Annotated in this window: 47 protein-coding genes, 2 tRNA genes and 3 pseudogenes (1 of these 52 only partly in view); 22 read left to right on the top strand and 30 right to left on the bottom strand. The window is 36.5% G+C overall.

All coding sequences use genetic code 11. From position 1 onward, the window contains the following. From ACP3T3_RS01725 to ACP3T3_RS01715, 3 genes are all read right to left on the bottom strand, one after another. On the bottom strand, nt 1–356 hold the start of the coding sequence (locus ACP3T3_RS01725) for a ketopantoate reductase family protein (protein ID WP_426478213.1). Its footprint begins 592 nt before the window's first position; 356 of the gene's 948 nt are visible here — the first part of the coding sequence; it begins with the start codon at nt 354–356; its stop codon lies off the left edge, out of view. A gap of 64 nt (nt 357–420) precedes the next feature. Next, complete coding sequence (locus tag ACP3T3_RS01720) at nt 421–1,002, bottom strand: Crp/Fnr family transcriptional regulator (RefSeq protein WP_426478212.1); 582 nt, start codon at nt 1,000–1,002, stop codon at nt 421–423. Nucleotides 1,003–1,214: 212 nt separating this feature from the next. Further along, the gene (locus ACP3T3_RS01715; protein ID WP_426478211.1) at nt 1,215–2,876 is read right to left on the bottom strand and encodes a DUF4041 domain-containing protein; all 1,662 of its coding nucleotides are present in this window, start codon (nt 2,874–2,876) and stop codon (nt 1,215–1,217) included. A 187-nt stretch (nt 2,877–3,063) separates the two neighbouring features. Here ACP3T3_RS01715 and ACP3T3_RS01710 point away from each other — a divergent pair, with 187 nt between their 5' ends. Further along, nucleotides 3,064–3,819 (top strand): helix-turn-helix domain-containing protein, encoded by a 756-nt coding sequence (locus ACP3T3_RS01710; RefSeq protein ID WP_426478210.1) that lies wholly within the window; start codon nt 3,064–3,066, stop codon nt 3,817–3,819. 26 nt (nt 3,820–3,845) lie between these two features. Then, nucleotides 3,846–5,009 (top strand): FAD-dependent oxidoreductase, encoded by a 1,164-nt coding sequence (locus ACP3T3_RS01705; protein ID WP_426478209.1) that lies wholly within the window; start codon nt 3,846–3,848, stop codon nt 5,007–5,009. Nucleotides 5,010–5,105: 96 nt separating this feature from the next. Here the strand turns inward: ACP3T3_RS01705 and ACP3T3_RS01700 are convergent, their stop codons facing one another. From ACP3T3_RS01700 to ACP3T3_RS01690, 3 genes are all read right to left on the bottom strand, one after another. Further along, nucleotides 5,106–8,141, bottom strand: coding sequence for a reprolysin-like metallopeptidase (locus ACP3T3_RS01700; RefSeq protein WP_426478208.1), 3,036 nt, complete (start codon nt 8,139–8,141; stop codon nt 5,106–5,108). Nucleotides 8,142–8,774: 633 nt separating this feature from the next. Then, entirely contained in the window at nt 8,775–10,199 is a 1,425-nt protein-coding gene (locus ACP3T3_RS01695; RefSeq protein WP_426478207.1) for a tetratricopeptide repeat protein, read from the bottom strand. A gap of 157 nt (nt 10,200–10,356) precedes the next feature. Continuing rightward, complete coding sequence (locus tag ACP3T3_RS01690) at nt 10,357–11,844, bottom strand: tetratricopeptide repeat protein (protein ID WP_426478206.1); 1,488 nt, start codon at nt 11,842–11,844, stop codon at nt 10,357–10,359. Nucleotides 11,845–12,258: 414 nt separating this feature from the next. Here ACP3T3_RS01690 and ACP3T3_RS01685 point away from each other — a divergent pair, with 414 nt between their 5' ends. After that, nucleotides 12,259–12,744: a GNAT family N-acetyltransferase gene (locus tag ACP3T3_RS01685; protein WP_426478205.1), complete on the top strand. Its 486-nt coding sequence runs from the start codon at nt 12,259–12,261 to the stop codon at nt 12,742–12,744. A 50-nt stretch (nt 12,745–12,794) separates the two neighbouring features. Here the strand turns inward: ACP3T3_RS01685 and ACP3T3_RS01680 are convergent. From ACP3T3_RS01680 to ACP3T3_RS01660, 5 genes are all read right to left on the bottom strand, one after another. Further along, nucleotides 12,795–12,867: transfer RNA gene (locus tag ACP3T3_RS01680), tRNA-Lys, on the bottom strand. A 243-nt stretch (nt 12,868–13,110) separates the two neighbouring features. Beyond that, nucleotides 13,111–13,183, bottom strand: a tRNA-Lys gene (locus tag ACP3T3_RS01675). A 601-nt stretch (nt 13,184–13,784) separates the two neighbouring features. Next, nucleotides 13,785–15,377, bottom strand: coding sequence for a beta-carotene 15,15'-monooxygenase (locus ACP3T3_RS01670; protein ID WP_426478204.1), 1,593 nt, complete (start codon nt 15,375–15,377; stop codon nt 13,785–13,787). Further along, on the bottom strand, nt 15,370–16,434 hold the full coding sequence (locus ACP3T3_RS01665) for an HlyD family secretion protein (RefSeq protein WP_426478203.1): 1,065 nt from the start codon (nt 16,432–16,434) through the stop codon (nt 15,370–15,372). The genes ACP3T3_RS01670 and ACP3T3_RS01665 overlap by 8 nt, the downstream gene beginning before the upstream one ends. A 4-nt stretch (nt 16,435–16,438) precedes the next feature. After that, complete coding sequence (locus ACP3T3_RS01660) at nt 16,439–17,761, bottom strand: TolC family protein (protein ID WP_426478202.1); 1,323 nt, start codon at nt 17,759–17,761, stop codon at nt 16,439–16,441. A gap of 132 nt (nt 17,762–17,893) precedes the next feature. Here ACP3T3_RS01660 and ACP3T3_RS01655 point away from each other — a divergent pair, with 132 nt between their 5' ends. The 3 genes and pseudogenes from ACP3T3_RS01655 to ACP3T3_RS01645 form a co-directional block, all read left to right on the top strand. After that, nucleotides 17,894–18,706: an AraC family transcriptional regulator gene (locus ACP3T3_RS01655; RefSeq protein ID WP_426478201.1), complete on the top strand. Its 813-nt coding sequence runs from the start codon at nt 17,894–17,896 to the stop codon at nt 18,704–18,706. A gap of 100 nt (nt 18,707–18,806) precedes the next feature. Beyond that, entirely contained in the window at nt 18,807–19,238 is a 432-nt protein-coding gene (locus ACP3T3_RS01650) for an RrF2 family transcriptional regulator (protein WP_426478200.1), read from the top strand. A gap of 67 nt (nt 19,239–19,305) precedes the next feature. After that, nucleotides 19,306–19,598 (top strand): annotated as a pseudogene (locus ACP3T3_RS01645) (hemerythrin domain-containing protein); the annotation flags it as partial. Nucleotides 19,599–19,841: 243 nt separating this feature from the next. Here the strand turns inward: ACP3T3_RS01645 and ACP3T3_RS01640 are convergent. From ACP3T3_RS01640 to ACP3T3_RS01615, 6 genes and pseudogenes are all read right to left on the bottom strand, one after another. Then, a pseudogene (locus tag ACP3T3_RS01640) lies at nt 19,842–23,327 on the bottom strand (glycosyltransferase family 117 protein). A gap of 291 nt (nt 23,328–23,618) precedes the next feature. Continuing rightward, nucleotides 23,619–24,407 carry an SDR family oxidoreductase gene (locus tag ACP3T3_RS01635; protein WP_426478199.1) on the bottom strand — a complete coding sequence of 263 codons (789 nt, stop codon included), beginning with the start codon at nt 24,405–24,407 and terminating at the stop codon, nt 23,619–23,621. A gap of 90 nt (nt 24,408–24,497) precedes the next feature. Further along, nucleotides 24,498–24,887 (bottom strand): RidA family protein, encoded by a 390-nt coding sequence (locus ACP3T3_RS01630; RefSeq protein ID WP_426478198.1) that lies wholly within the window; start codon nt 24,885–24,887, stop codon nt 24,498–24,500. A 100-nt stretch (nt 24,888–24,987) separates the two neighbouring features. Beyond that, the gene (locus ACP3T3_RS01625) at nt 24,988–25,551 is read right to left on the bottom strand and encodes a Crp/Fnr family transcriptional regulator (protein ID WP_426478197.1); all 564 of its coding nucleotides are present in this window, start codon (nt 25,549–25,551) and stop codon (nt 24,988–24,990) included. Between the two features lie 33 nt (nt 25,552–25,584). Beyond that, nucleotides 25,585–26,061 carry a hypothetical protein gene (locus tag ACP3T3_RS01620; protein WP_426478196.1) on the bottom strand — a complete coding sequence of 159 codons (477 nt, stop codon included), beginning with the start codon at nt 26,059–26,061 and terminating at the stop codon, nt 25,585–25,587. A 15-nt stretch (nt 26,062–26,076) separates the two neighbouring features. Then, complete coding sequence (locus ACP3T3_RS01615; protein WP_426478195.1) at nt 26,077–26,679, bottom strand: TlpA family protein disulfide reductase; 603 nt, start codon at nt 26,677–26,679, stop codon at nt 26,077–26,079. Between the two features lie 437 nt (nt 26,680–27,116). On the opposite strand from ACP3T3_RS01615, the gene ACP3T3_RS01610 reads away from it, so the two are divergent. The 3 genes from ACP3T3_RS01610 to ACP3T3_RS01600 all read left to right on the top strand — a co-directional run bounded on the left by ACP3T3_RS01610 (nt 27,117) and on the right by ACP3T3_RS01600 (nt 30,789). After that, a complete protein-coding gene (locus ACP3T3_RS01610) occupies nt 27,117–29,447 on the top strand; it encodes a TonB-dependent receptor (RefSeq protein WP_426478194.1) in 2,331 nt (776 codons plus the stop codon). 3 nt (nt 29,448–29,450) lie between these two features. After that, entirely contained in the window at nt 29,451–30,269 is an 819-nt protein-coding gene (locus tag ACP3T3_RS01605) for a DUF4249 domain-containing protein (protein ID WP_426478193.1), read from the top strand. A gap of 124 nt (nt 30,270–30,393) precedes the next feature. After that, entirely contained in the window at nt 30,394–30,789 is a 396-nt protein-coding gene (locus ACP3T3_RS01600) for a VOC family protein (RefSeq protein ID WP_426478192.1), read from the top strand. A gap of 61 nt (nt 30,790–30,850) precedes the next feature. Here ACP3T3_RS01600 and ACP3T3_RS01595 read toward each other — a convergent pair whose 3' ends face one another. The 4 genes from ACP3T3_RS01595 to ACP3T3_RS01580 form a co-directional block, all read right to left on the bottom strand. Next, nucleotides 30,851–31,798, bottom strand: coding sequence for an alpha/beta fold hydrolase (locus ACP3T3_RS01595; protein ID WP_426478191.1), 948 nt, complete (start codon nt 31,796–31,798; stop codon nt 30,851–30,853). 152 nt (nt 31,799–31,950) lie between these two features. Beyond that, nucleotides 31,951–32,346, bottom strand: a complete 396-nt coding sequence (locus ACP3T3_RS01590) for an ACT domain-containing protein (RefSeq protein WP_426478190.1) — start codon at nt 32,344–32,346, stop codon at nt 31,951–31,953. Nucleotides 32,347–32,905: 559 nt separating this feature from the next. Next, nucleotides 32,906–33,559, bottom strand: coding sequence for a LuxR C-terminal-related transcriptional regulator (locus ACP3T3_RS01585; RefSeq protein WP_426478189.1), 654 nt, complete (start codon nt 33,557–33,559; stop codon nt 32,906–32,908). Beyond that, nucleotides 33,537–35,243 carry a sensor histidine kinase gene (locus ACP3T3_RS01580; RefSeq protein ID WP_426478188.1) on the bottom strand — a complete coding sequence of 569 codons (1,707 nt, stop codon included), beginning with the start codon at nt 35,241–35,243 and terminating at the stop codon, nt 33,537–33,539. The genes ACP3T3_RS01585 and ACP3T3_RS01580 overlap by 23 nt, the downstream gene beginning before the upstream one ends. Nucleotides 35,244–35,799: 556 nt before the next feature. Between ACP3T3_RS01580 and ACP3T3_RS01575 the strand changes: the two genes are divergently transcribed. From ACP3T3_RS01575 to ACP3T3_RS01560, 4 genes are all read left to right on the top strand, one after another. Continuing rightward, a complete protein-coding gene (locus ACP3T3_RS01575) occupies nt 35,800–36,939 on the top strand; it encodes a vWA domain-containing protein (protein WP_426478187.1) in 1,140 nt (379 codons plus the stop codon). 64 nt (nt 36,940–37,003) lie between these two features. Beyond that, nucleotides 37,004–38,458 carry a sigma 54-interacting transcriptional regulator gene (locus ACP3T3_RS01570; RefSeq protein WP_426478186.1) on the top strand — a complete coding sequence of 485 codons (1,455 nt, stop codon included), beginning with the start codon at nt 37,004–37,006 and terminating at the stop codon, nt 38,456–38,458. A 107-nt stretch (nt 38,459–38,565) separates the two neighbouring features. After that, the gene (locus ACP3T3_RS01565) at nt 38,566–39,000 is read left to right on the top strand and encodes a transposase (RefSeq protein WP_426476642.1); all 435 of its coding nucleotides are present in this window, start codon (nt 38,566–38,568) and stop codon (nt 38,998–39,000) included. 14 nt (nt 39,001–39,014) lie between these two features. Next, nucleotides 39,015–39,866 (top strand): IS3 family transposase, encoded by an 852-nt coding sequence (locus ACP3T3_RS01560; RefSeq protein ID WP_426477442.1) that lies wholly within the window; start codon nt 39,015–39,017, stop codon nt 39,864–39,866. 75 nt (nt 39,867–39,941) lie between these two features. Here ACP3T3_RS01560 and ACP3T3_RS01555 read toward each other — a convergent pair whose 3' ends face one another. Continuing rightward, entirely contained in the window at nt 39,942–40,349 is a 408-nt protein-coding gene (locus ACP3T3_RS01555) for a YybH family protein (protein ID WP_426478185.1), read from the bottom strand. Nucleotides 40,350–40,673: 324 nt separating this feature from the next. Here ACP3T3_RS01555 and ACP3T3_RS01550 point away from each other — a divergent pair, with 324 nt between their 5' ends. The 3 genes from ACP3T3_RS01550 to ACP3T3_RS01540 all read left to right on the top strand — a co-directional run bounded on the left by ACP3T3_RS01550 (nt 40,674) and on the right by ACP3T3_RS01540 (nt 42,646). Further along, nucleotides 40,674–41,615: a 3',5'-cyclic-nucleotide phosphodiesterase gene (locus ACP3T3_RS01550; protein WP_426478184.1), complete on the top strand. Its 942-nt coding sequence runs from the start codon at nt 40,674–40,676 to the stop codon at nt 41,613–41,615. Between the two features lie 150 nt (nt 41,616–41,765). After that, the gene (locus tag ACP3T3_RS01545) at nt 41,766–42,095 is read left to right on the top strand and encodes an ArsR/SmtB family transcription factor (RefSeq protein ID WP_426480021.1); all 330 of its coding nucleotides are present in this window, start codon (nt 41,766–41,768) and stop codon (nt 42,093–42,095) included. A 77-nt stretch (nt 42,096–42,172) separates the two neighbouring features. Beyond that, the gene (locus tag ACP3T3_RS01540) at nt 42,173–42,646 is read left to right on the top strand and encodes a DUF6428 family protein (RefSeq protein ID WP_426478183.1); all 474 of its coding nucleotides are present in this window, start codon (nt 42,173–42,175) and stop codon (nt 42,644–42,646) included. Between the two features lie 455 nt (nt 42,647–43,101). On the opposite strand, the gene ACP3T3_RS01535 is transcribed toward ACP3T3_RS01540, so the two are convergent. Both ACP3T3_RS01535 and ACP3T3_RS01530 read right to left on the bottom strand, forming a co-directional pair. Beyond that, nucleotides 43,102–43,641, bottom strand: coding sequence for a helix-turn-helix domain-containing protein (locus ACP3T3_RS01535; protein WP_426478182.1), 540 nt, complete (start codon nt 43,639–43,641; stop codon nt 43,102–43,104). 284 nt (nt 43,642–43,925) lie between these two features. Further along, nucleotides 43,926–45,023 carry a calcium:proton antiporter gene (locus tag ACP3T3_RS01530; protein ID WP_426478181.1) on the bottom strand — a complete coding sequence of 366 codons (1,098 nt, stop codon included), beginning with the start codon at nt 45,021–45,023 and terminating at the stop codon, nt 43,926–43,928. Nucleotides 45,024–45,411: 388 nt separating this feature from the next. On the opposite strand from ACP3T3_RS01530, the gene ACP3T3_RS01525 reads away from it, so the two are divergent. Then, nucleotides 45,412–45,630: a hypothetical protein gene (locus ACP3T3_RS01525; RefSeq protein ID WP_426478180.1), complete on the top strand. Its 219-nt coding sequence runs from the start codon at nt 45,412–45,414 to the stop codon at nt 45,628–45,630. 164 nt (nt 45,631–45,794) lie between these two features. After that, on the top strand, nt 45,795–46,058 hold the full coding sequence (locus ACP3T3_RS01520; RefSeq protein WP_426478179.1) for a heme oxygenase: 264 nt from the start codon (nt 45,795–45,797) through the stop codon (nt 46,056–46,058). 639 nt (nt 46,059–46,697) lie between these two features. On the opposite strand, the pseudogene ACP3T3_RS01515 reads toward ACP3T3_RS01520, so the two are convergent. Then, nucleotides 46,698–47,898: pseudogene (locus ACP3T3_RS01515) on the bottom strand (IS256 family transposase). Between the two features lie 694 nt (nt 47,899–48,592). On the opposite strand from ACP3T3_RS01515, the gene ACP3T3_RS01510 reads away from it, so the two are divergent. The 3 genes from ACP3T3_RS01510 (at nt 48,593) to ACP3T3_RS01500 (ending at nt 51,258) form a co-directional block, all read left to right on the top strand. Beyond that, on the top strand, nt 48,593–49,414 hold the full coding sequence (locus ACP3T3_RS01510) for an IS5 family transposase (protein ID WP_426478178.1): 822 nt from the start codon (nt 48,593–48,595) through the stop codon (nt 49,412–49,414). A 164-nt stretch (nt 49,415–49,578) separates the two neighbouring features. Continuing rightward, entirely contained in the window at nt 49,579–50,385 is an 807-nt protein-coding gene (locus ACP3T3_RS01505; RefSeq protein WP_426478177.1) for a hypothetical protein, read from the top strand. Nucleotides 50,386–50,427: 42 nt separating this feature from the next. Next, nucleotides 50,428–51,258, top strand: a complete 831-nt coding sequence (locus ACP3T3_RS01500; RefSeq protein ID WP_426478176.1) for a hypothetical protein — start codon at nt 50,428–50,430, stop codon at nt 51,256–51,258. 1,087 nt (nt 51,259–52,345) lie between these two features. On the opposite strand, the gene ACP3T3_RS01495 is transcribed toward ACP3T3_RS01500, so the two are convergent. Both ACP3T3_RS01495 and ACP3T3_RS01490 read right to left on the bottom strand, forming a co-directional pair. Further along, a complete protein-coding gene (locus ACP3T3_RS01495) occupies nt 52,346–52,753 on the bottom strand; it encodes a lipocalin family protein (protein ID WP_426478175.1) in 408 nt (135 codons plus the stop codon). Nucleotides 52,754–53,456: 703 nt separating this feature from the next. Beyond that, nucleotides 53,457–53,870 (bottom strand): lipocalin family protein, encoded by a 414-nt coding sequence (locus ACP3T3_RS01490; protein WP_426478174.1) that lies wholly within the window; start codon nt 53,868–53,870, stop codon nt 53,457–53,459. A gap of 520 nt (nt 53,871–54,390) precedes the next feature. Here ACP3T3_RS01490 and ACP3T3_RS01485 point away from each other — a divergent pair. Continuing rightward, nucleotides 54,391–54,894: a YdcF family protein gene (locus tag ACP3T3_RS01485; RefSeq protein WP_426478173.1), complete on the top strand. Its 504-nt coding sequence runs from the start codon at nt 54,391–54,393 to the stop codon at nt 54,892–54,894. A 545-nt stretch (nt 54,895–55,439) separates the two neighbouring features. On the opposite strand, the gene ACP3T3_RS01480 is transcribed toward ACP3T3_RS01485, so the two are convergent. From ACP3T3_RS01480 to ACP3T3_RS01470, 3 genes are read right to left on the bottom strand one after another with little or no spacing between them, the layout of a single operon-like run. Then, complete coding sequence (locus ACP3T3_RS01480) at nt 55,440–56,039, bottom strand: DUF4468 domain-containing protein (RefSeq protein ID WP_426478172.1); 600 nt, start codon at nt 56,037–56,039, stop codon at nt 55,440–55,442. A gap of 30 nt (nt 56,040–56,069) precedes the next feature. Then, nucleotides 56,070–57,104 (bottom strand): alpha/beta hydrolase, encoded by a 1,035-nt coding sequence (locus ACP3T3_RS01475; RefSeq protein ID WP_426478171.1) that lies wholly within the window; start codon nt 57,102–57,104, stop codon nt 56,070–56,072. Continuing rightward, nucleotides 57,095–57,511 (bottom strand): hypothetical protein, encoded by a 417-nt coding sequence (locus ACP3T3_RS01470; protein ID WP_426478170.1) that lies wholly within the window; start codon nt 57,509–57,511, stop codon nt 57,095–57,097. The genes ACP3T3_RS01475 and ACP3T3_RS01470 overlap by 10 nt, the downstream gene beginning before the upstream one ends. Nucleotides 57,512–57,671 lie beyond the last annotated feature (160 nt).

Here is a 57,671-nt window from a genome sequence, read left to right as displayed (position 1 = left end):
CTGTCATAAATATCTGCTCCGTTCATCATCGGAAGCAGTATGGTGTCTTTGTTAATAACTGACAGTAACTGCTTACAGACATTTTCAAGATCGTATTCTTTTACACAAATCAATACCAGATCTGGATTTTGGATATCACGGATATTCTGCACAATCGCATCTGGATGAGTCTGAGTATTGGAATGTTCAGGGGATAACAATGTCAATCCGTTTTCTTTTACTTTCCCATAAGTTTCTCCGCGGGCAACAAAAGTAACGGTATATTTTCCGGAAGTTTCATTGGTCTGATTGATTTTAAATCCAAAATAACCGCCTACACCACCCAATCCTACAACAACAATATGTTTTTTGTTCATGAAATTATTTTTAAGCAAAGATGAGTGTTGATTCCTGAAATATCGCTTGACAAATGAAAAGAAATTATATTTTATGAATATCCCTTCTGATCCTGCTTAGTGAACTGTCTTTAATTCCCAGATAAGAAGCAATTATTTTCAAAGGAACATGCTGGAAAATATCAGGATCTTTCTTCATCAGATTAAAATATCTTGTAGAAGCCTTCTGGCTCGCCATTTCGATCAGCCTGTCGTGAATAGTATAGTAATTGAGAACGAAAAGAAGCCTGCTGAACTCTCTGAATTCAGGAATAGTATGGAAGTTATGCTGTACATTTTCCAATCCTGTTTCCCAGAAAACACATTCAGTTACAGTCTGGTATATTTCTTTGGCAGGCTGCTGTCTGAAAAAAGACAGAAAATCGTTAACGAAGCAGGGTGCTCTATAAATATTGGTGGTAATTTCCTCATTATCTTCATTCAATATATACGACCGCACATAGCCCTTTTCCAGAAAGTATGTTTTGGTACTGATCGTATCTATATCCAGCAAAACCGTATTCGCTTTTAATTCAAAATGATTAAAAGTTTCAGTCATCTTTTCAACCACTTCCGTTCTGATGCTGAACAGGGAATGGAAGTAAGTATTAAGTGATGATTTGTCCATTAAAATATCATCATAAATATACTTTGAGTCATCTAAATTAGCAATAATTCGTGGAAGTCTGGAATCAAATGCTTTAAAACCACCCCGTCAAAAATTCTTTGAATTTTGTCACCCTCCAGAGGAGAGAAATTTTCGCATCTTACGGAATGATATTTATATGAAACAAAAACCCTTTAAATTTTGGCTTAAAGGGTTTTATTTTTGTAAAAAAGTTATTCTTCTGAGAGAACTTCATCATAAGTTACAGGATCTGTAACCTCCTGATATTGTTTCCATTCTGCTTCAAGCTGTTTATTGGTTTTCATATCTTCTTCAAGCTTCAAAGTTTCGCGGTATTGTTTTGCTTCTGCTGCCAGCGTCCATTTACAAGCGATTCCCATAGAATCAATATAGCTTCTGACATCATGAATATTTAATCTAAAAAATTCCTTTCTTGGATTAATTTTATTAAGCTGACTTTTCAAAAACTTTTTATGAAGCTGTTTTTCTAGGCCTGGGGCATCTTCAGCATATATCATGGCATGAACATCGAACTCAAAAGGGACACTTGCATCCCCAAGCTCACGAACACGGTCTAAAGGATCCAAACGTCTTGTCATACCAATTTTATAAACATCTTCTCCAAATGAACCGATATTTGAAATAATGTATACATTTCCGGTTCTGGTCTGCTGAGCCATTGAGATTGCTCTTTGATTTTTCTCTTCAGCCTGAGTAAGTTTTTGCTGTAATTCTTCAAGTTGCTGCTGAAAAAAGATTTTTTGTTCTTCATTTGCTCTGGCTACCTGAGATTCAGCTTTCTCAATCAGTCTTTTTAAAGTTTGCTCTTCTTTTTCTGCCTCTTTGATTGCTTTTTCATACTCTTTACGAGCTCTTTCTTCTTCCCGAATCTGCTCCCGAATCTGTCTTTGCTCTTCCTGTTCTTGCCATTTCAGTTCCTGAACGACAACTGCCCATTTTAACTCTTCGATTCTTGCATTATGATAAACATCAGATATTCTTGCATTTCTAAAAGCTTGTCCATTAAAATTTACCAATTGGAATGCATCATCCATTTTTTGTTTCAGTATACCAAAGTTATCTTTCTTTACTGATGCCAAAATAGAATCTACTTTTCCATTATAGGCATCAATAACAAAATCAATAGCTGTATTTCTTCTTGATTCATCCATATAATCACAGATACCAGCCTGTCTGCTTACAATCATTAGTTTATTGTTATGTCTAAGCTTTTTAAGTTTATCGCCAGCTTCTTTATGCCCAAAATCTTCTGCAAGATCATCCAGTAATGTATATGTTGGTATTAAATATTCATTACCATAACCTTTGATCACATTTTTCATTGCTTTTATTCTGTCAGCAATCTGATCAGCTTCTCTTAAACTTCGGTAAGCATCCCCACCTATTGTTTCTGCTCTTACTTTCGCATTTTCTACAATACGGTTAGTTTCGTTTACTGCATTTTCATATAATAAGGCTATTTCCCTGGATTTTTTCTCCGTGTTTTCCTTTACATTTCTACGAATATCCCTAGCCTCACTCTGTGCATCTAAAAGTTCTTGCCCTGCCTTTTCTCTTAGTTTCAAGCTATCTCTTTCGGCTTTTTTAAGAAGATAATCACATTCTACTTTTACATCAATAATATCTTGATATTTTCGCAAGGCATCATTATGTTGTAATAATTCTGCTACTTTTTTACTAAGAGTAATCTTATCAAGTTGTATGTTGGAAATCTCTATTTTCAATTGATTATTATCTCTCTTCAAACTTGTAATCTGAGTATCTTTTTGAAGAATTTCTTTTTTTAACCTGCCCGAGGTACTAACAGTATAAAGTATCAGGACAAATAAAATAATGATTAATAAAATTTCCATGGTTGAGTTGATTATTCGGCAATATTAAATAAAAAAAATGGCTATAACTTACGGAAAACCGTAATTAGAAGAACTTCATTTAGACATTCTAAAGATAATTATTGACTACTAGGACAAATTTATCTCTATATTGGCAGCTTATAACAAATTTTGTAAATTCCTTCTTTAAAAAGCAGATAGCATTACTATGGACCATGATTTTACTTATAACTTCATTGAACCTGATAAGGAAATCGCCGAATTCGTTGAAAGTCTGGGGACTTTTCAGAACCTTTCAGATGAAGCAAAGGAAGTGGTCATTATACCTGACGGGAGAATTGATTTATTTTTCTCACAATCAGCATCAGAACCTTTTCATATTACCCTTATCGGATTGGAAACCTATCCGGAACAAAGATATATTAATCCACATACGATTGCTTTTGTGGTCAGCTTCAAGCCTCTGGCTGTTGAATATATCCTGAATACCTCCATCGCAGATTTATTGAACATCGGAAAAGAACTTTCTCCTGATTTCTGGAATTTTAAAGCTGAGGATATAAAGGATTTTAGCTATTGCTGTATAAAAGCAACTCAAAAAATAAAAGAACTGCTTCCCCAAAAAGTAGATGAAAGAAAACGCAGACTTTTTGAACTGATATATACCTCAAAAGGAGAAATGAGTGTTCAGGAACTTTCAGGAAAAACAGGCTGGAGCAGCAGGCAAATCAACCGTTACTTTACGAAACAGCTTGGGCTGTCATTAAAAGCCTACTCTACTATTTTACGTTTCAGAAAATCATTGGAACATATCGCACAGGGAAGGCTCTTTCCGGAACTTAATTATACCGATCAGAATCATTTTATCAAAGAAGTGAAGAAATTTTCAGGAGTTGCCCCTAAAGAATTATCCAAAAATAAAAACGACCGATTTGTACTATTATCAGTGTTGAAAGGAAAATAAATTTGCATTGTAAAATTTAATTAACAATGCTGATAGAAAATAAATCAATAGCAATCGTTGGTGGCGGTCCTGCAGGGCTTACACTGGCAAGACTTTTACAGCTGAAAGGTGCAGCCGTAAAAGTATATGAAAGAGACTTCGATAAACATGCCCGTGTACAGGGTTCGCCACTTGATATGCATGAAGATTCCGGACTGGCAGCCATCCGTAAAGCAGAACTGCTGGATGAATTTAAGAAAACCTTCCGTCCCGGTGCAGACAGAACCCTGATTGTCAATGAAAAGGCAGAAATATTTTTTAACGATCATGAAACAAAACCTGAAGAGGATTTTGGACATGAGCATTTCCGTCCGGAAATAGACCGCGGCCCGTTAAGAAATATGCTGCTGGATTCTCTACAGCCTGAAACAGTAATCTGGGACAGTCATTTTCTCACTATGGAACGTCAAAATGAAGGCTGGATGCTGCATTTTAAAAATGGAACTTCAGCATACTCTGATCTTGTCATTGCCGCTGATGGAACCAATTCCAAAATACGCCCTTATCTTACCGAGATCAAACCGGTTTATTCCGGAATTATTATGGTGGAAGGCACTGTTTCAAAAGAAAATGCGCCCTCAATTGATGCTATGGTCAAAGGAGGAAAAATAATGGCTTTCGGAAATACTCAAAATATTTTACTTGGTCAGAAGGGGAATGGCGATCTTGGATTTTATGCGAGCTTTAAAGCCGATGAAAACTGGCCTGTCACAAGCGGTCTCAACTTTTCCGATAATACACAGATTCTGAACTGGTTCAACACAGAATATACTGAATGGAGCCCGGTGTGGGAAGAGCTTTTTAAAAATGCCGCCACTCCTTTTATTCCACGTCTGATTTACTATATGCCTTTAGACCAGACATGGAAAGCTCAGCCCAACCTGACCCTGATAGGTGATGCGGCCCACGTAATGCCACCATTTGCAGGAGAAGGTGCCAATATGGCTATGCTGGATGCCCTTGAACTGAGTGAGCATTTAACAGGTACCCATTTCAGCAGTTTGCAGGAAGCAATCTCCGATTATGAACAAATAATGCGGAAAAGAGCTGCCATTGCCACACAGGAATCCCTTGAAAATGGAGAGCGGATGCATTCTGAAAAATCATTAGCAACCATGCTTGATTTTTTTAACGGCCATCTCACTTCATAGTCAAACAAAGGCTGCCTCCACTCAGAGACAGCCTTTTTAAGCTTAATAAATTTTTTCTCGCTCCATTTTAGATCCAGATATGGAGATTCATGTGTGTTATTTTTTGATTAACTTAGTATTATACGTAGTATTGTCATCTTTTATCGTGATCACATACATTCCTTTTACTAAAGAAGCTACATTAATTTTTCCATCAATCTGCCCTTCCTGAACAAGTCTTCCATCCGCACTGTAAATTTTGTAGCTCCCTTTACCTTTAAGGTTTTTCACTTCTACAAATGTATCTGCGGGATTAGGATAAACAGATATTTCTGATGATTTTGAATCTGCAGATTCTCTTACGGCGAGGTTAGCATTTTCCGAAATTTTCACAGAAAAATCTCTGAAAGATCCTACAGAAACGATTCCACCACCATTTACCGGTACAGTAGGACTTCCGCATGGTCCGCTGGCTGCATTAAAGAAAGCACTTGCCACTCTCATTCTCAATAGTTTATCACCAGAATAAGCGGTATCAGGTACGGTAAATGTAACATTTCCGTCACGAAGATAAGCCTGAGCAGCAGCGGCATAGAAAGGAAGTGCTCCGCTGGAAGCCACCTTTTCAGAACTTTCGAATGCTCCGTTTCTGTTGTAATCTATCCAGATTTCAAGCCAGTCATTATAGTTTCCTCCTGCAAGGTTTCTAAAGCTCGCAGTATACTGAGTTCCTTTTGTTAAGTTAACTACCTTGGCAGCATCTTCACTAAAATCAAGATATGTTTTATAAACATCCAATCCTGTATATACATAGGCCAGGTTAGATAATGTTAATTTTACAAGACCACTATTAAAGCTTCCGCCATTTCCTCCTGTAGTCATTAAACAATAATCTGCACCTGTTCTCAGCCCTTTGGTTTTAAACGCATAATTAGCTGAGAATGCACCTGGCACACTATTCACAACAGCAGCAACCTGCACGTCATAATCGGTTTCATCTTCCAGGTTTGACAGTAATACAGAGTTTACTGTGCTTGTTGTATTTGACCAGCCTGCAGCCCCTACTTTTCTGTAATTGACGGAATAAGTAGCGCCTGGTACTTTATTCCATGATATTCTTGCAGATGTTTTTAAAACTTCTGTATCTATTGCAGAGACACCTGTTGGAGCAGCAATAGTAGAAGTAGGAGCAGATCCTACTGTTACAGACGGAGATACAGCATAGAAGATATTACCTATTGCTGATATTCTTAATTTAACAGCACCTGTTACATTGGCCGGCATTTGTACAGCATAGCTTCCTGTATTGGGTGTGGAAGCTACCAGATCCGTCCACGTAGTCCCGTTATTGGCTGTATAATCTATTTTTACAGCCGCTACATTATAGGGAGCGTTATTGGTATTTGCAGTATCCCATGTGATGGTATTAGATGCATCATTATATAAAACGGATGCTGTCGTAAGACCATTGAATTTGAAAGGTCCGTTAGAACCTACTGTTATCACTGTTTCGGCAGTAGAAGTCATTGGTCTTAATGCATTCTGATCTCTTACTGTTACTGCATAATTTAATGTTCTGGGGATGTAAGAAACGGTTTCCCATACTTGTTTGTCTGTCAAAACACCATTTAATACCGTTTCCAGTTTAGGAAAATATCTTCTGCTGTTAGCTGTTCCCGGCAATGATCTTGCGATTGCACCTTCTGCATTATACCCCCATCCGCTGTCCCCTGAAATGGTATTTCTGTCTCCCACACTATTATACTGTTCCCATGTATAGGTTACAGGGTCACTTTCAGCATCTGCTGCTACCGCATCCAGGTAGTAAGCGGTCCCCATAGGGATAGAATAATTAGCAAGCGGAGTAATTACCGGAGCAGTATTGTTGATGATATCCGTAGCAACACCACATCCTACTTTAGATTCCAGGTTATTTAATACCTGGGAAATAGATTTATAATGGAAATACCCATCCATATTTGCCTGAATATTATCTTGTGTAATTCCCGGATATCCCATAATTGTTGTTCCTCCCCAAGGTTCTACATTAGCTCCTGAAGCTTCGGTCCTCATAGAGAAGGTATGGTTAGCGCCCAGCTGGTGCCCCATTTCGTGAGCTGCCATTAAATCAAATACTTCTCCTACAGGATCCGGACTCATTGAAAAAGCAGATCCTTTTGCTAAAGAAGTGTTCGTTGCAGGATTCGTGCAAACAATTCCTATTCCTCCTGCATTGCCATTTCTGCTTTGTCCTGCATTGCAATGAAATACATGCCCAATATCATAGTTCGCATTTCCTACATCTGCTGTAAGTTTTTGTTGTAACTGTAAATTTAGCGACGGATCAGTTGCAGCAGCCTGAGGAGTGTAAAAATCGGTTGCCGGATCAGTATAAATGATTCCCGGAAGATCCAGTACATTAAAATGAGCCCCGAAATCTCTCTCAAAAACGCCATTGATTCTCGTCATTGTATTATTAATAGCAGCAACTGCTCCTGCAGCTGTACCGCCGTGAAATTGCGTGTACTCACCGGTAGCAGCTATGGCCATTCTGAAAGTTCTGTATTTGGTATTAGTAGGCCTGTTGGTAATTCCTACATTGGAAAGCATTTTTTTCCCATTCTCCACCAGCTTACCCATATCTTTAAGATCATATTCTGTATCACATTCAAAACCGTGTATACCTCCTTTTTCCTTTGTTTTATAAAAAACCCCGTATGTTTGTTTATCAGCACTTATGGGTTCTATAAACTGGAATATACCATCTTTAATGATCATAGACTGCATGTCATTTGGAGATGTACTGAATCTTAAATACTTAGACGGATCATCTACGCCTATTCCCACATATGATCCCAGCTGATATCTTTCTGCCAGCGACTGATCCATCACCGGATTACTGTACACCGCAAATTTTTCGATCTTTCCTTCTACGGTGGGTAATGAAATAATAACCGGCTTTGTATTTTTCCCGGTTTCTTCAGCATTTCTTAGCATTTCCCGAAGCGATTTCAGATCCACTCTGTAAGAATGCTGTACCTCTACTCCTTTTCTTATCTGTGAAGTTTTCTGAGAGACAGATTCCCATCTCTGAGCATTGAAAACTGTAAAAGAAGATGCTAATGCACAAACGAATAAAATTCTTTTTTTCATAAATTTATTTAAAGTTATTTGGATAATGTGTTGAAAACTTTTATCGAAAGTTCATTTCAGATCTTGTACTTAAATCTGGATAAACGTTATTATAAATTCAAGAAAAAGAAACGAACCATATAAAATTCACAACAAAACTGGATACAAAACTTATATATTTTGAATAAAAAACAAAATAAAATGATACTACACAGATACAACAAATACCATAAGAAGCTAATTATCAGTATGTTATAATTAACATACACTTTAGTCCTATATATTTACTTTTTTAAAGAAAAAATATTTAACGTGCCAGTTTAAAAAGATGAAAAAACAGATTGAAAATCAAATAAAAACAGATGTTCCTAAAAAGAAATAGTAAAAATACAGAATAAAAGAAAGGAAGATTTTTAAAATAACCCGCCATTTTTTCCAGGAACACATCAACAACCATAAAATACCAAAGTTTTGAATATCAAATACTTGCAACTAACAACATCTCATGTAGTACTTATGTAGTATAGTTTTTTTTCTTGTTCCCGTTAAAATTTTTCATATTTGAACAAAGAGACCACAAAGAAATCCGAGTGGTGAAAAGAGAATATTTCGAATACTGTCTGACCAGATGAGTCAGACAGTTTTTTTTTTGAATTATTTTAAGCTGTCAAAGAAATGATAGATATCTGTCTCTCCGGGAATATTCAGTTTTTTTCTGATCCTGTATTTTTTCTGCTGAATACTTCTGTGCTGAACTAAAGTGTAGGCTGCAATTTCTTTAGAGGTAAAATGCAGTTTAAGCATAGCACAAAAAACAAGTTCAGAATTTTCAAGTCCTGGATTAATCTTTAAAAGCTGATCTATAAACCCAGGATAACCTTCTTTAAAGCAATCCAGAAACTCAGGATCATTCTTTTTACCAAGTTTTATAATTTCTTCCTGCCTATTGCTGTTCATCTTTATTTTCAGGTTTTCAGCTTCATGGGCAAGCACTTTCTTTCTTTTCCTCAATGCGATAATAATTCTCCATGCATACAATCCCAACAGGCAAAGACCTATAAACGACAGGGAAATGATCCAGTATATTTTATTTTGGTGATGATCAGCATCTTTCCGGGTTTCTGTAATAAAGGACTCCATATCCTGATTGATTGTAGCCAGTAATGATGTATTGGTTTTATAAAAAGCATCTGTATAGGCTTTCAGATAAAAGTATGCCTTCTCTTTATCACCTGTATTTTCATATAACACCCTGAGATCATTATAGATATACTTGGCATAATAGGCATAGATGCGTTTTGTTTTCTCGTTGATTTTCAGTGCTTTTTTAAAAGCGTCTTCTGCCTTGTTATATTCTTTGGTATTAAGAAAATATTCTCCCATAATGGTATTGGCATACAGAGCTATTCCATCTTCCTTACCTCCTATATTGGCTTTGTTGTAAGCAATTGTTATGTATTTATATGCTGAATCCCTGTTTTTATGCATATAAATGTAATCGCTTATAGCACAGTCTGCAAGGCCGGTATCGTCCAGCTTTTTTGCTTTATGGAAATATTCAAGTGCTTTTTCGTTTTCTTTTTTTTGAATCAGGTAAATAGCCTGCCTCAGATAAATACTGAAAAGAATATCATTTTTGAGCTCTGATTTCTCACTTTTCTGTATGAAGCGCATGGCTTCATTATTATACTGAAAGGCTTTATCAAGTCTTCGGAGTTCTACATTAAAACGGCCATAGACGTTATAAAACCTGGCTTTGTGCATATTATCATCCGAATCATCCAGGATTTTTTTTGCGTTATCAAAAAGGATCTGTGACTTCTGAAAGTTTTCCAGTGAAATATTAAGTTCTGCCAGGTTGATATAGCAAAGGGCCTTTCCGTCTTCATAATTCATTGTATCAGCCTGTTTGTAATATCTTTTATTAAGATCAATCAATGAATCATAATCTCCGGCAAGTCTGAATTTCTCATTCTGCTTTAGCAAAGAGGTATCAAATTTCCTTTGAGCCTCCTTTTTGTTATGAGAATGGCACGAAACTAAAATAATAAGTAAAACAGAAAGAAAACTACGTATCATATGCTCCTTTATTAAGCTAAATTCCTGTATAAATCATGATTAAGTGATCCCTATAAACGGTATCTGTTGGTTTAAATTCAATGGTTATTTCTGATGAGATCAGCGGTAAATCTTTTCATAAAACAGAATCCTGCAGCTTTTATTGTGATTGCTTTTTTTATGCTGTCAGATTTTCAAAAAAATCATAAATATCTGTTTCTCCGGGAATATTCAATCTTTTTCTGATCCTGTATTTTTTTTGCTGGACAGATTTGTGCTGCACAAAAGTATAGTCTGCAATTTCCTTGGATGAAAGACGCAATTTCAACATCGCACAGAAAGTAAGCTCCGAATTTTCAAGATCCGGATTGATTTTCAGAAGGGCTTTTATAAATCCCGGATCCAGTTCTTTAAATTTCAAGAAAAAAGAAGAATCATTTTTTTTAGCAAGCATGGTCACTGCTTCCAGCTGTTTTGTCTGGACATGATTCTTTAATGCTTCCGTCTGCTTTTTTAACGTATTCTTCTTATTTTGCACCTTATTAATCAGCTTCCGGACATAGACTCCTGAAATGGTAAGAACAGAGACAGACAGCGCAATAAATAATGGAAGATCATTTTTATGCCAGTCTGATTCCTGCTTCACTTCTGAAATAAAGTCTTCAGTAGCTTTATTCATGGCGGCAAATCGGGCGGCATCAGACCTTCCTTCCTCTTCCATATATTTTTTCAGATAGAAATACGCCTTTCCACCGTCATTTTTTTTCTTGTACAGTTCTGCAAGGGCTTTATACACATCTTTTATATGAGAAGAATAGGTACGGCGTGTCTTGATATTAATTTCAAGGGCTTTTTTAAGAGCTTTTTCAGCTTGTTCGCTATTATCCGCTTCATTATAATAATATCCCATGGTATAATATACCCAAAGAGATTCTACATCTGTTGTTTTTTGGCTGAGCATTTTTTCATCTGCCCTGGCAATGTATATTCCCGCGGAATCAGGTTTCCGGGTAAACAGATAGTATTGTGCCATCATACAATTGGTATACGCCGAATTTTCCAATGCATTTGCTTTTATAAAACACTTTAAAGACGTTCCGAACCATCCTTTCCAGGCATAATAAATGCCTTTATTTACATAAAGCCGGGGAAGAAGTTTCTGAGTAAGCTTCGTTTTTTTGGCTTGTTTTATGTAATAAAATGCTTTATTATTACTCTCTAAAGCCTTATTATATATTTTAAGGTGAGAATAATAAAGACTATAATCATCATACAATATTGCTTTATGGTAAGCATTTTCAGAATTTACCAGGTCTTTTTCTGCTTTGTTCAAAAAAAAACGGGCTTTTTCATAATTTCCAGCTGAAACATTGACTTCTGCCATATTCAGATAGCACAGTCCTTTACCTGCTGTATACCGCATCCTGGCAGCTTTTCTCAGGTATTTTTTATTAAGCCGGACAAATGCTTCATATTCACCGGAGAGCTGAAGCTCAGAACCTTGGGTCAATAAGGAAACATCAAAATTATCTTTATCTTTCTCATGGGAATCATGATGGCATGAGAGTATACATAATAACAGCCCCATACCAATTATACAGGCCGTTATATTCTTTATATCTTTTGGATGTATTTTTTTAAAAATGATCAGATTACTCTTTCCCATCAGTACCAATTTTCCTTATATCTATATATCTACCTATTCATATTTGTTATCAACATGTTGATAATTTTCTACTGCTATTTTAATTTTTTTGTTTAATATATGTTCTAAATATACATATTTTATCATCTTTATTATGAAACAAATAAGTTATTTCGCAAAAATGTAACATTGAAAATAAGGTCATATGATTTTATCCTTCAATGAACATTATAAGAGTTTTCGGACTGCTATCGGGGTATATTTTCTGATCAAAAGCAGGTGTATGTTTTTCATAATAAGACTATATGAAATGAAATTTGTTACAAATTCGTGAGTAATTTGAAAATTCCAATGTAATTCTTAAATTCAAATGCTTATATTAAAAAAGAAGTTAAAATAATCCACCTGTTTGTATGGGATATTAATGAACTAATTATGACAAGTATTATCTATCGAAAGCTTCTCCCCGAAGAAAGCAAAATTTACAGGGCCATCCGCCTGGAAAGCCTGGAAAAATTCCCTCAATCTTTTGGAGCAACATACCAGGAAGCCCTGAGTATCGAAAAGTTTCAGACAGAAAGCGATATTGAAGAACAAACACCGGAAAGATTTGTATTGGGAGCTTTTGTACAGCAAGAGCTTGCGGGTATCTGTACTTTTGTTAAAAATGAAAACAACACCGGAAATATCTACCAGATGTATGTAAAAAAAGAATTTCAGGGAAGACAAATCGGAAAAGGTTTAATTGAGGCTGCTATTGATGAAGCCCGTAAACAATTTCATGGTGTTGAAATCATTTTAGAGGTTACTCCAGGAAATGAGAAGGCTTACCATCTGTATCAAAAAGTGGGCTTCCGGGAAATAAAAAACTCATTCACCGAAGATTCAGGCCACAATATCATGATGCAATATGTTGAATAAAAAAGAACAAACATCATTAAAAAGCTTCAACATGTGTTGAAGCTTTTTTGTGACCCGGCTGGGATTCGAACCCAGGACCCATACATTAAAAGTGTATTGCTCTACCAGCTGAGCTACCGAGTCGGCTACTTACTTTTTCTCGTAAACCCTTTATTCAAGGGACTGCAAAGATAAAAACCTTTTCTTTATTTACAATACTTTCCAGACATTTTATGGATTAAATGCTGCTAACTTTTACACAATCAGAGATAAAAATTTACGCTGCAGCAGATCCGGTAATTGAATTTCCAATATTTATAAAATAAACAAGAAATCTTATTTACATTAAAAAAATTTATTACTCCATTGAGTTATAAATTTTACCAGTGACCCGGCTGGGATTCGAACCCAGGACCCATACATTAAAAGTGTATTGCTCTACCAGCTGAGCTACCGAGTCGGCCACTTACTTTTTCAAGTAAATCCCTTTGTTTAAGGGACTGCAAAGATAGAAAAACCCTCCTTAACTCCAAATTTTTCAATGTATTTTTAAGATAAATTTTACAGCAAAAAAGTCAAACACTTGTTTATAAATTAATTACGTTTTCTTTTTTTTAAATTAAAAATTCCAGAAATGACCGTTGCTGGTAGATAAAGTCTCTTTTTTAATATTTTTAATAAAAGCCTGAAGTCTTTCTGGATCATACTCCACTCTGCATGAAGTTCCTTCATTCTTGCCATTATTTTCTGTTGGAAAATTGATCCTGTGAGAACTGGATTCTGGTATTATTCATCATTCATGCAGCGGTAAGAGGTAATGATTTATATTGCCGTTTCAATTGGTTGTATTCCCCTTTGTATCAAACTGTTTGGTTTCCGTCCATGAACTACAAATACAGAGCGATAATTTTCTGGTCTGCAATAACAAAAAACAAACAGTTACCATCAAATATTCTTGTCTGTCATAAAAAGAGACTGCCCATTAAGGCAGCGTCAGCACTCTGCTATAAAATCAGCTAACAAGCTATACTTTTGAGGTAATTAAAAATTTAAACTTTATACTATGCAGGCGACAGTCTGCGGGATCTCAGATAAAGAGCGGTGCGGTTCAGATACGGGAAAAGGAAAATCAATAAGAGTGATGCGGCAAGAAGCCATACCATCATTTCATAATAATCCATCGCAAAACGGATATGATCCTGAACATTCATCCTGCCTACCAACAGCTTGTTGGCTGCTTTTACAGCTTTATCTCCGGGCATTCCTCTGGTAATAAGTTTTTTGGTCTGCTGATGAAGAAAATTTTTCACAGCCGGGTCCACAGCACTTAAGTGTTCCTGAAACGCATTATAATGACGTCCTTTTTCAAACAGCTCAAAATAATTGACAAGGGCTATGCTGGTACAAAATCCGAAATACCGTACTGCTAATGCTGTCGCCGCAGCTGAAGGGCCAATAGCTGCAGGCACTGAAGAAATAATAAAAATAATCGTTGGAACCATGATCAATCCTACTCCCAATCCCTGGATAAATAATGGAGTATAATAATTAAATTCATCAGCCTGAACATCAAAAGAATAATACATTAATCCATGAAAAATCAGCAGCATTAAAAAACCGGATCCCCAGATATACCGTATATTCTTCTTTTGCAACACCATACAGCAGGCGATAATTACACCTGTCACCAGTCCTGCAAGATTGAAAATATTAATATAGGAAATATGAAACGGGTCCAGATGCAACGCTGAGGCAAAATAATTATTGACAATTCCTGACGCAAACCGGCAGATATACATTACAAAAAGGATCAGGAGGCCAACTTTAAAGTTCCTGTATCTGAAAACACGCAGGTCAATATAAGGCCTTTTAATAGCCTGCTGCCGAAATATGGATATTCCCGTCAGAACCACAATTCCTATCACGCTTCCCAGAATGCGGCTATCTTCCAGCCAATAATATTCCTGACCAAAAATGGTAATATATCCTATCAGTACCAGTACAGTACTGAGCAGCCCAAAGCTCTGCCAGTCGAGTTTATAGAGATGAAATCTTGCATGGGTTCTGTAGTTGCTCATGGCCAGAGTCAGAAAAATAAGTCCGGGCAGGTATGAGAATATGGCTGTTTTATAAACAATATTAAAATTGTATGAATCGATGAGATCTGCTGTGATCAGGTTATTAAAAGGCAAGGCACAGATCAGAATTCCAAAGAATACTGAAAAGCTGATCTCCCGTCCTCTCTCATTGCTCAGCCTCGTGAAAATAAGAGTCAGTGAAAGGTTTACATTTCCTGCAAACAACATTCCCTGCATGAAACGTACCGGAAACAGGATATAAATTTCATGAGTAAAATAACATACCAGACAGGCCAGTATTTGCAGGGTCGTAAAAAGAAGAAAATATTCCTTTGCAGCCAGAAAGCTGAAAAATCTTCGTTCCAGACTGTAAAATCCTACATATCCTGCATAAAATAATGCAACTGAGAACTGGATATCCGCTGGTTCACATCCATAGTATCCGGCTGCTGCATTCAGATTAGACAATGGCAGAAAAAAGATAATGATTCCCGGAAGCGTCATTGAAAATAAGATGATTTTTACAAGCCATTCCGGAGCCCATTTTTTGAAATAGGGCATTTGTCTTTTAGCCATTGGAATGTTTTTTATTGGCATATACATTCACATTCATACCCACTTTCAGAACTTCAATTTCTTTTCTTTGACCATCCAATCTTATTCTCACAGGAATACGCTGTACAATTTTCACATAATTCCCGGTGGAATTATCCGGGGGAAGTAATGAAAAACTTGAACCTGTTGCCGGAGATAGTGAAATAATAGTTCCTTTAAATTCTCTGTCAGGATAAGAATCGGCTACAATTTTCACATGATCCCCGATATGCATATCTCTGATCTGGGTTTCTTTATAATTCGCCACAACCCATTTATCTGTTTCATTATTGACAATAAAGGCCAGTGTTTCCCCGGCATCAATCATCTGTCCTACTTCTACGGTTCTTCTTCCCATTCTTCCGTCATAAGCGGCTGTAACAGCTGTATAGCTTACATCCAGTTTGTGACGGTCCAGCAATGCTTCCAGCCTGGCAATTTCTGCGATGACCACCGCTTTTTCTGTGAGGATATCATTTATTTTAGACATTGAAGCGGCATATTTATCCTGTGAAGATCTGTAATCACTTTCATTCACATCCAGGGTTGCTTTTACATCTTCCAGGCGCTGTCTGGTGGCAGATTCCTCATCATACAGCTTTTTATACCGGTTATAATCAAGCTGCTGTTTCCATACTTTTGCTTTACTGGCATCTACCTGAGCCATCGCAGCGGCAGCCTCTTTTTCTGTGGTTCCTGTGGTACTTTCCAGCACTTTCAGCTGGGCACGGGCCTTCTGAATGGCTGCCTGGGTCTGTTTCTCCTGAAGAATATATTCACGGTTATCAATGATTAAAAGAGTATCTCCTTTTTTAACCTCCTGATTTTCCTCAAACTTTACGGCAACAATGAATCCGCCGGCTCTTGAAATAATCGGGTTAACATATTCCTGAACCTGCGCATCATTGGTCTGCTCATAGGCATAATAATTTTTTAAGGTAAAACCGCCCCAGACAGCAAGTGTGGCAACGATTACAACTGAAATCCATCCTGTGATCTTCGTGATCACCCTGTCGGTTGGGGTATATTTTTTTTTCATTGTATTATAAAACGCCTGTAATGTTTTGTAGTAAATAATAATTGTTCTGTGCCATAATTTTAGCGGCTTCCAGTTCAAATTTTGTCTGAAGAAGCTGTATATCTGCATCCAGCAGTTCCGTAATAAGAGAAGTCTGACTGAAGTATGTATTCTTGATAATACGTGCATTTTCCTTTGCCTGGGCCACGTTGGCTTCTGCCACTTTGATCTGTTCAAGAGCTTCCTGATATCTCAGATAGGCTTCTTTCACCTGTTGTCTTATTTTATCCTCCGTATCTTTGTGAGCTTCCTCTTCTTTTTCAAACTCGAGCTGGGCTGCCTTTACTTTATGGGTATTATGGTAAAGGGAAGAGATGGAAAATGAAGCTTTAATTCCCACTATTCCCAATGAATACCAATACGGATTGTAAGGATACAGGAAAATCTGCGGATTGGCATAATAGAATTCGCCGTACATTCCGACCTTAGGTCTTACATTGGCTTTTACCTGCTTCAGTTTGATTTTACTCAGCGCTGTCTGCTGTTCGGAAACATGATAGTCAAAGGAGTGATCCATTGCCAGTTTCAGATATTCATTATAAGGAACACTCTCATTCCATTGATTAAACGGAGTTTCCGGAATAACGATCTGTTCATCAGGAATTCCCAGAATAATATTCAGCTTCTGCATAGCGATGAGAATGTCATTTTCGATGGTTACCAGAGCCATTTTTCTTTTCGAAAGTTCCAATTCAATCCTTAAAACATCACTTTTTAAAACCACTCCGTTTTTATAAAGGGCCTGGATTTCTTTAAGCTGGATTTTCTGGTCTGCAATATCCTGTTTTATAAGATTTCTGAATATGAATGTTTTTTGCAGTTCAAGATAAAGAGCAGCCGTTTTATAATGAATATCCGAAACCGACTTTTCTTTTTGAATATCTTTAATTTTCTGAAGTGTCTGATTTTCCTTAATCTTAAGGTTCAGCTTGTTTCCGTTATAAATGTTCAGGTAAAAATCTGCTCCGGCTCTGTAAAGCGTATGGATGACTTCATGCTGTGTGGGTTTGGAAAAAATCCCGTTTTCATAGATAGGAATGTTGGAGGCTTTTTCTGCCGAACCTTTGACGTCTATTTCCGGAAGACGCTCTCTTTTGGCATCTTTTACTTCGGCTTCGGCAATGTCTACATTAATGGTATTGATTCTGATATGACGGCTGTTTTCTTCAGCTCTCTGCCATGCATCTTGTAAGGAGAGTCGTATGGTATCCTTTGTTGGACTGCCTGTCTGGGCTGATATGGTGTAGGAAACTCCCAGCATCAGCAGTCCGGCGACATAAATTTTCATTTGAATTTTTGAATTATTGCACTGCAAATTTATTGGCAATCCGGAGATTATTTTTATCTAAAATAGTCAACTTTTACATGATTCCGGCCAAATGACTATATTTGCCTTTTCATTGGAATATCAACCTTTTTTATGGGATTAATTGCTGCGCTTCCGGACATCGATAAAGACGCTAAAAGTGTATTTGTTATGCACGAAAAATCTGAAAAACTCATTCCTTTTCATAAACATACGAAAGGACAGCTGAGTTATGTGGAAGGCGGTATCGCCTATATTACGATCGACAACAGAACCTATGTGGTTCCGGCGAGACATTTCTTCTGGATTCCGCAGGGAATGGAGCATATTTTAGAAATCGGACATACTGCAACAGTACTGCGTTCCCTTTATTTTTATGCCCATGATGATGTTTCAGATCCTTTTTACAACAGATTGGGTATATATCCGGCATCTGAGCTGCTGATCCAGATGATAAAGTATTCGGAAATATGGGATGAAAAACACGTTACTGCAAAAGATGAAAACTTTGAATTTCTAACAGCATTAAAAAAAATTCTTCCCAAAACCCATAAACAGCCATTACCCATTATTCTTCCCGCTACTCACAACAAACAGATGATGAAGATAGTGTCTTACCTGGAATGGAATATCGGAGAGAAACTTACGCTGGGCAATGTCAGCAGCAGATTCGGTCTGAGTGAACGCTCTCTGTCGCGCCTTTTCAAAGCGGATATGGATATTTCTTTCCTTCAGTATTTAAAAACATTAAGGATCATCAAAGCCATTGAGTTACTTTTAAATACAGACAAGCCCATCAATGAGATAGCTGATGATGTGGGTTACAGCTCTATCAGCGCATTTAGTGATACCTTCCATGAATTTACCCGGTCAAGACCTTCAGATCTTAGAAAGAGTAATAAAGCGACCCAAAATATGATGAGCTAGGCAACTTACAGATGATCTTCATCAGATGTAGAAAAAATAAAAGACTAATTTATCTTTTATTAAAAATATCTTTCTATATTTGTCCCATAAACTCAGTAAAATGTTTTCAAAAACCTGTGAATATGCTTTAAGAGCTTTGATCTATATTGCCCAGCAGTCTAAAAATGACAGCAGGGTCGGGATTAAGGATATTTCGAAAAGCATTCATTCGCCGGAACATTTTATTGCTAGAATTTTGCAGGATCTGAGCAGAAAAGGATTTGTACAATCTGCCAAAGGTCCGACCGGAGGTTTTTATATGGATCAGAAAAACCTGAATACTTTTATTGCAGACATTGTAAGGGAAATTGACGGTGAAAAGCTGTTTACCGGCTGCGGACTTGGACTTGATCAGTATTCAGAAACACATCCGTGCCCGCTTCATGAGCAGTTTAAAAGCATCCGACAGGATCTGCGAATCATGCTTGAAACCTCAAAGATTCAAATGTTTGTCGATAACCTGGATTTACAGCTCACTCACTTGAAGGCTTAAAAAAATTTGACTCAATAAAAGACAAAAAGACCTTTATATTAAATAATATATAATGAAATTAGAAGTTATGGTGAAAGCCAGAATATCCGGCAATGCTCTACCCCGCCCTCCTTTCGGAACCGTTGAAAACCCGGTTCATATGATGGAACACGAACATACGGTGGAAGGCGAACGTTTCAGAAGGATTGCACAAATCACCCATGAATATCTTCTGCCAGCAGATGACTGCAAACCTATAAAGTAGCTTTTGCCATGCTTCAGGATTTCGAAAATAATTTACATCAACACATCCATCTGGAAAATAACATCCTTTTCCCTAAAGCGATCCGACTGGAGAAAGAATTTACCATTGAATCTTAAAATTTAATACAGAATGACCCCAAAAAAACGGATAGGGCTTGCTGAAATTTGGCTGGTCGTTGGAAGAAAAACGTCAGTATGAAATTTCGTCGGCTTTTGAATCTGTGGGGGTTTGATTATCTTTTAATTACTTTAATTTTCAACGTGCTATGTTAACCTGGAATAAATAAGATTCTATGAATTAATTTTGATGTAGATTAAAAAAGCCTTTATATATTGAATTTAAAGGCTTTTATTTAAGTTTTATTGTGTTGCTTTCATTATAGCATTGGTAATTTCAACTTCTTTTTTTCTGGAATACGTGGAATCAAACGGTTCCATGACATTGAATAAATATTGATAAAAAGGAGCAATCTGGCGTACATTTTCAGCTTCCTTGGCCGCTTTTTGTTTACCCATCTGTTGAAGTCCTTTTATAAAAATACTGAATTTCTTATCAATAGGCTCCATTGATTTTAAAAGGCAGGCATGGGCTTTCTCATTTTGTCCTAAGGTTTTATATGCTTCTGTAACTGCGGAGACCACCAATGCATATTCCATCGGTTTTGATCTCATCTGCTTATTAGACATGGCTTTGAATGAAGGGGAAAGACTCTGATAATAATCATATTCTTCAACTATCCCTTTTTTAAGGTTTTCTGCCAGCTGAAGACCTTTTTGTTCCTGTCCTGCGACAATATATCCGGTTACCATGGCACTTAATGAACGCGGATCATTGTATTTTTCAACAGGAATTTCTTTTGCGGCAAGATCCAGTAATTCCAGCGCTTTTGCTTTCTGCCCATCCAGAACGAGTGCAGATACAGCCTTGTTCACAGACATTCTATAGCCCAGGATATTAGAAGTTGCCGTTTCGTCATAATATATACTCAGGTCTTTAAAATTTCCCCATCTGAAATTTTTCACCACCTGATAAAGAGAATTCGCATCTACCCTTCCTTTATCTCCATCCGGACTCTGAGACGTATGAACCGGCACCAATCTGTAGCTGAAACCGTCAAACTGCAGATATTCATCAAGATAAAATATATTTTCGCTGTCATACATTCCTCCTGATGAAAAACTGACTGGCCGCTTCCAATCGAAATTGGCCAGCATATCCAGCATCATCAGGCTGCTTTTGTAAAGAGTGTTGGCTTTATAATTGATCATGATCTGATCTACAGTTTTTGGCAGATCAGCCTGATGAATGATTCCGGATTTCACTGCATTCTCTTTATTTACAGGAAGGGTAAATTTACTCACCGGAAGAATATTATATTTTTCATATTGCTTTTCCCCGAAGTACATCTTTAACAGTTCGTCTTTTTCGGATGATTGTAATTTTAAGAATTTCACCGCTTCCTTTAAAGTCAGTGAATCCTGAGTAAGGTATTTTCTGAAACTTTGAAAAGCAGTGTCCGGAGCTCCCTGTTCTTTCAGCATTTGGAAAAGTCCTTCCCAATCCTCTTTTTTCATCAGATATACCTGATCATTTACCCCATCCCTGTATTCTTCATGCGTTAATTCACCCGGGATTCCTTTGGCATTGTAAGTTCTTCTTTTTACCTGATCAATATTCCATGGAGTAGCTAAAAGGGTGAAGTTGACCGTTTTTACATCATCCCTGAATCTTTCGGTTTCCTGAATTGCCCATACCGGAAATGTGTCGTTATCCCCATAAATGAAAATAATATCGTCTTTTGGCAGCGAGCGTAAAAATGAATAGGCATAATCACGGGCTGCTGTTTTTTTGCTTCTGTCATGCGAGGTATAATTCTGAAATCCCATCATAAAAGGAATTCCTAATAATACTGTTCCCAAAGTAATATTGGCAGCACTGGATTTAACCTTCGACTGGATGAACAAAAGTACGGCGCCTGCTCCCAGACCAATCCAGACAGCAAAAGCATAGAACGAACCTACCATTGCGTAATCCCTTTCCCTTACTTCAAATGGTTTTACCCCGGTGTAAAAAACAATTCCTACACTTGTCAGAATGAACAGCGAAAGCATCGCGTAAAACCTTCCAAAATCTCTGTTAAGCTGGAAAAAGAAACCAATCAAGCCTAAAATCAATGGAAGAAAGAAAAATTTTACGGTACTTTCATTTTTAAATTGGGCTGGCATATGATCCTGATCTCCCAGCAATGCATTATCAATAAAAGAAAATCCTGAGATCCAGTTACCATTGGTATTTTCCATATGGCCCTGAAGATCATTCTGTCTTCCTGCAAAATTCCACATCAGATATCTTACAAAATAATATCCGTTCTGGAAAGAGATAAAATAATCCATATTCTGAGCAAAAGAAGGGCGCTGCACTTTGATAAGATCATAAGGTTTTACTTTCAGGTAATCTTCTGCTGTGATGGAATCTCCTTCATATTTTGCCCTCAGCTCGTTAAAAATACGTTGAGCTTCAGGATTGTCTGCAGCATCTTCATTATCGTAATTAAAGGTAAAATCAGGGGCTCCATACAATGCAATATAGTTTGCGGCTACCTCTTTATCTTCACTGAACATTCTCGGCATGAAGCTTATGTGCGATTTATTAAATACATAGTTAAATCTTTCACCGGTTTTTCTGTACGTTCCGGTTTTTTCATCTTTTTCATAAATATCTCCGGTGATATCTCTTTTGTAACTTCCGTCTTCCTCCTTTTCCAGGCCGTTTTTGTCAAGAAATGCGGTGTAATTCTGCCCATACATAGTGGGCCAGTCACCATATTGTACTCTGTTATAATAATCTCTCATTCCGATGGCCGTATCCGGATCATTAAGGTTCATCGGAGGATTGGCATTGGCCCTGATCGGGATTACCAGCCAGCAGGAGAAACCGATGATCATATAAACAATGGATAAAACAATGGTCTGATAAACTTTTCTTCTGGTTTTTCTGGTATATTTAATCAAAAGATAACTGATTACTGCCATGAGAACAAACGCTGCAACCGTTCCTGAATGAAAAGGAAGCCCCAACCCGTTTACAAAGAAAATTTCAAGCTGTCCAAACAGGGTCATAATCAGAGGGAAAATAATCTTGAATACGAATGCAAGAATTGCCAGCGTAATCAGATTGGCTGTTATAAAACTTTTCCAGGAAAAAGTATAACTTCAGGCATAATAGACCAGGCAAACAGACGGAATAGCCAGCATACACATCATGTGTACTCCCACAGAAAGCCCTGTGATGAAGAAAATAAGAATAATCCATCTCTCGCTGTCAGCGGCTTGATATTCATTTTCCCATTTGGTAATGAGCCAGACCAGCAGTGCAATAAACAGGGAAGCCATTGCGTACACTTCTCCCTCTACCGCTGAAAACCAGAAAGTATCTGAAAATGTAAAGCATAAGGCTCCGGTTACTCCGGCAAAAAGGATCGAAATTCCCTGATGCTTTGTCATTTCTTCAAAATCTTTATGTAAAAGGCGTCTTAAAAAATGGGTAATGGTCCAGAACAGGAACAGAATGGTAAATGCACTGAATAATGCGGACATCGCATTGATCACAATAGAATAATTTTCAGCATTTCCCCATGCAAAAATACTCGCCACAGCTCCTACAATCTGAAATAAAGCAGCTCCCGGAGCATGGGTTACTTCTAATTTTACAGCTGAAGAAATGTATTCACCGCAGTCCCAAAAGCTCAGCGAATGCTCTATCGTTGAAAGATAAGTAATAAGCGCAACAGCGAAAAGGAACCATCCCAGTATGGTATTCCATTTTTTAAAAGACCAGTTTTTCATATCATATTTCCAATATTGATAGGACAACTGGCGGAAAAGGTTTATTACATTTACCTTATTTATTTTTATAACCACAAAAGTCACAAAAGGTTTCATTTTAAAACACATGAGTTCACTTAAGTAAGTTTAAAATGATACCGCAGAAAAGTTCACATAAGATGAAAATCAAAGATTTTCACAAAACTTAGGTGTACTTATTATGTATAAAGCATAGCGCTAAAAAACTTAAGTGTTTAAACTTTTGTCCTTTTGTGGTTAAGAAAATTTTATTGGTTCTTAAATGGTAAAAGTTTAATAGGTATTATTCAATCCTCCATCTAAAGGAATACTTGTTCCGGTAAGATAGCCCGCATATTCCGAAGCCAGAAAAGCCACCAGATGACCATATTCTTCAGGTTTCCCGAATCTTTTCATTGGAATTTTGTTTTCCCTCGCCTTTTTTATGTCTTCTTCAGGAACACCACTTTGCTGAGCTTCATGAGCGACCAGTTTCTGAATTCGTTCGGTATCGAAATACCCTGTCAACACATTATTTACGGTGATATTATGTTCTGCAATCTCATTGGAAAGCGTTTTTGCCCACGCAATAACTGCTGAGCGGATAGAATTGGACAATGCCAGATTTCCGATCGGTTCTTTTACCGAAAGAGATGAAACATTGATAATACGGCCGTTTTTCTGTTTGATCATATGGGGCAAAGCCAGTAAAGTTGTTTCACAGACTGTTTTAAAAAGAAGATCAAACGCTTTCTGATACTCATCTGCGCTTTTATCGAGTGCCAAACCGGGTTCCGGACCATTGGTATTATTAACCAGAATATCGATTGAATGATCATTGAAATATCCTGCTATAATTTTCCTGTACCCTTCAAAATCCGAAAAGTCGGCTGTCAGGTATTCATGTTTCTGATTGGCAGTGATAACCGGCAGTGAAGAAACGAAGGCTTTAAGTTTTGTTTCATTACGGGACATAACGGTAACATTGGCTCCACATTTTGCAAGCTCTAAGGCTATTCCTGCCCCGATTCCCTGGGTGGCTCCTCCTACTAAAGCATTTTTTGAAAAAAGCTGGATATTCATAAGGTCTTTGGATATAGGATTGGTATAGGATAAATGTAAGAAAAAACCTCCAAATATATTTGAAGGTTTACGGCAATCAAAGTTTCTTGTTTATTTCACGACTGTAGCTTCAAGTTCTACCTTTAAAGTTTCAAATAAACCTTTTACTTCGAGCATCGTTACAGCCTGCTGAATTTTATGTCTGGCAATCCATTCCTGAAGAATGGGAAAATGCGGCCATAGTTCTTCAGTAGAAGTGGTATAGATATTTAATCTTACCATACCTCCACATTCATATCCTGCGGAGGTGATCACTTCTTCCAGATTGGCAATAGCCTGTTCCAGCTGGGATTTCATATCTTTATCACTGGAGGTTCCATCGGGGTCAATAGCAGCCTGCCCTGAGCAGTATAAAGTGCTTTCAACATTTTTTACCTCTACCGCCTGAGAATAGCTTCTTTCATCCTGCCATTGCCATGGATTAACTGTTCTTTTTTTCATTGTCCTGAATTTGTTATAGGTTACTCTACAAAATTGCAAAACATACATACCGCATTCCTGTGATCCGGATCACGATTATGGCGTGATCCGGACCACAATTTTACAATGACAGGCGGCTCAATGTCTCTCTGGAAACACCCAAATAAGCCGCTAAAAGAGACTTCGGAACCCGCTGGACAAGAGAAGGATATTTTTTTAAAAGCTGGTCATAGCGATCTTTTATTCCTGTTGTCATCATGGAAATAGTTCGCTGCTGAGCTGTAATAAATCCCAAATATGCTTTTTCAAGGAAGAAATGTTCCAGCTTTGGAAGCCGGTCACAAAGTCTTTTATAATCGTTCAGCTTAAGACACAATACTTCCGTATCTTCTATACATTCCAGAGACATCGTTGCTGCAGTCTGCTGATAATATGCAGGGAAATCTGTCTCCCACCAGTCTTCCATGGCAAATCCTATGATATGCTCTTTTCCGGTTTCATCAGTATAAACCAGTTTCAGCAAGCCCTTCAGTACAAAATAATTGCAAGGAACAGATTCCCCTTCCTGTACTAAAAACTGGTGCTTTTTATATTTTTTATAAGTAAAGCAGGATGATATGAATTCAAATTCATCATCGTTCACAGGGATTATTTTTTCGATGTGGGCTCTTAGCTGATGCATCATATTCCGGGTGATTTTTGTATGCTATAAAATGGGTTACAAAGTAAACGGATAACTGGTATTTAATTTTGGGTGAATGGTGTTCAGCGCTTTATAAAATTCTTGTTTAACGGATTCCGGGATTTTATCATACGCATCCAGCTGCCGGATGACAAAAGCCATTTGTAACCACTCTTCAAAGTTGATATCCATTGATTTCAGTTTTTTATCATAATCATGATCATAAAAGAAAATACACTGGTCTTTATTCAGGAACCACCGGTCACCTTGTCCGTTACCGGCAAAACACCAGTACTCCTGTAAGTCAAATTCTTTATTTTCGTTAAATGCCTCCACAGCATTATACAGAATGGCTTCAGAAGAGATTTCTGTTGTTTTTATTTGGGTCACCAAAGTTTTGTACCTTTCAGAAAAAGGAAATGTTACCGTCTTCGGGAAATTCTGCAGGGTTCTTTTTTCCTGCATTAATCCTGATTCGATTTCTGCAGGACTCAATAGGATAAAGGGACTCATTATTAATTTATAAAATTAGGGTTTTTGTTTCAACAGTTCATCAATCTGGGTGTAAAATGAATCTTTACTGTAATCTGCAAGGCCTGTATGATGCAGACGGAGTGCTCCTTTTCTATCCAATACAACGGTTGTTGGTAAAGAACCACTGTAAAGCACATCAGGAATCTCTCCTGCTGGCACCAGAAAAGGGACCGTAAAACCTTTTTCTTTCAAATAAGATTTTCCTAAAGCAGTATTATCATCAAGATTTACGGTAAGAAAAACCATATCCGGATTGTTTTTATATTGATCATACAGTTTCTGGACAGACGGAAACTCTGCTCTGCAGGGAGGACACCATGAAGCCCAGAAATTAATAAAAACGACTTTATTCTGTAATGCAGAAGTATCTATAATGTTGCCATCTTCATTCTTCAGCATAAAACCGGCGTAAGAAGCCTGCTTTGAAGAACCTTGTGCTTTTTTTGAGTCTGAGATGCCGGAATTGAGGATTCCGGTGGAAGCAACCTGTCTCATAAGCCATGCTTTTGCATCTTTATTCACCAATATAATAATGAATAATACTGTAAGTACTGCAGTAGAGCCATTTTTCCTTATCCAAATTTTCAGATTTTCCATATTCTTCCACTTTATTCCCAGCCAATATATAACTAATATTTTGATCAAAAAGCTTTGAACGGCTGTTTTTAAACCAAAAAGCCTATCTGTTTGTTTTGCTTAAGTTATAGGCATGGCAAAACGCTTTTAAGAATGGTATAAACTGAAAAATTCACAACAGCCAGTAATAAAATTCACTCAATACCCGTTTATAATTTAATTTTTAACATAACCAGTGAAAAACAAACATATAAATCAATATACATCGCATAATATTATCTTTTATGCAACACTCTTATTTTATCCTTGATTTTAAAATTTCTGAAAACCTTATTTTCCAACGGATTTATTTGATAATTCGTTCATTACGTGTAACAAATCCCCTGTTCATCCAACTAATCGTACATCATCAAAACATTAATTCCTATACAGGAGATCTACTACTTTAAAATAAACTAATGCAAACATCTTTTCTAAAAATTACCGCTGCCACCGCTGCACTCTGCTTCAGTACCCTAGCAATGGCCCAAAAAACCTATTCCGTAAGCGGAACCGTAAAAGACAAAAATAATGGTGAACTGCTCATCGGGGTTTCTGTAAAAGTAAACGAAGATCCCACCATCAACGTTGTTGCCAATGAATACGGCTTTTATTCGCTGTCGCTGCCTGAAGGAAATTACACCCTTATTATTTCCTACCCGGGATATAAAGATTTTGAACAGCAGATTACAGTAGATCAGAATATGAAGCTGGATCTTCCTCTTATGCCGCAGGAAGAAACAGCAAAGGCTATTGACGAAGTAGTTGTAACCGGTATTAAAAAGGATAAAAACTTAACTTCAGCACAAATGGGCTCGGAAACGTTAAGCATTAAAAATATAGAAAAACTTCCTGTTCTTTTTGGAGAAAAGGATGTTATGAAAACCATACAGCTTTTGCCGGGTATCAAAAGTAACGGCGAGGGAAGCAGCGGGTTCAGTGTAAGAGGAGGTGCTACCGACCAAAACCTGATCCTTCTGGACGAAGCCCCGGTTTATAATGCCTCTCACCTTCTTGGCTTTTTCAGTACATTCAACAGTGATGCCCTGAAAGATGCCAGCATTATTAAAGGAAACAGCCCAGCCCAATATGGTGGCCGCCTTTCTTCTGTACTGGATGTGAAAATGAAAGACGGAAACAACAAAGATTATAACGTTAACGGAGGAATTGGTCTTATCAGCAGCAGGCTGAGCGTGGAAGGCCCTATTCAGAAGGAAAAATCGTCGTTCATAGTTTCAGGAAGAAGAACATATGCCGATTTATTCCTTAAAACCAGTAAGGATTATAAAGACAATAAACTTTACTTTTATGATCTTAACCTGAAAGCCAATTACCAGATCAATGAAAACAACCGTATTTATCTGTCGGGATACTTCGGAAGAGATGTTCTGGGGCTGGGAGATACATTCAATACAGATTGGGGAAATACTACAGCAACCCTGAGATGGAACAGCATTATCAGCAGTAAGCTATTCTCCAATACATCATTTATTTACAGTAACTATGATTACAAAATCAGTCTGAAAAATGATGATACGGTATTTGATTTAAACTCGAAAATCCGCGACTGGAATCTTAAGCAGGACTTTACCTGGTTTGCAGGAAACAAACATTCTGTACGTTTCGGTCTGCAGTCAATTTATCATACGCTTACCCCGAGCAGTGCTTCCGGTACTACGGTGAGCAGCTTTGCAAGAAATCCGAGATACTCATGGGAGAATGCGGTTTATATCAATGATGATTATAAAGCCACTGAAAAGCTGACGATCAATTATGGGTTGCGGCTTTCCATGTTCAGTGTACTGGGAGGTGATACATTTAATACCTATGAGAATGGTGTTCTTACCGACAGTAAATTCTTGGAAAAAGGAAAATTCGGGAAAGCCTATGTGAATGCTGAACCGCGTATCAGCGCCAACTACCGTATCAATGAAGTAAGCAGTGTGAAAGGAGGCTATTCCCGAAACACCCAGAATCTTCATCTCTTAAGCAACAGCAACAGTGGAAACCCTACAGATCAATGGATAGGAAGCAGCTATACAGTAAAGCCGGAAATTGCTGATCAGATCAGTGTGGGATACAGCAGAAATTTCAACAACAATAATTATGAATTGAATGCTGAGATCTACTATAAAGATATGAAAAATCAAATCGACTTCAAAAACGGGGCTCAGATTGGTTTTGATACAGGAGCCGATGTAGAAAGTGAACTGTTATTTGGAAAAGGAAGGGCATACGGTCTGGAACTTATTGCCAAGAAGAAAAGCGGAAAGCTTACAGGATGGATCTCCTACACCCTTTCCAAAACGGAAAGAAAGATCAACGGGATCAATAATAATGAATGGTATAATGCCAGAATGGATAAAACCCATGATCTTTCCATTGTTGCAACGTATCAGCTTAATCCAAAATGGACCTTCTCAGGACTTTTTGTGTACAGCACAGGAAATGCGGTTACCTTCCCTACCGGAAAATATGAATTGAACGGGCAAACCATATTCCAGTACAGCAACAGAAATGCTGACAGAATGCCGGCCTATCACAGAATGGATCTGAGTGCCACGTATGAACCCAGCTCCGGCAAAAGATTCCGCGGTTCATGGACATTTGGTATTTATAACCTCTACGGCCGTGAAAATGCTTATACCATCAATTTCGAAGACAACCCGGACCATCCCGGAACAACACGTGCTATGCAGACCTCATTATTCCGCTGGGTACCTAACATCACTTATAATTTCAAATTCTAAATCATGAAAAATACATTTTATATCATAGTATCTCTTTTTGCATTAACCTCTTGTGAAAAGGAAATCGACCTGGATTTGAATGATCAAAGCGGGAATATTGTCATTGAAGGAAATGTCACAAATCAATCAGGGCCATATACTGTAAAAATTACAAAATCTGTAGGTTTCTCAGAACCTAATCAATATCCGGCTGTTACCGGAGCCCAGGTTGTTATAAGTGATGATATGGGCCAGACTGAAACTCTTCAGTACGCAGGAAACGGGATGTATAAAACCGCCACTTTTGTGGGAGCATCCGGCAGAACTTACACGTTGAAGGTACAGGCCGAAGGAAAACAATATACCGCCCAGAGTACAATGCCTGAGGTGGTTTATTTTGACGGATTGCAGCAGAGTTCTTTCAAATTTGGTGATAAAACCACTTATACCCTCTTACCGCTTTTTACGGATCCGTTGCCGCTGGGTAACCGTTATCTTTTTAGCTTTACGATCAATGATCTTCCTAAAAAATACATGAATACCTTTTCAGATAATGTAAACAACGGACTTCCAAACCAACAGCCTCTGATTCTTCCCAATGACGACAACAAAGGCAGAGACCACGAAGTAGTTACAGGAGACAAAATCCATGTAGAAATGCAGTCTATCGATACCAACGTATTCACTTATTACAGTGCTTTACTTCAGATTTCAGGCGACAATGGCGGAACGGCTACTCCTGCTAATCCTCCAAGTAATATCAGCAACGGCGCATTGGGCTACTTTTCTGCCCATACAACAGATACAGAAACCTTTGTCATTGAACAGACAACAACTCCATAAGAACAGAATCCCGGTTTAGGCCGGGATTTTTCATTTTAATTAAAAATCCTGCCCCTCTGCTGACATCCTGTTGTCACAATTTCACTTTACTTTTGCCTTATAAATAGTTCAAATATAAAACAGTATGAAACTTACCTCACTAAGACTTATCAGCAGAGACATCAAAGCGGCAGTAGAATTTTATGAACAGGCCATTGGAGCAACAGCGCAATGGTATACAGAAGATTTTGCAGAACTGTCGGCGGACACCATTACAATCGCAATCGGAAGTACGCGGACGATGAAAATGTTCTCGGAAGGCCTGACAGATTTTACAGGAACAAAATCAGCCATTATCGAATTTTTGGTTAACAATGTAGACGAAGAATATGAAAGGATCAAGAATTTAGCCTCTGAAATTATCCAGGAGCCCACAACAATGCCATGGGGAAACAGGTCCCTTTTATTCTGTGATCCGGATGGAAATATGATTAACTTTTTTACTCCCGTAAGTGAAGAGGCTGTAAAGAAATTCAGTTAAGTATTCCAACAATAAAAACCCGCTGTTATCAGCGAGTTTTTGTTTTATTTTAAAGGTCAGCTTATTGTCCCAGAAATTCAATGGCTTTGCTTACGAATGCATCATGATACTGATAAAAAGAAGCATGTCCTGAATCCGGAAAAATTATCAGTTCCGCATGATCTAAATGCTGAGCCAAATTTTTAGCATTCTGAACAGATACCGGAAGGTCATTTTCACCATGAACAATCAGTACCGGATTTTTAATTTTTTCTATTTCCGTAAGAGCATCAGCATTGGGCTGGGCCCAGCTCAATACAGCAGTAAACTGTGCATTTGATGTAGCATCACTTAACGGAACATCCCTGTCTGTGGTACGAAGCTGAATTCTTGCAAAAGAAGCTTTTCCCTCCGCAATACTTTGGACAGATGCTGTAAACCCGAATTTCAGAAATGAAGCTTCAGGGCTTAATCCTGCCGTCCCAGCAACAATATCCGGTAAATTGGACAGTCCGATCGCTCCCTGTGGTCCTGTTCCGGTTAAAATTACTTTATTAATTAGTGACGGATTGGTCAGCACTACTCTCTGTGCAATAAACCCTCCCATAGAAAATCCCATGATATTCACTTTGGTCAGATTTAAAGCTTTGATAAAATCTACGGCATCATCGGCCATCGACTGAACGGTGTTGGGAGTTGTTCCTTTTGAAGAAGCGACTCCTCTATTGTCGAAAATGATTACTTTATATTTTTTTGCCAGTCCGTCTGTCACGGCAGGATCCCAGTCATCCATTGAACCGCCCAATCCCGGAAGCAGGATCAAAGGAGTACCTTCTTCTTTTCCTAAAACACGGTATGCAAAAGCATTTCCGTTAACGGTTATGAATTGGGTCTTGGCAGTTTGGTGGTTTCTGTTTTGTACCTCCTGTATCGTGGGAGGCTCATTTTCTTCAGTACAGGATACTGTCACCACAGTAAAAAGTGTTAAACATAACAAGCTTACGGCTGAGAATTTTCTAATTGTTTTCATTGTAGTCTATTTTTGTATGATTATGGTGCAAACATAAAACACAATAACAGGCAGAACACTCAAAAGCTTTATCAACAGGACATTTTAATTATTCAATTAGACATTTCAGGGGGCGAAATTTAAAGTGTAAACTCAAAGGCCTTTAAAGCTCCTTATTGTTTTAATGCAATAAGAGTTTTCATTGCTTTCTCAGCATGTTCTTTGGCTGTAAAAATATGATCATGAAAATAACCGGCTACTACATTACAGCTGATATTCTCATGTTTCAGGGCGTTGGCAAAAGCAGCTGTAAGTCCTACAGCTTCCAGAGAAGAGTGAACAGTAAGGGTAATCCACGATGAAATATAGCGATAAGCCATATTCCATTCGTTTGCTATGGCTCTTTCTAAAACAATGGTGACAGCCTCATGTTCCCGGAAGAAAAACAAAATCTTTTCTACATCCGGTATTTCCCGCAAATTTTGAACAGTACAAAATACATATTCTCCGGAATTCAATACCGGTTCCATATTTTGAAGCAATACGGATAAGTTTTTTTCTCCTGACATTTTTTTGATACAAAACTAAGCTACAGATAGCAGTATCTGTTTATCATTTGATAAAAAAAAATCAATTGCCCCCTCATCAGAGATATCTTCAGAAATTTAATAGTTATCAAATTACTTTAGCTGCAAAAATTTCTCGTTTACAAACAAAAAAGAAGGCTTTCGCCTTCTTTTTTGTTTGTACTGTAACCTATCAACAGAACTTCAGTATATGTATTTGTGTTTTTTTGATCATTTGGTTTTTAAGAAATCCGTTTTAAGGTTATTGTACACTTCTTAATTTCATCAGTGTTTATTAATAATTTTTCATCATTTGTGTTTCTATAACTATAGTTTATTATTTGTACAGCTATAATCATTTGTTGTTTTTGTGTATAAAATTGTAATCATTGAAAAGCATTTCTCATTTGCTTTTTCATTACTTAAATTTTACAGTACAAAGGAACAACATTACAAAGTAAAATCCCCTACAAACCCCATCGATACATCTCGAACGACTTATAGATATTTATCGATGAAATAAAAAACACTGACAATAAGAAGTGAGAATACCCTGCAAACCTTATAGTTTATGATGGGTTTTGATAAGCTCAACAAGCTCAACCATATTTTCAACCTTGAGTTTCTCAAAGATATTTTTTTTGATTGTGCTCACTGTATTTTGTTTGATATTCAGGCTGTTTGAAATTTCCAGATTTCCATATCCTTCAGCGTAGAGTTCTGCAATCTGAAGTTCACGTTTGGTTAAACTGCTGAGAGGACTTATCAGATCCGGATTGTAAACAAACTGAACCAATAAATTCCTTAAAAGATCAGAAAAATATTCACCTTTTTCGATAAAAGTTGTAATTGCCTCCCTTACATCTTCTTCTTCACTCAGTTTGCTCAGGTAACCGTTAGCACCGGCTTTGATGAATTTAAGCCCATGCAGATCCTCTTCAAGCCCTGTAAAAATCAAAATCTTAAGGTCAGGATTTATACTTTTCATCTGGGGCAAGATATGAAGACTGTTTCCGTCCGGGAAATGAGCATCAATGACAGCCATTTCTATCCCTTTTGATTCTATCAGCTCCAAAACCTGATGCAGGGATGAGGTATGATAAATTTTAGCATGAGGAGCAATATCACTGATAACAATTTCCATTCCCTGGCGTACAATGCTGTGATCGTCTGCCAGCAGAAATATAATTTCTTTATTTTGAATTGGTGTTTCCATTATTATTTTTATTTAAATTGATCCTGAATGTCACTTTCGTTCCTTTATGCAGTTTACTTTCAACCGATATATCACCATCGAAAAGTTCTACGATTTCTTTTACCAGGTTAAGGCCAAGTCCTGCTCCCAGGTTATCTACTTCATCAGATACCATTCCCTGATAATAAGGATCAAAAATTTTACCAAGATCGGATTCTGATATCCCTACTCCGGTATCTCCTACCGTTGTGATCAGGGAAATTTTATTTTCTCCGAGAGGTTCTGTAGTCATCACCAGATCAATCTGCCCGTTTTCTGTAAACTTGTTGGCATTTCCCAGAATATTCATAAAAATCTGGTTGATTCTGATGTTATCCGAAAATACCATTACATCTTCAGGAATTCTGTCTGTTACAACAAACCTGTTGTTTCTGGTTTCCAGATACGGTGTAATCACCTTTACGATAGAGCTCACCTCATCTTTAAGATTGAAAACCGACTGTATCAGTTGTTTTTCAGCATTTTCATTTTTAGTATACTCCAGGATCTGGTTAGATTGCAGAAGCAGAGTACTGTTGGTAAATTTGATAGATTTTAGGTAATCCTTTATCGTTTCATCTTCCGTTGTTCTGTGGATCTTATCAATGAAAATATTAATGATTTTTAAAGGAGACCTCAGGTCATGGCTAAGCATTCCCAGGATCCGGTTTTTAAAATTAAGATTCTTTTTAATCTCTTCATTCGCTGCATTCAGTTTTCGTTCATAGATAAATGCTACTCTTGTAAAGTACATGATCAGAATAGATACAATAAACATCAGAATCATCAATCCCAATACCAGATACGTCCTGATCCTGTTATTGCTGGAGCTCTGTTCGTTATATTCTTTTTCCAGTTGGGTTTTGAAATCCTTGATGGCATTTTCATATACTTCTATCAAGCCGTTACTGTATACCAGGAGTTTACTGAAATTACTGTAAAACTGTAAGTTATTTTTCTGGCTTTGTGCAGCAAGCAGCTGTACTTTTTTTACTTCGGCAGCGTAATGCTTGTCCATAGATTTTATGGTATTATCCATTTTGGATTTTACCTGTGAAATATCTATGGTTTTATTGTTGGTCATTGTGATCACAGTACTTTCTTTCTGTACATCCACTTTTCCTGTTACCGCATCTTTTAAACGTCCAAAAAAGCCTTTCTTTTTAATAGTATCGGCATATGTGCGGGTTTGAATTTTTAAATCTTCAAAATCATTTTTATACTTGGCGGGTTCATACGGCTTATCTTCAATCTTTGCAGGTGGCTTCAGGGAAGTCTGGTACACCGAATCTATCAGGGTCTTCAGCTTTGCAGTTTTTATGGTATCCTGGCTATGAAGGGCCAGGTTTTTTTTCAGTCTGGGACTTGTATTTTCGTATTCACCAATTTTATCAAAATTGGTTTTAAGTTTTCTCAACGACTGAAAGTATAACTGCAGATCATTGTTATCCTGAGAGGCCATATATTTCTGGAGATGATTCTGTGCATCCATGAAATCCTTCCTGGAATTATCTGTCAGTCCACCCAGCGCACGCGTTTCTTCCAGCTGATCTTTAATAAACTTCAGCTTCTTTCCATTAACAAATTCGTTATAAAAAAAAATGGCAATAATGACCTGTATCAATAAAATACAAAGGATCAATGAGTAATGAACAAGTTTTCTCAATTTAAAATTTAAGAATTTATATTTCATATTTGTTTATCAGTTAAATTAATTTCCTGACCACATAAGTTCATTTGATATTAGTTTTCAACAATATACCATTATTTTCGTTAATTCTATAATAGCTGTATATCATCCAATCTGCAAAGTTAAAGTAATTTTTATCTTCTTATAATAATGAATATTTGATAAAACCCTGAGAATTTAATTTTTTTTAATAGTAAAACCCCTTGTAACCATTCAGTTTTTATTTATGTAAATCTATTTTTTTAGATCAACTGTAAAAGTTAATACCAGATAAAATATTCTGCACCTGCCTATTTTATTGCAGCTGACGAATAATAGGGGATTAAATAATGATTCATTCATACTTGAGAAAATCTATGATTATATTCTTATTCATATCACCATCATTAGTATTTTCTATTTTTCTACGGGAAGCTTGAAATGATATTTCCCTAACTTTTCGGTTTGAAACGAAATAAGGAATAGTTCAGGTTATTCATTGGGTGATCTGAAGTATTCAAAACAAATAACAGCAAAACAGGTTTATCATCTTATGACAGATAAAAATTTTAATCCTCAGAAAGGCTTTATATTCAGCAAACATGTTCCGGAGGAATTATCGCATTTTGACCGGGTCTTTGATGTTTTCAAAGATTTGCTTACCCATACCTCCGGGGATATTGAAGAAGCCTTCGAGTGGCTTGATATGCTTGACCGGGAATATGATATTTTCAGTGATGAATATACCCTGCAGGATTTTGAAGAAGACCTGAAAAAACGAGGCTATATCAAGGAAGAAGATCCAGAAGAAGGCAGTACGGGAACAGGAAAAGGCAAAAATATATTAACACCTAAACTGGAGGCTGCCCTGCGTGAATATGCCTTAGATCAGATTTTTGGGAAACTGAAGAAAAACGGCGCTGGAAATCACCGCACCAGCAAAACAGGAATCGGAGATGAACGTGACGGTGAAAACCGTTCCTACCAATATGGAGATGACCTTGCAGCAGTGAACATGACCGAAAGTTTAAAGAATGCGCAGATCAATAACGGAATTTCAGACCTCCGTCTGACAGAGGAAGATCTCATCGTAGAAGAAACCAAACATAAGGCACAGATGAGCACCGTCCTGATGATTGATATCAGCCACTCCATGATTTTATATGGTGAAGACCGCATTACGCCAGCCAAAAAGGTTGCCATGGCACTTGTGGAAATGATTAAACGGAAATATCCGAAAGATTCCATTGATATTATCGTGTTCGGAAACGAAGCATGGCCAATCAGGATCAAAGACCTTCCCTATCTGAAAGTAGGCCCCTATCATACCAATACGGTAGCAGGACTGGAGCTGGCAATGGATATCCTCCGCAGAAAGAGAAATACCAATAAACAGATTTTTATGATCACCGACGGAAAACCGAGCTGTATTCAGCTGCCCAGCGGTGAGTTTTATATGAACAGTTTTGGTCTGGATGAAAAAATTGTAAACCAATGTCTCAACAGGGCAGCACAGGCCAGAAAACTGAAAATTCCTATCACAACCTTTATGATTGCACAGGATCCTTACCTGCGTCAGTTTGTGGAAGAATTTACAGCCCAGAACAAAGGAAAAGCGTTCCTGACAGGACTGTCAGGCCTTGGGCAACTGATTTTTGAAGATTACGAAAAAAATAGAATAAGAAGAATATAAAGTCAGATTTCAGACTTTAAAGTATTAAAAATAAATATCTTACCAGATAATCAGCATTACAAAAATGAAAAACGATATTACATTTAAAGAATTAAAGGACTCCGGTTACACGCATAAAACGATTAATGAGGAAATCCAGGCGAACCTGATTGCCAGAATTAAAGCTAAGGAACCTGTATTTGAGGGACTGTGGGGCTATGAAGACACGGTTGTCCCCCAATTAAAAAAAGCCATTCTTGCCGGGCATCACATTAATTTACTGGGATTACGCGGCCAGGCCAAAACAAGGATTGCCAGAAGCATGGTCAATCTGCTTGATGAGTATATGCCCATTGTAAAAGGATCAGAAATCAATGACAGTCCGTTTCATCCGATTTCAAAATTTGCCAAAGATCTTATTGATGAGCTTGGCGATAAAACTCCCATTTCGTGGGTACACCGTTCTCACCGTTTCTATGAAAAACTGGCTACCCCCGATGTTAATGTGGCGGATTTGATTGGTGATATTGATCCTATCAAAGCAGCTACCTTAAAATTGCCTTATTCCGACGAGCGTGTTTTACATTACGGAATGATTCCGCGTGCCAACCGTTCTATTTTTGTTTTAAATGAGTTACCGGATCTACAGGCGAGAATCCAGGTTTCCCTGTTTAATATTTTGCAGGAAGGAGATATTCAGATCCGTGGATTCCAGTTGAGAATGCCTCTTGATATTCAGTTTGTATTCACGGCCAATCCCGAAGACTATACGAACAGGGGAAGTATTGTAACACCGCTGAAAGACAGAATCGGGTCCCAGATTTTTACCCATTATCCAAAAACAATTGCCCTTGCCCGGCAGATTACAGAGCAGGAAGCTTTGATTTCGGCTGAGGATAAAGCACAGATACAGATTCCCGACCTTGCGAAGGATCTTTTGGAGGAAGTTGCGTTCGCAGCCCGTATCAGTGAATATGTTGATGCAAAAAGTGGCGTAAGTGCCCGTCTTACCATCAGTGCCATGGAAAATTTAATCGCAGCAGCCAAATTGCGTTTGATTGAATCCGGAGCAGAGAGAACCACCGTCCGCCTGCTTGATTTCATGTCGATTATTCCCTCTATTACAGGAAAAATTGAACTGGTATATGAAGGAGAACAGGAAGGTGCTGATTATGTAGCCAAAATGCTGATTGACAAAGCAGTGATGACTCAGTTTGAAAGCATTTTCCCACGTATTCCCAAGCTGGAAAAAGAGGGAATTAAAACCCCATATACTGACCTGATCCGATGGTTTAATAAAAACCATTTGGAACTTAATTACAATGATACGGATGAAGAATTTTATGCTAAACTTAATAAGATAGAACCTTTGACAACCGTAGTGGAAGAAAATGCTGACGGATTAAGTACAGAAGACCAGAATTTCTGCAAAGAGCTAGTGCTGTGGGCACTAACCATCAGCAACAAAATTGACAAGTCTGAAAATCAGAATGCATTCACTTTTGACTCTCCGGGGATCGGCCAGTTCTTACGTAACTAAGCATCAATACGCCGGCAGGCTTAAAAAACTTTCAGATTTGATCTGAAAGTTTTTTTATTTTAAGAATGTCCCGTCCTGAAATAGCGATACACAAAAAAACAATCGTTATGGAAGAAAACTTAGAAACGCGCTATGTCAAGCGTACCCAGAAAGATTACAGTTTGAATTTGAAACTTCAAATTGTAAGAGAAATAGAAACGGGAAAATCAGGAATTACAGACAGTCGGAAAAAATATGGTATACAAGCACGCTCAACAATTGTTAGTTGGTTGAGAAAATATGGTACCTTTGATTGGGAATACCAAACACCATTTACCATGAAAAAGACTCCTGAACAGCGTATCATGGAATTAGAGGCAGAAGTTAAAGTGCTTGAAAAACAGAAAGCATTTTTAGAGAAACAGGCTTACATTGCTGATAAAAAAGCTATATTTTTTGATATGATGATAAATCTTGCTGAGAAAGAATATGATATTGATATCAGAAAAAACTCATCACCCGAACAATCACCAACTTCCGCAGTGAAGAAAAAGAAACCATAGTTTTTACCTGCGAATTGTTCGGGTTGGATAGACAAGTCTATTACAGAAGTATCCGAGGATATAAACGCTCACAAAGCAAAGCATTAAAAGTAATAACCCTCGTAGAAGATATCCGCATAAAAATGCCAAAATTAGGAGGTCGAAAGCTATATTTTATTTTGAGGGAACCTTTAAGATCTCTGAAAATAGGAAGGGATAAGTTCTTTGATATTTTGAGAGCTAATCATTTATTGATCACATCAAAGAGAAGCTATCATATCACAACCAATTCTCATCATAGATTCAGAAAACATAAAAATCTGATTTTGGAGTACTGTATCAACAAACCCAACCAGGTGTGGGTAGCAGATATTACCTATATTGGAAACAGGAAAAAACCGAGTTACTTAAGTCTGATAACTGATGCTTATTCTAAGAAAATTGTAGGTCACTATGTTGCAGATAATCTCAATACGGAAAGTAGCCTGATGGCATTGAAAAAGGCATTAAAGAACAATAAAACTGATAAAGAATCATTGATTCATCACTCTGACAGGGGATTGCAATATTGCTCAAATGAGTATCAGAAAATATTGATAAAGCATAAGATAAAATGCAGTATGACACAGAACTCTGATCCTTATGAAAATGCTATTGCAGAGAGAGTAAATGGTATTTTAAAACAGGAATTCGATATTGATAAATATGATATTGAGACTTCAATGAGAAGAAAAATTGTGGAGCAATCCATTAGCATCTATAATGAGTTCAGACCACATTTTTCAAATCATTATTTAACACCAAATCAAATGCATGAACAGTCCAAATTAAAAATGAAAACTTATAAAACAAAAAACCAAAGCAAAAGTAAATTTACTCTGGTTTAATTATTTATTTTTATCCTTTAATTTGTATCATTATTTCAGGACTAGTCAGAATAAAATTCAATAGTATGGTAAACGTTATACCAGATTATCATTTTTAAGTATGGCAGAACCAAAAGGATTATCAACCAGCCACAGCCAGTTTCCATCTTCATTCCTTTTCATTATGCAGGAAGTATGGCCTTTCATTTCGATAAGATGCCCGTCGGGAGCTTTTGCTGTCATTTCCCAATGATCAAGCCACATCGCAAGATCATTAACAACTGTCACATGCGGAGTTTCGCCTTGGATATCCAGTTGTAAACGGCAAATCTCATTCATAGCCAATGCTATCTGGTCAAGTCCTCTCAGCTCTCGTCCGTCTCGGTTAATATACACTGCATCTGGATCAAAGCAGCTTAATGCCCCTGCAGCGTCTCCGTTTTTTATACAATGTCGGAAATAGGCTACAGCACCCGCTTGTGTTTTTCTGTTAAAATCCTGCATTTATTTTAGATTTCTGGAGATTAATTCCTTCCAATGCTTTCTTGGTCGTTTTTTGTTTTAAAAAAGGAAATACATTCTTCCTGTACCCATTTTTATTAAACGCTAAAATACAATATTACTGAGACATTTTTTTATTTCTTTTGTATAGGAATGTAAGAATTGAATTCAACCTCTTTATTATCTGCCACCAGAGCTTCAATAAATAATTTTAAACAAAGCCTGCTGAAAATCAACCGGCTTTGTTATTATAGAATATCAGTCGCCAAAATATTGTAAATTTGCCCTGTCCATCTTTGTAAGAGATGGCTTTCTATTGTAAGTATTATGAAAAAAACAGCACTTTCTTTATTGGTCCTTCTGAATATTGTTTGCCAGGCACAAAATTTTGAGGTGATTCCCTTAGGAATTTATGGTGGAGAGCAGGAAGACAATTTATCTGCTTATCTGGTGGGAGCGCCGAAAGACAATGCATTTCTTTGCCTTGATGCCGGTACCGTAAATGCGGGAATACGAAAAGCCATTCAAATGAAAAGCCTCAACGGATCAGCAGAAACCGTACTAAAAGATCAGATAAAAGGATATTTTGTATCCCACGGCCACCTTGATCATTTATCAGGTCTTATCATCAACTCTCCTGCTGATTCCAAGAAGGATATCTTCGCTATTGCTCCGGTAATTCAGATTTTACAGAATCATTACTTTATCACAGATACCTGGATTAATTTTGCCGATCAGGGCCAGAAACCTATCCTTGGAAAATACCATTACAATGAGCTGCAGGAAGGTACTGAAATCCCCGCCCCTAAAACACCGTTTTTTATAACAGGCTACGAATTAAGTCATGTGAATCCTTATAAAAGCAGTGCTGCACTGGTGAGAAGAGATGATCATTACCTGCTTTATCTGGGTGATACAGGTGCGGACCGCATTGAAAAATCTGACCGTCTTGATAATCTATGGAAGGCTGTAGCTCCGCTTGTTAAGAAAAGACAGCTAAACACCATCTTAATTGAAGTCTCTTTCCCTAACAGCCAGCCTGAACATCTGCTGTTTGGCCATCTAACTCCTAACCTACTGATTGAGGAATTGAGTAAACTGAAAGAAAAAACCGGACAAAGCAGCCTTGAGGGACTCAATATTGTAGTTACCCATAGAAAGCCTACCGGTGATAACCCTGAGCTGATCAAAAAAGAACTGTTGGAAAACAACCCTTTAAAAGTAAATTATATTTTCCCTGAACAAGGTAAAAAGATCAACCTACCTTAATAGCAATGTAAAAGATGAGGCGAGATACGCTTCATCTTTTACATTTAAAAATAAGATAATCAAAAACTTAATTTTAATTTATTAAAATTAGTATTTTTTCTTTGTTTTATAAATTTAACATCGTAATATTGCAATATTAAAATTAAAATGATGGGCATTACTAAAACAGAAATTTACACAGAAGAACAAAACAGACTGGCTTCTCTTCTTAAAGTTTTGGGACATCCTGCCAGAATAGCCATTTTACAGTATATTATCAATCAAAAAGCATGCATCTGTAATGAACTTGTTGAAGAGCTTGGATTGGCTCAGGCAACAATTTCCCAGCATTTAAAGGAGTTGAAGAATATCGGAATCATCAAAGGCTCAATCGAAGGAAAGTCTGTCTGCTACTGCATTAATGAAAATATCTGGAAACAGTTTCAAAAAGAATTTAACCTGTTTTTTAATCAGGATGTCACTATAAAACAATGCTGTTAAAGGCATTTTTTTAAACTAATCATCGTAATATTGCAATATAACACTATAAAATATTTATTAACTAAATGTAATCCAGTATGAGACTATCAGAAATCAAAGAAATTCTGCCGACACTCGAAAATGTTGAATTTCAATTGGAAAACGGCTCTTTTGTACCCGACCATTTTCATGTAACTGAAGTGGGCCAGGTGGTGAAGAACTTTATCGATTGCGGCGGCGTGATCCGAAATGAGAAAGCGGTTAATTTCCAGCTATGGGATGCTGATGACTACGAACATCGTCTGAAACCGGGTAAGCTGCTTCACATCATACAGCTTTCAGAAGAGAAGTTAGGGATTGAAGACTCGGAAATAGAGGTAGAATATCAGGGGGAAACTATTGGTAAATATAACTTAGAATTTAATGGAAAAAGTTTTGTGCTGAAAAATAAAACTACAGCATGCCTTGCCCAGGAAGCTTGTGGGATTCCTTCTGAAAAGCAAAAGAAAAGCCTGTCTGAGCTATCTGCAAATCCAACATCGGCTTGCAAACCGGGATCAGGATGCTGCTAATTAGGCGGCCAGCTCTATTGTGAAAACAACAATCAAAGAGTGATGTAGCAGGCAAAGCTAAACCTATTCTATGACATCTGTGAATAGAAGAAAACTGTTATCAAAGCTACGATAAAAGGTACACATCATTTTTGATTTGTACCTTTTACTTTGTTTTGTTTTTTCAAAGCAGCTGTATTGTACATTCAACATATCAGATAAAATAAAAGGACAGAAACCAGGTTTCTATCCTTAATTAAAACCTTCTGAAAACAGATCTACTATTTTATCGGGATTTTAATATACTCATTATCAAAGTTGAGAATTTCTTACAATTATTAATTTTTTATCATGGTGTATATTGCATTTCTTTTACTGCTATCTATTTTCAGAGACCGTATACCAAAATAAAGATAGCCCTTTTAATATACATCCAGCTATATATAATCAGCATAATCTTACATATATCCCACTTTTTATAAGTCTTCCAGGTTTCCAAGACGTCTTTGTTTCAATTGCTTATAGAATGAAGGAGAAAGCCCTGTAATTTTTTTAAACTGATTAGAGAGATGAGCCACACTGCTGTAGTTGAGTTTATAAGAGATTTCTGTAAGATTGAGTTCATCATACAGCAGTAATTCTTTTACCTTTTCTACTTTATTAATAATGATAAAGTGCTGCAGCGTCATTCCTTTCACCTCAGAAAATGTGTTTGCCAGGTAGGTATAATCATACCCCAACTTTTCACTTACATAATCTGAGAAATTTTCTTTTGGAAGAGCATCTGAATAATGAATCATTTCTATGACTACATTTTTTATTTTTTCTATCAGGATACTTTTTTTATCATCTAATACTTCAAGTCCTGTTTTAAGTAGATTTTCTTTCAGAATTTGCCTTTGTCCGGAGCTTATATTATCTGACAATTCTACAGTTCCCAAATCTACAACAGCATTTTTAATACCCAGCCTTTCCAGTTCCTGATGGACAACCATTTTGCACCGCAAACTTACCATATATTTTATATACAACCTCATTACCCTTGCTGTTTATACCCATTAATTATTTCATTAACAGTTATTTATCCAAAGTTAGTCTATTAAATCTGAACTATCTATGATTTATACAACAAATTAATAGACTATTGTAAAGCTTTCCTTTTTTAATGATTGAAATTTACAGCTAACGAAAAGTATTCACAAGATCAAGAAAAGGGCAGAAAAACTGCAATCAATGAGCAGTTAACAGCTTACTGATGCTGCTAATACAATTGTGATGACGGATTTTAAAGAGAAAAATGTTATGGCACAATCGTGGTGAAAAGGTAAATTAAAAAAATAGCAATCAGTACAATTCCCTGCATGATATTAGTTCTGCCGGTTGCCAGGGAAACAGTAATAATAAAAAGTGACAGCCCCAGAAGTATGGTTGATTTAATATCTATTCCCAATGTCATCCGTATGCCGGTCATTACAGATATAATGGCAATGGCAGGAATACTCAGTCCTATACTTGCTAAGGCGGAACCAAAAGCCAGGTTTAATGAGGTTTGAATTTCATCGCTTTTTGCAGCCCTGAATGCCGCAAGCCCTTCCGGAAGAAGAACAATACCGGCAATAATGATACCTACCAGAGATTTAGGAGCTCCCACTGAAACCACTATATGTTCAACATCTTTTGAAAGGAGTTTCGCCAGTAAAACCACTATTCCCAGGCATAGAATCAATAATACACAACTGATATACAGCTGTTTCCGGGAAATTATTTCATGACTGTTTTGTGCAGTTTGGTTTCCGGCCAGTTTGTTTTGTGGAGAAATAAAAAAACTTCTGTGCCTAAGCGTCTGAATCATGGTAAAGCCAAGGTAAAGCCCCAAAGAAATCAAAGCGATGAACAGCAGCTGAAAAGAAGTATATTCACCTCCGAGATGACTTATCGTATAATTGGGCAGGATAAGCACAAAAATAATAACAGAAGTAAGGGTAATCAGTGCAGTACTCACTCCCTGCAATGTAAAGCTTTGCTCCCTGTATCTTAACGAACCTATTACAATGCAGCCACCAATAATTCCGGTAAGGATGATCATCACTGCGGCAAAGACCGTATCTCTGGCAAGAGTAATGGTTTCCAGCCCTTTCGCCCCCATCATAATGGAAATAATCAGCCCTACTTCTATAACAGTGATAGCAAATGCCAGAAGCAAAGTCCCGAATGGCTCACCCAAACGATGGGCAATAGCTTCGGAATGATATACCGCAGCCAGAACACTTCCCATTAAAAATAAGGCAAGAATCACAGAGTAATACGCTGAAGAAAAAACAGAGTTTCCGGCATAAAAGAGCCAGGCCAGAACAGGAACCAAAAAAGTCCACATTCCCAGATATTTTTTTATATTCATACATTAATATTTTACAATTGAATTATCCCCTGGAGAAATCAGCAGGTTTATTTGCTTTTCCAAAACAATTACTATACATGATTTGAAGCTGACTAGAGATGGTATACCAGAAATATCAATAATAAAAAGAAGTGAAATATTCCAGAACTTTGAGTTCCGATCGGCAGTTCAATGTAGTTATTCAGCAAGGTACGAATAATCAATCACTTATTTGTGATTATACACCAGTATTTAAGATTTACAGTTGCTGTTTCCGCCTCCGGGCTGAAAAAACGGATGCTTTTAAAAGTGTGATATCTGCAACATTAAAAAAACAATCTGTAATACAATAGATTATAAAAAAACCAACTTTGTATGGTAGCAATTAAGTTACACTAAACTCCACCTTATGGACACACATCAAAACAAAGGCGACAATTCTTTCAAAATTCCGGGAAACTGGAGTTTGCAGTCAAAGCAACTGAAAGAAAAATTCTCAACGTTAACGGATTATGACCTGAAACTTGAAGAAGGTAAAGAAAAGGAGATGCTTGAAAGAATCGGAAACAGACTAAGAAAAAACCGTGAAGAGGTTATCAATATTATAAAAGATATTAATCTTTCATAATCTTTTTCTAGAATACGGTTAAAGCCTGCGAAAAAAGTTTTAACTTGAAAAGGGATGGAAATCAGGCAGTTTCATCCCTTTTGTTTACAACACACCAGGAGGCAGAATATTTATTCCCCAATAAACCTAGTACTAAAATTTTCATCTTATTAAATATTTTCACAGTGAAAACAATACATCTTTTCCGCTTTAACAATTCAATTTTCCGCAATATTCCTTTCTTCAAAGAAGAGCACAGGTTGAGAACTGATGTAACAGAACTCGATGTAATGAATATTGAAATAGTAACCGAGTATGTTGTTAAAATCCATGATGATTTTACTTTCGAAAGCACATCCAGCAATGATCTTTTATCAATGTGCAGAAAAGCTCAAAAAACAATTGAACATTACTTTGTTACCGGACTGAATGACTATGATCTTATTTGAGCCTATTCTGTTCATAAAGCCGAATTATCATTATCTTAGGAAAAATTTAGAATGAAAAAAAGTCATATCACTTACGAAAATGTACCGGGGAGAACAGATAAAGAGAATAATCTTTAGCACTTTAAATTCTCTTATTTAAGTTTGATGCTATACTACGTTATTCTAAAAATAAAAACGCTGTAAACATTGATATTTACAGCGTTTTAGCTTATTTTGGTTTCCCAACTGGCGGAGAGTGAGGGATTCGAACCTAGCAATAAAAACCATCTGATATGATACAATTAACATAAATCCAGACAATAGCCACGAATCTGCCACAACTCTATATTTTTATAATCTGCAAAAAAATCTTAACTCTTAACTAAAGAACTCTTTAGTTTTCTAATTACAAATATAAAAAAATTGTATTAAAAATGCTACATTAGTTACATAAATTCGTTTCGGAAATAGATCGACTATAAGATATAAAAGAAAAAAAAAGCTTCCGAACCATTTTTGAAAGATATTAAAAAAAGTTTATGATGAAAAACATACTCAAAGGTGAAGATTATCATATCCTCTGGACTTGAACTTAAACAAAGTTATTGCTTTAAAGACACTATTCACGAAGTGTGTAGTTAAAAAGTTAGGGCTTGGATTTTATAATCTGAGCCTTTTTTCAAAAATAAGCATAAATTGGTTAAGAACGATTCCCCAATTTTGAATTGGCATCGTCCATTTTTTTAGTAGCTTCTTTTAATGCCAAATATACTGATTTCATTACGGCATCATCAGTAGGGAACGACATTTTATTTTTGGTGTATTTTCTTATTTTTCCGTTAAGATTTTCAATTAAATTTGTGGTATAAATGATCTTACGGATCTCTAAAGGAAACTCAAAAAATACAGTCAGCTCATCCCGATTATTCCTCCAGGATGCAATAGCATAAGAATATTTGCTTTCCCATTTTTCCGCAAAATCATTTAGAGCTGCTTCTGCGGCTTGTTTTGTTGGAGCGGTGTAAATATGCTTCATATCGGAAGAGAACTCTTTTCTGTCCTTCCAAACTACATATTTGCAGGCATTTCTGATCTGGTGAACAACACAAATTTGGGTTTGAGATTTAGGAAATACGGAACGGATGGTTTGGGTAAATCCGTTTAAATTATCGGTGGCGGTGATGAGAATATCCTCTACACCACGAGCTTTTAAATCTGTGAGAACACCCATCCAGAAGGCTGAGCTTTCATTTTTTCCAAGCCACATTCCCAAAACTTCCTTTCTCCCGTCACGATTTAATCCAACAGCCAGATAAACAGTTTTATTAATGACTTTGGCGTTTTCCCTTACCTTGAAAACAATCCCATCCATCCAAACAATGAGATACCAATCTTCAAGCGGGCGGTTCTGCCAGCTCACCACTTCACTTGCAATAGCATTGGTGATTCGTGAGATGGTGGAAGTGGAAACATCAAAATCATACATTTCTTTGATTTGTTCTTCAATATCGCTTACACTCATTCTTTTAGCGTAAAATGAGATGATAATATTCTCCAAACCATCGATGATGTTGTGTCTCTTTGGAACTAATGCAGGTTCAAAACTGCCTTCTCTATCTCGGGGAACTTTAATTTCAGATTCGCCAAATGAGGATTTTATCTTTTTGGTTCCGTGTCCGTTTCTGTAACTTCCAGTGGCAGACTTCTGATGCTTCTCATTATCCAAATGAGAGTCCAATTCTGCAAGCATATGCTCTACAGCTCGCTTATGCATTTCTTTGAAGAATGATGTTAAGTCTTCTCCACTCTTGAAGGACTTGTAGAAATCCTTGTTGTTTAATAATTCTTCTTTGTCGATCATAACTATATAGGTTAAAAATAATAAAAAAGTTGTTTCCGAAAATTATTTTTGAGCTTTAGAGGGCTCAAAAATTTTTCAGAATAACTTTTTAACTTACACAGTTAGTGAGACACTACCATTAAAAATTAATAATTTTTATTGATTCTATAACCGCTTTATCTTGATTTTTCAGGTTTAAATGTTTTTTGATGCTTTTTGAAAACTTCAGTTTTCGCATCTGGCGGAGTGTTCTGTTCTGGCTTTTAGTAATTGTCAACTTCCGTTTGAGTTCATCCCCGTAATTGAAGATTAGAGATTATTCTAAAACCCATCACAATAATTAGGATTATTAACTTTGTCAATTCCCACTAACGCACACCAACTGCAAAGGTTTGTTTCCTTTTTGCAAAAAGGCAAGATACAAAGGCACATCTTCCTGCACAAACCTCCTATTTTTTCAGAGCGCTCTCTATTAAATATTTTCTACTGTTGAAAGAAAAAGTATTCAATATTTGAAAAAATATACTACACTGTATTTATTTAGTTAAAAGCCTATCCTGTTACTATTTTATTCACTACGGTTATATCCTGTACTTTTATCTATCTCATAAACTAATCTGTGTTTATTCATATAGAATCCGTCTTGACTTTTTGAAAATACAAAAGGGTTGAAGAAATTTGTGTTGCAAAACATAAAAATTCCTTATCAACCCCTATGTACAAAGTACTAAGCAAAGATACAATAGAAATGGAAATAGTACCTTATCTACCAACCCCCAAAAGAGGGTTTAAAGCAAAAGTTCCTTTATATGAGATAGTTAATTGTATTTTATATAAATTAAAAACGGGAGTTCAATGGCATTTGCTGCCGATATTACATTTGTTCAGCGATAAGACACTGCATTATAAAACCATATTTGGTTATTACCGAAAGTGGTGCAAGGAAAACATATGGAAGACCTGTTGGATAGGTTTTCTGGGTCGAAACAAAGGTAAAATCGACTTATCCAGTGGCGATTTGGATGGTAGCCATACCATAGCTGTAAGAGGAGGAGAAGAAGTCGGATATCAGAGAAGAAAAAAGCATAAAACGACCAACGCTCTATACTTTACGGATAGACAGGGGCTCCCTCTGGCTATGTCTAAACCTGTTTCAGGTAATCATCACGATCTTAATAATATTGAACTGCATTTTGTTGAAATCATAAATACTTTACAACAGGCAGCCATTTCCGTAGAGGGGCTTTTTATGAATGCAGATGCCGGCTTTGATGCTGAAAACTTACGCAGAATTTGTCAGCAAAAAGGAATCATCGCCAATATTGCTCAGAATAAAAGAAATTCAGGCATGGATAGTGAGTTAGCTTTTGATGAAGAATTATACAAAGAAAGATACAGCATTGAACGAACAAATGCCTGGATGGATAGCTTTAGATCTTTGTTGAACAGGTTTGATACGACAGTATCAAGCTGGATTGGGTTCAATTACTTAGCCTTTATTACTATCGCATGCAAGAAATTTAAAAAGTCAAGATGACTTCATAGTGTTGCAGATATGATATACAGTGATTTTACTACATGAAACAACATATAAAACTACAGTTCTTTAGGATAGTATATAAAATATGAACACTAAATTCATACTGTAATTATATTCAAACTCGCATACACAAAAAATATAAATATAAATTTAATAAACTTATGAAAAAAGCACTTTTATTTTGTCTATTTTCTGTATTATATACGCAAGCTCAAGTTGGTATTCTTACCAGCAATCCTCAAGGAGCATTCCATGTGGATGCCGGAAGAGATAACCCTACTACAGGAGCTCCCACTGCAGCCCAACAGCTCAATGATTTTATCGTAGCAGCTTCTTCAGGATTTGTGGGAATCGGAACTACAACCCCTACCAATCGACTTCATGTAGTAGGCAATGGGGTGGATGATCCTGTTTCAGTTTCTGCCCTGAATGTAGGCGATACAAAACAAGATTATTTATTGGGAATAACCTCGACCGGAGTTATCAAATCATTAGGAACACTGGATGGACTTTCCATCCCCCTCCCTGCGCTATTCACCTTAGGCGCTGATGCTAATAATTTTCTGGCTTCACAAGCTGCTGGAAGCTCTCAGGTTGTTAACATGTCAATGATAAAAAACGCTATTCCAGGTCTTACTTGGAACGGAACAACTAAAACGATCACCCTTCCCGCCGGAACTTATGTAATCTCATTCACCTATGAAGCCCTTCATAACAGCCCAGGTTGTGACCTGAGCTCTTATTTTTTTGATTTTCCAAATGGTGCGAGAGTTCATAGTAATGCTCCTCATATAGAAGGAATACTTGCATTACATGGTGGAACTATAAGCTATACGACTAAACTTACAAACAGCAGTAATTCTTTCACGATTAATCTTGGAAGAGGGCAGGCAGGAAACTGTACTGGAACAGGTATGCTTTTAAAAAAGAATTCCACTCATTTATTAATATACAGAATCGGAGCCTAATGAATATGTTTCATTTATTAAGTATTAACCAACCATGTTGAAATGAAAAAAATAATATTATTAATCTTCGTGAATTATATCAATATATTGCACAGTCAAGTTGGAATCAACACATCTCATCCTATAGGTGTTTTTCACATTGATGCAAAGGGCAATAACCCGTCAGGAACTCCTTCATTACTCTATCTTATTGATGACTTCGTTATAGATGCTAACGGAAACGCAAAATTCATCCCATTTACTAGTAATTATAATACTAAATTATTTATTTATAATTCATCAGGCGATAATGTAAAAATAGAAGGAATACTTCTTGCCGAAGCCCCTAAAAGCCTAAGCTTATTAGGAGCTTACCGACCTTCAGCGACAGTAAGCTTTCTAAAAAGAGAAGGATCTATTGATCAGTTGGGCATCCCAGGACTAACTGTGCTTGAGTTAGCAGCTGATATCAATGGTTTTCTTAATGGTGTAGGTGCTGGAGATGCTCAAGATATCCCTATGACTATGATAAAAAATTCTATTGATGATTTAACATATGATGCATCCAATCACACAGTCTTTCTTCCGCAAGGCATGTATCAGATTTCGATTGTATTTAAAGCTAATCATTCAGGATGTACTATCAGCTCTTATTTCTATGACTTTCCTTTTAATACAGGCTTTGCAAGAGTACATAGCAATACCCGGCATCTCGTTGGTACGGGCGATCAGTCAGTACATTCGGGTAAAATTACCTATACAACACAAATTCTTGCCGGTGGAAGTTCCATAAGAATCAACCTAGGTAGAGGTCAGGCTGGAAATTGCGGTATGACAGGCATGAACCTATTAGGAAATGGAACACAGTTTATCATCAATAGAATTGGCGATTAATTCTACAAACACAAGATTATTACTTACATGCCCATTTAATTCTTTGTTTCACATAGACCTTCAAAATGAGCAACTTTTAATTTTTTCTATTTCACATTAGAGTAGTATGCCTGACATCCGATTTCGCTATAGTTTATTCAGAACCTAATAAACTTTAAATCTTTTTTATATAAGTCTATATTTTTGGTCTTCCTTTATATTCTGTTTCGCGAGTCTGCCACTGTTGGAACAGTACGGAGGTAGCACAGATACAGATGTCTAATGCTATACTTTAGTTTGATTATTCCGCAAACACCAACAAGGGCTGAACGCTTGCCGGTCCGTTGTATTGCAGAATAGACTCTACCATTTTATTAATTAGTTCATTATTCGGAGGAGAAAGATTGAAGACAATGAAAAAAATAATTCTTGGCTATATGTACTTTCAAAGCTTACAATAGCTTTGTTTAATATCAGATATCGAACATAAAAACTAAATAATTTTTTCCTTTATCATAATGAGCCGATAAGCCCCCAATTAAAATGAATAGCAGTATTGTAGAATCCCACCAAATTGACTATTCTAATTGCGAAAGTAATTGTCTTTTTAAATTATCATTTTTATTGAATCTCTAATTTAAATAGTAAGGCTTTTGGGGTAGGTCAAAGCCCACTATTACTTAGACAGGTATAGTTATACCATTATAGTTCTTCCTTTTTTAACGTATAAAAAATGTGGCAAATATATTTGCCACATCAAGGGTAAACCCAAAAAGACTAAGAATGAAAAAAAATAGTAATTTTAAATTACTGACTATGATGTTTAAAAGAAGATCTGTTTAAAAGTCCCGGCATCAGAGTGCAATCTATGCCGGGCTCTCAAAATAAAAATAATAAGGATAACATTATTTTAGTGATATGAAAAAATATTTATTCTACTGGTTGTTATCCTTTATTAAACATTATTAGATCATTTTATTATTTTCACTTAGTATCTGCTTAAACAGAGAGATAATGGATTAATCTAAGCAAAAATACCAAACAAAACAGAAAATAAACCTTAGATCAACAATGGTACATCGTATGTTATTCTAATTGATAATTATTCTTAGTTTTCTTTCTTGTAATATTGTGAATCGCTGCTAACAGATTCTATAGGAGAAAGGACAATATCGCTATCATCAATTTCTTTTATGATAAAGGTATCTATCCCTTTCGAAACCATTTTAACACCTACCGTATGATACCATAAATATAAGGTATCTTCAGAAACATTCCATTTATCATATTGTAATGTATGAATATTCACCGAAGTTGCAGTTCCGTTATCCTGCAGTTCAAAACCCTGTTTCTCACTTTGCTTGCCCGCAACAGGCAACCATTTTCCCGATAAATTTTCCCTGTAAGGATTGGGAACAGATGCTTTCGATGAAAACCCGATTTTTATGTTCTTTTCCGAAGAAGAGTTACATCCTGTCATCAGGCCAAGAAGAGCTAATAGAAATAGTTTTTTCATAATTGTATAATGTAAGCTGCCATGAATTATAAAAATAATACCATCATTTACATCTCATCATCAACATCTATTCTTACAATTACTTTTCACTTAATGTTTATGACACAAAAATAAAGAGTTATAATTATATATCATACGTAATAGAAGTCGTATTATCGCTAACCAATTATAGTTTTATCACTAATTTACACCCCAAATAAATCTATCAATTGAGCCATCTGAAAAATAAATAGTGCGGCAAGATATTGCCGCACCGGGGTCATCTAAACCCAAACACTAAGGATGAAAAATTAGGTTGTTAAAAGATATATGAATGTGAAGTTCTAACAAATTATTTTATAATTAAAACAAAAATGTTTATACTTAGTGCTTAAGGTTTTTCAAACCTGATGATAAATTCAACCTTATCAATATGTATTGTATTTGATCGCTGTTTAAATAAACTTTGATCATAAGAAGATTCATAAAAAACCTGACAGAAGTTACACTGCTGCCAGGCACCCAAATTAATTAATATGATAGTGTGTAAATCTTTGCATTATAAAACTGATTTTTTAGTTTATTATAATTTTTATTCATCTTTTAATAATCCAAATGTAAAAAGATGTTTTTAAAATATAAAATCACTCATAGTCGCATTATCACTAATACCAGGTAGTTTTTTCACTAATTCACATTGTTTAGGTATGAACGATAATGCAGATTATTTTTCTTTCGTATATTCCTCCTGATTTGTAGTATCAGTTCCTACAGGAGAAATCACCAGATTATTAATGTCAAGCTTCTTGATAATAAGAGTATCAATACCATTAGAAACCTGCTTAACCCCTTCTGTATGATACGACAGAAAAAGTGTATCCTTTGTAACCATCCATTTATCATATTGCAAGGTGTGAATATTCAACGAAGTGGCTACCCCGTTCTCATAGAGTTCAAAGCCTTGCCTTTCCTTCTCCATTCCGGGAATTGGCTGAAGCCACTTCCCTACAAGCCTGACTCTCTGCGAATTAAAACTTTGAGTAGAGTCAGCAACGGAAATCGACTTATTATTTCCGGAAGGAGAATTACACGCGCTCAAGAGTCCGAGGACCATCCATAAAATAGTTTGTTTTTTCATACATGAAAATTTAGAGTTTTCAAAAATTATTATTTATTCTGATTAATATAGCTTTACTTTTATGATTATAAAAAAGATTAAAACATAATATTTATCTTTTTGATCATAATTTTGTAAAAATAAATGATATTTTATTTGAAAGAAAAAAACTCATATAGGTTTATATTGAAAACAATGTAATATTATCACTACGGAATTATAAAATATTAGTTTTTTATGGAGTATTATCGAAATACTATGGAATAAAAGCTAATAGCATTGTGTTTTTTGTATTTGGACACTCTATCAGATCATAAAACATCCCTTACCGTATTTCAAACAACTGGTCAGAAATAATTTTTAAATAATCAACTCATGAAGATCGTAATTAATTTTTTTTTTTGCAGTACTTAAACTAGTGACTGATCCTTTTATTTTATTTATCATAGGGACTCTGCCGATCTTTATTTTAAGGAGAAGAAAAAAGTATAAAGAGGCCTGGGCAGGCATCATTATTGTAACAACCGTTGTAATAATGATTATGAATGGAATTTTAGGCAAGTTTACCGCACGGTATTTACAACAGGAATATATAAACCACCCTGCTCAAACCATTTCTTCGTCTTGTATAGTTGTAATTCTTGGCGGAGGAATGGCACGCATGGATCAGACCCAGCAACCATATATCATTTCATATTCAAGACTTATTGCCGCTTTCAAGCTGTATCAAAATGCCAAACAGAACGGACAGCCGTGCACAATATTGGCTTCCGGAAACGGAAACCCCTCCGGTATTTCTGAAGCAGCCCTATATACGAAAGCACTTATGGAAATGGGAATACCTGAAACTGATATCATAAAAGAAGAAAAGAGTATGAACACGTATGAAAATGCTAGATATTCAAGCATCATTTTACAAAAACTACCGCTTTCAAAAGTCTATCTGGTGACTTCCGGTTTCATATCAAAAGGTCAGTCATTTTATTTAAGACATTTGGAGTACAGACGGTACCATATCCTGCTGATCTTGTCAATACTCGCCTGACCGTTATTCCCAACTCTTACAATAGTGCCATGACTGCCATGATGTTGGGCGAAATAGTAGGTATATGGCAAGTTCAGCTTTATAACCGACTCGGACTTAATTAAACTTTCCTCCGCAAATTGTTCAATTAATAAATAAAAAGCCAGCCGTAATTTGAATTACGGCTGGGCAAAAATTAAGTGACATTTCATAGTTTATTATCAAGTTCATGATAAACTATCTGTCATGAAAAAACTGTAAAAATCATCTATAAAAACCAAATTGTATAATAATTGTTTAAAAAATCCCGAAACTCATATATTTTTTAATCTACATACTTTATAAATGCCGGAGCGGGATGAATTCTCCGGCGATTGCCACTAATTATGAAAACAGATCTAATTATGTTAAATACGCTAATCCCATTCTTCACACAATACCAATTAACTATGCTATAAAGTGTGAATTTCTTTAATTTCTTTATTGTAAATGTACTATCTATCCTTTGTATAACATTCTAACACAGTATAGTTTTATCTGTATTTCAATGTCATAAAAACACTACACTACTGCTGATAAGTTCCGTTTAATAAATTAACCAGGGCATCTGCATTAGAAGCAAAATGATCTGTCAGCAGTGTATTGATATTATTGAGCTTACTCAGCTTTTCATTTTCTGAAGAAATTTCCTTTCTGAGATTAAATCTGTTTTTAATATTCCTTTCCTGATTAAGCTGCTCTTTAAATGTATTAATTGTTGATACAGAAGAAGCTATCCTTTTAAGAAGGCTTTGATAATCATTTTTTATATTAGTCATTCCTCCGAAAACATCCTGAAATACAATATGATTGACTTTATAAATCACTTGTCTGTCTTTAATTTCAATAACATTGGTATAAGAGGGAATTGTAGACTGAGACTCATTATAATGCACTAAAGGCAATCTTTGCTCAAAAGAAAGAATACCTGACCTCTGATCGTCTCTGTTTACAGTATACTGGGAAGCATTATCGGTAAGCCATTTTTTTACAAGAGGATAAATATTCCTTTTTTGTTTGTTCACATTGATAACTTTAGTAAAGGTATAATCCCCATCTACAAGTTCCAGATTCTGAGCGTGTAAGAACGAGACAAAAACAATGAACAAAAGAGATAATTTTTTCATGGTATATTTTTATAAAAATTTGTTAATTCATTATTTCTTAAGCCCTGACAAAAAAGTTGAAACTTTCTGCAAAGCTTGTTTTCCGGCATCCCCCTTCAAATTGAACTGATATTCATGAGGTAAAACCGGACTATAATCCTCAGGATAAAACAGAGTATCCACTTTAACGTTCATCTGCACCAGCTTGCGAGCCAAGGCATGCGACTGATTCGCTAAAGGATCCCCATTTCCGACACTAATGAATGCTGGTGGAAATGTTGAACCAACATAATTATAGACGGAAGCAGATGCAATCTCAGGATCGTTCAAAAAATTTTCGGTTCCTGTATAGGCCCAAAGAATGGTTTTTAAAAAGCTTTTATATTGACCTTCAAACTTGACCTGTTTGAGGTCATAAGCACCACAAAATAAAACCACACCAGAAAGTTGTGCTCTTGTAATAGCGGGAAACATTTTCATTTGGGAGGCATAGGACGGTTCGGAGATAATATTGACCAGCTGTGCTGCAATTTGAGCCCCACCAGAGTCACCTGCAATGATGATTGAATCAGTATCTATATGAAGAGTACTGCTATTATTAATGAGATAATCCAATGCTTGGTTGGCCTGTATTACAGGAGTGGGATATTTATGTTCCGGAGCAATTGAATAGTTAATTGCTACCACTGTAAATCCCTTTCCAGCAAGGATCTTACAGTAGTTGGCTACGCTCTCTTTACTTCCGGCAACCCATCCTCCTCCGTGAATCCACATAATTGTAGGAAGCACTTTACGGATTTTAATTAGAGATTGAGGATAATATACATCTAGATAAGCATTTTTATCCTCTTTCTGATATTGCAGATTACTTATTGCCGCAATCCCAGCAGGCACAAAAGGCTGAAGTGCCTTCGACGTCTTTTTACCACTTTTATTGAAAGCAAGACGAATCAGCATAGCTTCGGGCCATGGACTTATCTGACAAAATAAATAGGTCCCTCCGCCCAAAACCATCATACAGAAGATGACTTTGAGCACTATTTTTCTCATGACGCCAAAAGCTTTGTTCATGTGTATTATTTCCATGATGTTTCAGAATTATTAGTTGAATACCGTTTGTGTTTTTTTGGTCGTTGGGGTTCTGCCTTATGATGAAAAACCACCATATCGAGATTTCTGTTTAATAAAGTAATCTCGCCATTTATATCGCTATACCTATAGTCATTATTTTCCGCAGTATATTCAGGCTGATCAATACTCTTTTTAAGCTCATGAGTTTCTCCATCCAGATGAATAGTCACGATATTGGTGGTCGTGTTAATAATTACCTCCATTTCATCTTCTGCGAACTGATCATCAAGATATACATTTTTAATAAGGTAGCTGGAAGAAGTTTGCTTGTCAATTTTATTTAGCTTTGTTTTTCCAGGCTGTGCACACGCTATTACTGAATGAATCAGTATTGCTAAAAAGAAAAGTAAAATATTTTTCATGGCAATACATTATTTAACTTGTTATGCCAACAACAATGAAGGCTTTGATGCCGTAATTGTTGTAAGCTGCAAAGCTTGCGATGAAATATAGTTCCCTTACTTATTTTTGTAAATATAATACTTATAGGCTATATTGAATACTTGCTAAATGTAGTTTTAT

It is taken from the genome of Chryseobacterium sp. CBSDS_008 (assembly GCF_049959325.1).
In the GTDB taxonomy this organism is placed as follows: Bacteria; Bacteroidota; Bacteroidia; order Flavobacteriales; family Weeksellaceae; genus Chryseobacterium.
The sequence above is the reverse complement of the archived record's forward strand: the minus strand, read 5'-3'. Positions and strand labels throughout refer to the sequence as shown.

Coding starts and splice junctions, on each gene's coding strand:
- ACP3T3_RS01570 (WP_426478186.1), top strand. CDS start 37,004: ATGAAAAACGATATTACATTTAAAGAATTAAAGGACTCCGGTTACACG.
- ACP3T3_RS01510 (WP_426478178.1), top strand. CDS start 48,593: ATGTACAAAGTACTAAGCAAAGATACAATAGAAATGGAAATAGTACCT.
- ACP3T3_RS01620 (WP_426478196.1), bottom strand. CDS start 26,061: ATGAGTCCCTTTATCCTATTGAGTCCTGCAGAAATCGAATCAGGATTA.
- ACP3T3_RS01505 (WP_426478177.1), top strand. CDS start 49,579: ATGAAAAAAGCACTTTTATTTTGTCTATTTTCTGTATTATATACGCAA.
- ACP3T3_RS01700 (WP_426478208.1), bottom strand. CDS start 8,141: ATGAAAAAAAGAATTTTATTCGTTTGTGCATTAGCATCTTCTTTTACA.
- ACP3T3_RS01555 (WP_426478185.1), bottom strand. CDS start 40,349: ATGCAGGATTTTAACAGAAAAACACAAGCGGGTGCTGTAGCCTATTTC.
- ACP3T3_RS01720 (WP_426478212.1), bottom strand. CDS start 1,002: ATGGACAAATCATCACTTAATACTTACTTCCATTCCCTGTTCAGCATC.
- ACP3T3_RS01485 (WP_426478173.1), top strand. CDS start 54,391: ATGAATGGAATTTTAGGCAAGTTTACCGCACGGTATTTACAACAGGAA.
- ACP3T3_RS01705 (WP_426478209.1), top strand. CDS start 3,846: ATGCTGATAGAAAATAAATCAATAGCAATCGTTGGTGGCGGTCCTGCA.
- ACP3T3_RS01470 (WP_426478170.1), bottom strand. CDS start 57,511: ATGAAAAATATTTTACTTTTCTTTTTAGCAATACTGATTCATTCAGTA.
- ACP3T3_RS01695 (WP_426478207.1), bottom strand. CDS start 10,199: ATGATACGTAGTTTTCTTTCTGTTTTACTTATTATTTTAGTTTCGTGC.
- ACP3T3_RS01475 (WP_426478171.1), bottom strand. CDS start 57,104: ATGGAAATAATACACATGAACAAAGCTTTTGGCGTCATGAGAAAAATA.
- ACP3T3_RS01710 (WP_426478210.1), top strand. CDS start 3,064: ATGGACCATGATTTTACTTATAACTTCATTGAACCTGATAAGGAAATC.
- ACP3T3_RS01615 (WP_426478195.1), bottom strand. CDS start 26,679: ATGGAAAATCTGAAAATTTGGATAAGGAAAAATGGCTCTACTGCAGTA.
- ACP3T3_RS01590 (WP_426478190.1), bottom strand. CDS start 32,346: ATGTCAGGAGAAAAAAACTTATCCGTATTGCTTCAAAATATGGAACCG.
- ACP3T3_RS01660 (WP_426478202.1), bottom strand. CDS start 17,761: ATGAAAATTTATGTCGCCGGACTGCTGATGCTGGGAGTTTCCTACACC.
- ACP3T3_RS01480 (WP_426478172.1), bottom strand. CDS start 56,039: ATGAAAAAATTATCTCTTTTGTTCATTGTTTTTGTCTCGTTCTTACAC.
- ACP3T3_RS01670 (WP_426478204.1), bottom strand. CDS start 15,377: ATGGCTAAAAGACAAATGCCCTATTTCAAAAAATGGGCTCCGGAATGG.
- ACP3T3_RS01630 (WP_426478198.1), bottom strand. CDS start 24,887: ATGAAAAAAAGAACAGTTAATCCATGGCAATGGCAGGATGAAAGAAGC.
- ACP3T3_RS01540 (WP_426478183.1), top strand. CDS start 42,173: ATGAGACTATCAGAAATCAAAGAAATTCTGCCGACACTCGAAAATGTT.
- ACP3T3_RS01690 (WP_426478206.1), bottom strand. CDS start 11,844: ATGGGAAAGAGTAATCTGATCATTTTTAAAAAAATACATCCAAAAGAT.
- ACP3T3_RS01600 (WP_426478192.1), top strand. CDS start 30,394: ATGAAACTTACCTCACTAAGACTTATCAGCAGAGACATCAAAGCGGCA.
- ACP3T3_RS01500 (WP_426478176.1), top strand. CDS start 50,428: ATGAAAAAAATAATATTATTAATCTTCGTGAATTATATCAATATATTG.
- ACP3T3_RS01650 (WP_426478200.1), top strand. CDS start 18,807: ATGTTTTCAAAAACCTGTGAATATGCTTTAAGAGCTTTGATCTATATT.
- ACP3T3_RS01545 (WP_426480021.1), top strand. CDS start 41,766: ATGGGCATTACTAAAACAGAAATTTACACAGAAGAACAAAACAGACTG.
- ACP3T3_RS01655 (WP_426478201.1), top strand. CDS start 17,894: ATGGGATTAATTGCTGCGCTTCCGGACATCGATAAAGACGCTAAAAGT.
- ACP3T3_RS01665 (WP_426478203.1), bottom strand. CDS start 16,434: ATGAAAAAAAAATATACCCCAACCGACAGGGTGATCACGAAGATCACA.
- ACP3T3_RS01685 (WP_426478205.1), top strand. CDS start 12,259: ATGACAAGTATTATCTATCGAAAGCTTCTCCCCGAAGAAAGCAAAATT.
- ACP3T3_RS01530 (WP_426478181.1), bottom strand. CDS start 45,023: ATGAATATAAAAAAATATCTGGGAATGTGGACTTTTTTGGTTCCTGTT.
- ACP3T3_RS01565 (WP_426476642.1), top strand. CDS start 38,566: ATGGAAGAAAACTTAGAAACGCGCTATGTCAAGCGTACCCAGAAAGAT.
- ACP3T3_RS01550 (WP_426478184.1), top strand. CDS start 40,674: ATGAAAAAAACAGCACTTTCTTTATTGGTCCTTCTGAATATTGTTTGC.
- ACP3T3_RS01575 (WP_426478187.1), top strand. CDS start 35,800: ATGACAGATAAAAATTTTAATCCTCAGAAAGGCTTTATATTCAGCAAA.
- ACP3T3_RS01635 (WP_426478199.1), bottom strand. CDS start 24,407: ATGAATATCCAGCTTTTTTCAAAAAATGCTTTAGTAGGAGGAGCCACC.
- ACP3T3_RS01495 (WP_426478175.1), bottom strand. CDS start 52,753: ATGAAAAAACTATTTCTATTAGCTCTTCTTGGCCTGATGACAGGATGT.
- ACP3T3_RS01715 (WP_426478211.1), bottom strand. CDS start 2,876: ATGGAAATTTTATTAATCATTATTTTATTTGTCCTGATACTTTATACT.
- ACP3T3_RS01595 (WP_426478191.1), bottom strand. CDS start 31,798: ATGAAAACAATTAGAAAATTCTCAGCCGTAAGCTTGTTATGTTTAACA.
- ACP3T3_RS01490 (WP_426478174.1), bottom strand. CDS start 53,870: ATGAAAAAACAAACTATTTTATGGATGGTCCTCGGACTCTTGAGCGCG.
- ACP3T3_RS01625 (WP_426478197.1), bottom strand. CDS start 25,551: ATGATGCATCAGCTAAGAGCCCACATCGAAAAAATAATCCCTGTGAAC.
- ACP3T3_RS01525 (WP_426478180.1), top strand. CDS start 45,412: ATGGACACACATCAAAACAAAGGCGACAATTCTTTCAAAATTCCGGGA.
- ACP3T3_RS01535 (WP_426478182.1), bottom strand. CDS start 43,641: ATGGTAAGTTTGCGGTGCAAAATGGTTGTCCATCAGGAACTGGAAAGG.
- ACP3T3_RS01605 (WP_426478193.1), top strand. CDS start 29,451: ATGAAAAATACATTTTATATCATAGTATCTCTTTTTGCATTAACCTCT.
- ACP3T3_RS01585 (WP_426478189.1), bottom strand. CDS start 33,559: ATGGAAACACCAATTCAAAATAAAGAAATTATATTTCTGCTGGCAGAC.
- ACP3T3_RS01610 (WP_426478194.1), top strand. CDS start 27,117: ATGCAAACATCTTTTCTAAAAATTACCGCTGCCACCGCTGCACTCTGC.